Here is a 57,671-nt window from a genome sequence, read left to right on the forward strand (position 1 = left end):
TCGACGGTATAGCGGGAAATGGTCAACTGTTCGGCGATTTCCCGGTTGCTCAACCCGCGGGAAACCCATTCGAGAATCTCGCTCTCGCGAGCGCTGAGTGCTTCGGTTTCGCCCATTCCGGCAGGCTTGTGCGGCTGTTCGGTCGGCAGCAGGGTGAGGATGCGCCGCGCGATGAACGGGTCGATCGGCGCGCCGCCACGCAGCACGCTGCGAATCGACAGACTCACCTCCAGGTCATCGCGCTCCTTGAGCAGGTAGCCCGTGGCGCCCGCGCGCAACGCCCCGAGGATCGCTTCCTCGGTGCTCCAGGCCGAGATCACCAGAATCCACAACGCCGGATCCTGCGCCCGCAATTCGCGGATCAGTTCGATGCCATTGCCATCCGGCAACCCCAGGTCCACCAACACCATCGCCAGCGGCTGGCTGCTGGCATGTGCGCGGGCCTCGGCGAGGTTCGCCGAGAACGACACGGCCTCAGCGGCGTAGCCAATTTCGCCGAGAATCCGCGACAGCCGTTGGCGCATCAGTGGATCGTCTTCGACGACCAGTACCGGTGCCGGCAGCAGCGCGTCGTCTGGAGGAGGGCTGTTGAATGACATCAGCGAAGGGCACTCCATGGCCGTGAATGAAGGGCGGCTAGTTTGTCACGCAATAGTGGCATCAGACCATCACCAGAATCAGGTATAGCACGGTCCGGAATCGTTTCATCTGCCCTTACGCGGCACGTAAAAACATCGGAGATTACCCAGTTTCAGTGATAGCCATGTGCCAATGGCTTCGCGTCCAATATCGGTCTTTCAGGCCAGCGGGTCCGCACCCGCCTGCGCTGCAAATTCCCGGCTCACCCTTTGTCGCCGCTCTTATCGGCAAACCGGTCAGCCTTGATCGTCAAAGGGAGGCCCCCATGAACCGCACTTATGCCCTCGTCTGGAACCCAAGCCTCGGTGCCTGGAGCGTTGCCGATGAACACGCCCGTCGACGTGGCAAAGGGGCCGGCGCAGTGCTTGCGGCAGCCTTGCTTCTACCGATCATGGCGTGCGCCGCCGACCTGCCAACCGGCGGTCAGGTGACGGCGGGGCAGGGGCAGATCAGTACGCCCGCGAACAACCAGATGGTCATCGACCAGGCCAGCAACAAGCTCGCCATCGACTGGCAGAGCTTCGATGTCGCGGCGGGCAACAAGGTGACCTTCAACCAGCCCGGCCGCGACTCGATTGCGCTGAACCGCGTACTCGGCGCCGATGGCTCGAAGATCATGGGCCAGCTCGATGCCAATGGCCGGGTGTTTATCGTCAACCCCAACGGCGTGCTGTTCGGCCAAGGGGCGCAGGTCAATGTCGGCGGTCTGGTGGCCTCGACGCTGGATATCAGCAACAGCGATTTCGAAGCCGGCAACTATGCCTTCAAGGGCAACGGCAAGAACGCCGCCGTTACCAACAGCGGCAAGATCACGGCGACTGACGGCGGCAGCGTGGCCCTGCTCGGCGGTACGGTCAGCAACAACGGCGTGATCGTCGCCAACCAGGGCAGCGTGGCCCTGGCGGCGGGCAACAAGGTCACCCTGGACTTCGCCGGCGATGGCCTACTCAACGTGCAGGTGGATGAAGCCGTGGTCGATGCACTGGTGGAAAACCACCAGTTGATCAAGGCCGACGGCGGGCAGGTGCTGCTCACCGCCAACGCTGGCGAAGCGCTGATCAATACCGTGGTCAACAACACCGGCGCGATCGAAGCGCAGACCGTTGGCGAGAAGAACGGCAAGATCGTCCTGCTCGGCAGCTTCGACGGCGGCAGCGTGCAGGTGGCCGGCACCCTCGACGCCAGCGCCCCCACCGGCGGCAAGGGCGGTTTCATCGAAACCTCGGGTGCTCACGTCAATGTCGCTGACAGCGCGAAAGTCACCACCAAGGCTGCGTCCGGCAAGACCGGTACCTGGCTGATCGACCCCAACGACTTCACCATTGCTGCCAGCGGCGGCAACATGACGGGTACTGCGGTATCAGCGGCGGTGCAGAGCAACAATTTCGAAATCCAGACCGCGACCATGGGCACTGCGGGGCGCAACGGCGACATTCATGTCAACGATGCCATTACCTGGAACACCGGTAATACGCTCACCTTGAATGCCGAGCGCAACATCAACGTCAACGCCGTCATCACTGCCGAACACGCGAGTGGCAAGGTCGCCTTGCTCTACGGCCAGGGTAGTGCCGATGGTGGTACGGCGGACTACGTCATCAAGGCGCCCATCAACCTGCAAAGCGGCGATAACTTCAGCACCCAAAAAGGCATCGCAGGCGCGGTGACCACCTTCACCGTGGTCAACACCGCCACTGATTTGCAAAATATGGGAGGTCGCCTCGATGGCAACTACGCCGTTGGCAGTGACATCGACCTGAGCAGCATCACCAACTGGGTGCCAGTAGGTAATAGCGTCAGCGGCTTCAGTGGCCGTCTGAGCGGGTTGGGCCATACCCTTAGCAATCTCACCATCCTCGCCCATACTTTTTTGGGGAATGGCAGTGTCGGTTTTTTCGGCAGCACCACCGCCTCAAGCGAAATCCGTGATACGGGTTTGGTGGGAGGTAGCGTGACGGTCATCGACGCCGACTTCATGGATGTCGGCGGGGTGGTCGGAGCGAACGCTGGCAGCATCAGAAACGTCTATGCCACCGTTAACGTTTCAAGCAACGTCTATAACAGCAGCGGCGGGTTGGTCGGAAAGAATGAAGGCAGCATCAGCAACGCCTATGCCACAGGCCAGGTAAGCTCTCTGGCTATTGACGCCGCCGCCGGCGGACTGGTCGGGGTGAACACCGGCAGTATCAGCAACGCCTATGCGACCGGATCTGTCGCTTCGCAGTTTATGTCCGGCGGGCTGGTAGGAGTGAACGACTTTGGCGCCATTATCAGCAATGCCTATGCAACGGGTGTTGTCTATGGGCTCTCAGGCGGCGGACTGGTCTCTTCTAACAGTGGCACTCTCAGCAACACCTACTGGGATAGCAGCAGCACTGAAAAAGGTAGTGCCACCAATTATGGCACCAGCCTTGGGGCGGCTGCCATCGATGCCAATAACCGCTACAACGCTACCAGCTATACCAGCTTTGGTTCCTGGGCACGTGTCTCTGGCACCAGCAACGTCGCCGTTGCCAGGGACGCCAGTGGTGTGGTGCAGTGGATCATCATCGAGGGCCAGACTCGCCCCTTCCTCGCCAGCGAATACAGCACCAACATCGGCAACGCCCACCAGTTGCAACTGATGGCCTACAACCTTGGTACCAGCTACACCCTGGTGCGCAATATCGATGCCAGCGCCACCGCAGGCAGCAATGCCAGCGGCATGTGGAGCACGGCAGGCTTCTCCCCGATCGGCGATAGCGGCAACGCCTTCCGCGGCAGCCTGGACGGCCAGGGCCACACCATCAGCGGCCTGACCATCGCTCGCTACAGCGACAACGTCGGGTTGTTTGGTACTACCGCCGAAGGCAGTACGATCCGTAACCTCGGCCTTCTGGGCGGGCGCGTGGTCAGTAGCGACAACAATGTCGGCGCACTGGTCGGTAGCAACTCCAGTAGCCTCAGTAATGTCTATGCCACGGTCAGCGTGACCGGCAATGACAGAGTTGGCGGACTGGTTGGCAACAATACAGGCAGGATCGACAGTGCCTACGCGACTGGTGACGTGACGGGCCGCACTGAAGCGGGCGGACTCGTTGGCCGCAGCGAACAGAATGTGAGCAACACTTATGCATCCGGCAGCGTAACCGGCGACTTTTTCGTCGGCGGGCTGGTCGGCTACAACGGCGCCAGAATCGATGACTCCTACGCCACTGGCGGTGTGAACATGAACGGCCCTGGCGAACGAGGTGGCCTGGTTGGCATTCAGCCTGGTGGTGGTAGCATCGCGCGCAGCTTCTATGCCACCACGGACGCCAATGGCGAGGCCATCAACGAGGGCCATGCGTTCAGTGGAAACTACCTCGGCACTGGCAAGACCTGGAGCGAACTGACCCAGGCCTCCACCTTCGCCGGCTGGAGTCTCGCCAGCACAGGCGGGACAAACGCAGCCTGGCGCCTGTATGACGGCCACTCAGGCCCGCTGCTGCGCGGTCTTCTCAAGTCCCTGACCGTCACTGTCGACGATGTTGCCGGCAAGACTTACGACGGCACGAGCGGCACGGTCGCAGGCGTAAGCCACAGCCTCTCCGACAGCGGTGCCAGCCTGCAGGGCAGCGCCAGTTACACCAGTGTTTCCACCCGCAATGCAGGCACCTATGGCCTCGGGCTGACCGGCTTGTATTCCGATCAACAGGGCTATGACATCAAGGTTGTCGAGGGCAGCTATGTCATCGCCAAGGCCAGCCTCAGCGCCGTCACCGGGATCACCGCCGAGAATCGCACCTACGATGGCACTACCGATGCCACCCTGAACACAGGCAGCGCCGGCTTCACCGGGCGGATCGGCACTGACGAGTTGAGCGTGGCCTCTGCCAGCGGCGCCTTCGTCGACAAGAACGTCGGCAACGGCAAGACCGTCGATATCAGCAACATCGTCCTTGGTGGTGCCGATGCAGGCAACTACTCCCTGGTCAGCACTAACGCCACGACCAACGCCAATATCACCAAGGCCACGATCAGCTCGATAACCGGGCTCAGCGTCGCTGACAAGACCTACGACGGCACCACCACTGCCACGCTGGACACCAGCAATGCCGCCTTCGACGGCATGGTCGCAGGCGACAGTCTGAGCATCAGCTCGGCCAATACCGCCTTCACCAACAGAAATGCCGGGACAAACAAGACGGTCATCGTCACGGGCATCACCGTCTCGGGCGCTGATGTTGGTAACTACGACGTCAATACTACCGCCGTCCTCACGGGCACTATCAACAAGGCCATCATCAGTGCCGTGACGGGCATCACCGCTCAGGACCGCACCTACGACGGCACGACCAATGCCGGCCTGGACACCGGCAGTGCAACCTTCACCGGGCGCATCGGCAACGACATCCTGACCGTGACCTCCGCCAGCGGCGCCTTCGACACCAAGGACGCCGGTGACGGCAAGACCGTGAGCATCAGCAATATCGTGCTCGGCGGAGGCCATGCCAATAACTACACCCTGGACAGCACGACCGCCACGGCCACCGCCGATATCGCCAAGGCCAGCATCAGTGCCGTCACCGGCATTACCGCGCAAGACCGCACCTACGACGGCACTGCCGATGCCAGCCTGAACACCGGCAATGCCGCGTTCACCGGCCGCTTCGGCAGCGACGAACTGAGTGTGGCCTCGGCCAGCGGCGCCTTCATCGACAAGAACGCTGGCGACGGCAAGACCGTGGGCATCAGCAATATCGTCCTGGGTGGTGCCGATGCCGGCAACTACACGCTGGTCGGCACGACCGCCACGACCAGCGCCAGTATCGCCAAGGCCAGCATCAGCGCCATAACCGGGATCACCGCGCAAAACCGTACTTACGACGGCACCACCGATGCCAGCCTGAACTACGACGGCAGTGGTTTCACCGGTCGTTTCGGCGATGACGAGTTGAGTGTGGCGTCTGCCAATGGCGCCTTTACCAACAAGAACGCCGGCAACGGCAAGTCGGTCGGGATCAGCAATATCGTCCTGGGCGGTGCCGATGCCGGTAACTACACATTGGCCGACAATACCGCGACCACCAGCGCCGATATCGCCAAGGCCAGCATCAGTGCCGTAACCGGTATCACGGCTCAAAACCGCACCTACGATGGCACCACTGACGCCAGCCTGAACTACGACGGCAGCGGTTTCACCGGTCGTTTCGGTGATGACGAGTTGAGTGTGACCTCGGCCAACGGCGCCTTCACCAACAAGAACGCCGGCAACGGCAAGTCGGTCGATATCAGCGCAATCGTCCTCGGCGGTGCCGACGCCGGCAACTACACCCTGGCCGACAATACCGCGACGACCAGCGCCGATATCGCCAAGGCCAGCATCAGTGCCGTGACCGGAATCACCGCGCAAAACCGTACTTACGACGGCACCACCGATGCCAGCCTGAACTACGACGGCAGTGGTTTCACCGGGCGTTTCGGCGATGACGAGTTGAGTGTGGCGTCTGCCAATGGCGCCTTCACCAACAAGAACGCCGGCAACGGCAAGTCGGTCGATATCAGCGCAATCGTCCTCGGCGGCGCCGACGCCGGTAACTACACCCTGGCCGACAACACCGCGACTACAAGCGCCGATATCGCCAAGGCCAGCATCAGTGCGGTAACAGGCATCCGCGCGGAAAAACGCACCTACGATGGCACCACTGACGCCAGCCTGAACTACGACGGCAGCGGTTTCACCGGTCGTTTCGGCGATGACGAGTTGAGCGTGACCTCGGCCAATGGCGCCTTCACCAACAAGAACGCCGGCAACGGCAAGTCGGTCGGTATCAGCGAAATCGTCCTTGGCGGTGCCGATGCCGGCAACTACACCCTGGCCGACAATACCGCGACCACCAGCGCCGATATCGCCAAGGCCAGCATCAGTGCCGTAACCGGTATCACGGCTCAAAACCGCACCTACGACGGCACCACCGATGTCAGCTTGAACTACGACGGCAGCGGTTTCACCGGTCGTTTCGGCGATGACGAGTTGAGCGTGGCATCGGCCAGCGGCGCCTTCACCAACAAGAACGCCGGCAACGGCAAGTCGGTCGGGATCAGCGAAATCGTCCTGGGTGGTGCCGACGCCGGTAACTACACCCTGGCCGATAACACCGCGACTGCCAGCGCCGATATCGCCAAGGCCAGCCTCAGTGCCGTAACCGGGATCACCGCGCAAAACCGCACCTACGACGGCACCACCGATGTCAGCTTGAACTACGACGGCAGCGGTTTCACCGGTCGTTTCGGCGATGATGAATTGAGCGTGACCTCAGCCAATGGCGCCTTCACCAACAAGAACGCCGGCAACGGCAAGTCGGTCGGGATCAGCGAAATCGTCCTCGGCGGTGCCGATGCCGGCAACTACACCCTGGCCGACAATACCGCGACCACTAGCGCCGATATTGCCAAGGCCAGCATCAGTGCTGTAACCGGGATCACCGCACAAAACCGGACCTACGACGGCACCACTGACGCCAGCCTGAACTCGGGCGGTGCAGGTTTCACCGGCCGCTTCGGCAATGACGAATTGAGCGTGACCTCAGCCAGTGGCGCCTTCACCGACAAGAACGCCGGCAGCGGCAAGACCGTCGATATCACCGGGATCGTCCTCGGCGGCGCCGACGCCGCCAACTACACCCTGGCGGATACCACCGCGACCACTAGCGCCGACATCGTCAAAGCTGCACTGACCATCACCGCCAATAACGCCAGCAAAGTGGCCGGGCAGAGCATCGTCCTGAGCGGCTTTAGCTCCCTCGGCCTGGTGGCTGGCGACAGCGTTGCATCGGTCAGCCTCGCCAGTACCGGCGAGCCGGCCAGCGCTGCGGCCGGCACTTACGCAATCGTTGCCAGTGACGCTGTCGGCTCGGAGTTGAACAACTACGCCATCCAGTACGAGCAGGGCGCTTTACTCGTCAACGCCGGACCCAGTGAGCCGGGCCAACCCAGCGAGCCCGGCCAACCAAGTGAACCAGGTCAGCCCAGCCAGCCTGGCAACAGCCTGCCTGGCAACGGCCAATCCTACATCAGCGTACTGGCCTCGAACGGCCAGACCATTTCCGGCGAGACCCGGCAGCAGGCCGGCGAACCCGATGGCCTGAGCCATGACGTGCTGATCACCAATCCGTCCGATGAGCGCCTGAACTTGCAAATCGTCAACAACGGCATTCGCCTGCCAGAAGGAATCTGATTCATGCGTTTCGTTCGCTCATTGATTGGCGGTGGCCTGTCCCTGCTGTCGCTGTCCGTAATGGCGGCCACCTTGCCGGACGCCGGCCAGTCGCAACAGAACATCGATCAGCGCCCGCTGCAATTGCCTGGCAAGCAGCGCCTGGATCTGAACCTGCCCGACGCACCTTCGACCGCGGCGACGGCCAGTGGCCCGACCTTGCAGGTCAACAGTTTCACCCTGCAGGGCAACAGCGCCATTGACAGCGATGAACTGCTGCCCCTGCTCGGTGACCTGCAAGGCCGCACTGTTTCCCTCGGCGAGTTGCAGGCCGGTGCCAACCGCATCACCCGTCTGTACCGCGAGCGCGGCTACCCGCTGGCCCGGGCTTACATTCCGGCTCAGGAAATCGATGGCGGCGTGGTGCAGATTGCCGTGATGGAAGGCCGCTTCGGCGAGGTCGGGTTGAACAATACCTCGCGGGTTGCAGACGCAGCCCTGACCCCGCTCGCGGCGCTCAAGCGCGGCGATGCGGTGCGCTCCGCCGAGCTGGAGCGCAGCTTGCTGTTGCTGTCCGACACACCCGGCGTGGAGGTGAAATCCACGCTCAAGCCGGGTGCCTCGGTGGGGGCTACCGACCTGTTGGTGGATGTCACGCCGGGCCCGCTGTTGTCCGGCTCGGTCGATGCCGACAACTACGGCAACCGCTACACCGGCGAGTACCGCCTGGGCGGCACGCTCAACGTCAACAGCCCGCTGGGCCTGGGTGATCGCCTGACGCTGCGGGCCATGGGCTCGGATGAAGACCAGCAGTACGGCCGCGTCGCCTATCAGTTGCCGATCGGTCCGTGGGCCACGCAAGTGGGCGTGGCGTATTCGGACATGGACTACGAACTGGCGAAGAATTTCGACGACCTCAAGGCCCACGGCAACGCCAGGATCAGCAGCCTGTACGCGATCCAGCCGCTGGTGCGCAGCCGCGACTTTTCCCTGTACGCGCAAGTGCAGTTCGACGACAAGCGCCTGAAGGACGACATCGACCTGTTCGGCAGCAAGAGCGACAAGCGCTCGCGCGTGGTCATCGCCACCCTCAACGGCAACAGCCGCGACAACCTGCTCGGCGGCGGCGTGAACAGCTTTGCCCTGGCCTGGAGTCAGGGCAGCCTGAACATCGACGGTGCGCTGAATCAGACTATCGACGACCTGACGGCCGGCACCCAAGGCCGCTTCCACAAGATCAACCCGAGCCTGGTGCGCCTGCAGCGCCTGACCGACCGTTTCAGCCTGTACACCCAACTGCAAGGCCAGTGGGCTGACGGCAACCTGGACAGCTCGGAAAAGATCAGCCTCGGCGGTGCCTATGGCGTACGCGCCTACCCGCAGGGTGAGGCGTCCGGCGACCAGGGCTGGCTGGCGAACGTCGAACTGCGTTACGCGCTGACCGATGCCTGGCAGCTCAGCACCTTCGTCGACCACGGCGAAGTGCGCCTGAACAAGGACACCTGGAGCACGGGTGAAAACCACCGCAGCCTTTCAGCGGCGGGCGTTGGCGCACGCTGGGCGGCGTATGGCTGGCAGATCAATGCGGTGGCAGCGTGGAAGCTGGGCAACGATGATCCGCAAAGTGACGTCGATCGCAGCCCGCGGGTGTGGGCGCAGGTAGTGAAGTTCTTCTAGGGATCGGGACCTGACGCTGGCGCGATTCCGGGGCTGCGGAATCGTGTCAGCGGGGCTTGCGCAGGGATAGCACAAAGCCATATCTTGCCTCGCCCCCCGAAAATAATCCCGGTATTCCCGTATGCGCCTGGCTCCCGGCCTGTTGTTCGCATTGTGCGTCCTTCCGTTTTCCTGCCTCGCCAACGACACTGGGGCGGGTCTGCTGCCGTTTCAGGAAATCCCCGACCTGCCATCGCGCAGCAGCCTTACGTTGGGCAACACCGCCTACGATCCCCCGGATGACCTCAGCGCGATGCCGTTCTTCAGTGGTGGCGTGGCGCTGGACAACTTCGGTGGCCAAGACGACAAGGGGCGGCTTGCGAGTGCCATCAATCTGCACGGCCTGCTTGACCAGAGCGACCTGCTGAGTTTGCGCAGCATGGGCTCGGCCGAGGCCGGTCATTATCACTGGGGCACTTACCATCTGGAGGTTGGCCCGTGGGCCAGCCGGCTGGGCATCATCCTGTCGGACCTGTCCTATGAGTTGGGCGATGACCTGGAAGTCCTCGCGGCCAAGGGCAAGGCCCGTACTGCCAGCGCATTCATCATCCAGCCGCTCCTGCAAAACCAGACGTTCAGCCTCAAGGCCCGGCTGCAGTTCGACGACAAGCACCTGCAGGATGAGTCCGGCCTGCTGGGCATAAACAGTGAAAAGCGCTCCCGCGTGCTCACCTACGGGCTTTCCGCCACGGCTCGTGATCCGTTGCTGGACGGCGCCGTGACCACCGTTGCGCTGAACTGGAGCGAGGGCAGTTTGAATATCGACGGATCGCCCTGGACACTGGTCGGCAGGGCCGACCCGGGCCATTTCAGCGTGCTGCGTGCCAGCCTCGCGCGCCTGCAGCAGTTGGGCGGGCGTCTGGCCTTGTATATTCGGGTGCAGGGGCAGTGGTCGGATGACAACCTGGACGACTCGGAAAAGCTCTATATCGGCGGCGTCTTCGGCGCGCGCTCCACCTACCAGACTGCCGCATTTGGTGATCGGGGCTGGCTTGCCAATCTTGAGCTGCGCTATGCACTGACCGAGACCTGGCAGCTGGTTGCCTTTGCCGATCACGGCGAAGCGCGCCTGAATACACCGAGCTGGACCACCGACACCGCGCCCAGCCGGCTTTCAGCCACAGGCTTTGGTGCGGGGTGGGCAGCGGGGAGCTGGAATATCAGTGCGCTGGCGGGCTGGCCGGTTGGTCATCACTCGGAGGAGAGCGATATCGAGCGGCAGCCACGGGTGTGGGCGCAGGTGGCTTATGCGTTTTGAGGTTACCTTGGGCTAGGCGACAGGCTGTCAGCACCCTCAGCCTCACCCCTTCACATTCAAAACAGACCTGACCCACTGACTGAAGTCCGACAGCTCGGCATCAGAAATCTCATGAGCCATGTCATACAGACGAAGCACATGAGCGACACCCAGCCGCTCAAGCCACGCCTGCGACTGGCGCGCATAGGCCACAGGCAGAACACCATCCCGGTGACCATGCGCGACAAATGCCTGAAGGCCTTCGAGCGCGATGGCCGGCGCAATGCTCGGTGCGAATTCTTCCAGCATGCGGCCGCTGAGCAGGGCGAAGCCGCGCAGGTGTTGCGGCGCGCTGAGACCCACGCCGGCGCTCATGATCCCACCCTGACTGAAGCCGGCAATGACGGTCGGCAGTGGCGGCAACCCTTCCAGCAGCGCAATCAACTGCAAGCGACTTTTCTCCGCGTGGTCGACCTCGAACGTCGGTTTACCGGTGGCAAAGCTCACCTGATAGAAGCCATACCCGCCAGGGCCAAGCTGCCGTGGGGCGCGCACCAGCAGAATTTCAAGTTGAGGAGGAAGCTTGCTTACCAATGGCGCAAGGTTCTCTTCGTTCGAGCCCACGCCATGAAGCAGCAACAAGCGTCCCTGGGGAGCGGTGAGATTGCCCGCCCGGCGCAGCTGAAGGCCGGAGTGGGGGTCGAGTTCAAGCGAGCTGAGGGTAATCATTGTCCGATGCCTTCGGTCGAGAGGGTGGCCGTGTTTCTGCTTCAGTGTATTCAGAAACGGCTACCAGCTTACTGAAGCAGAAAAAGAGATAAACATGCTTGAATGGCATTCATCGTTCCGAAAATTGGGATAGTCATGGATCGCGCTTTGGAAATGCAGGTGTTCTGCACCGTGGTGGACAGGGGCAGCTTCATCGGCGCAGTGGACGTGCTCGGCATGTCCAAGGCGGCCGTTTCCCGACACGTCAACGCATTGGAAGAGAGATTGGGCGTGCGCCTGCTGCAGCGCACGACCCGACGCTTGTCCCTGACCGAAGAAGGCAAGCTGTTCTACGACCAGGCCCGTGAAGTGCTGAGCCTGATGGATGAAGCCGAAAACGCCGTGGCGCTCGGCGCGGGCGTGCCGGCCGGGGTACTGCGAATCAACGTCCCGGTGAGTTTCGGCATTCTGCACCTGGCACCGATATGGGCCGATTTCCTCGACCGCTATCCGGACGTAGAGCTGGATATCAGCCTCAACGACCGGCAGGTGGACCTTGTCGAGGAGGGCTTCGACATGGCCGTGCGTATCGCCCAATTGGAAAGCTCGACATTGGTCGGCCGCCGCATTGCCGGCACGCGGATGAGGCTGTGCGCATCGCCCGACTACCTCAAGCGCCATGCCGCTCCTGCCGAACCTGCTGACCTAGCCCGACACCGCGTTATCGCGTACAGCCATTTCTCGATGGGCAACCAGTGGAAATTCGACGGGCCCAACGGAGCGCAGCAGGTCTCCACCCGCTCCGTGGTGCGCTGCAATAACGGCGACACCTGCCGCACCATCGCCCTGGCGGGTGGCGGGATCCTGTTGCAGCCCAGCTTCATGATTGGCGAGGATTTGCGTCGAGGCGATCTGGTGGAGCTGCTACCCGAATTTCGCTCGGTGGAGCTCGGGATCTACGCGGTCTACCCGACGCGAAAACACCTGGCCCCGAAAGTCAGGGCCATGATCAACTTTCTCGTCGAGCAGTTTTCCGCGGTGGATTGGGACCGGAGCTAGCCGTTACTTCAGGCGGGTTATTGTTCTCGCGCCAGCAACAGGCGCGCTTCCCGTAGCGGTTCCGGATCGACCCAACTGTCGACATCGAAATCAGCCGCAATGAAACCGTGGCGCAGGAGGAAATCCTTCTGCACCCGCAGGCTGTCGACGATATCCGGGTCCAGGCGTAGCTGGATGCCTTCGGCAACGCTATCGTAGCTGCCCGCCAGCGCAGCCTCCGGTACGTGGTAGTCCTTGGCGATCAGCGCCACGGTGGCTTCCGGGTTGGCCAGTGCCCAGTCACCGGCACGCAGCAGTTGCGCCAGATAACGCACCACCAGCTCGCGGTGTTCGCTCAGCAATGCCTCGCTCACCACCACGCCACGCAGCACCGAAGGATGCACCCGGGCGCGCGGGTCGGGATGGCGTTGGCTGTCGTAGATCGTCTGCACATCGACGAAGCTCGCCACCTCCTCGGGAAGCCGGGCAATGATCGCGTCGACCTGCCCGAGGATCAGGTTCGAGGCCAGCGCCCGGGCGTCATCGATAAAGTGGTCACGCTTGCGCGCGGAGGGGCCGCCTTCATTGGATGGCCGGTCGATGTAGACCAGCTCGGCGTCGTCCAGGGTCAAGCCGGCCTCGGCCAGGGTGGTGGCGTAGATCTTCAGTTGCTGGGCGATCATCAGATCGAATTTCGCCTCCCGCTGGCCAATGATTCCCAGGCGCTTGCCCTTCAGCCCGGCAGGCGCATCGATGCCGGAGCCGGCCAGGCTCAAGACCGGATAGGAGCCTTCCAGCCAGGCCAGCGCCACCACGCGGCTGGCCACGCCCTGGGCGCGCGCCCAGACCGCGGGCGCATGGCCGGCATGGCGCAGCCAGAGCCGTTCATGGTGGGCGTAGTCGAGTTTGCCGGTGAAGCCGACGGAGGCGTATTCGATGTCGAGGCCGGGCTCGTCGGCGAAGGTTTCCTGCAAGTAACCCAACTGGTACGCCAGTGACGAGGCGGTGGGTACCGCCGGGCAGCGGGTCAGGTTCAAACGGTCGTTGGCGCTCATCGGGCTTGCCTCTCGCGAATCTGCTCAAGCAGCACCTGGCCGCTGTCGAGCAGGGTGTTGAGGGTGGTGCGGTCGGTACGCCCGGCCCGCAGGGTCTGCAATACCTGAACGCTCGATTGCAGCGGGTAATCGGAGCCGAACAGGATGCGCTCCGCGCCCAGGTGGCGGACCGCCAGGGCCAAGGTGTCGGGGTCGGTGCCGAGGATCGCGCTGTCCACATACAGCCGGCGAATGCGCTCGATCGGCGCCTGTTTCTCGATGATGCCCAGCAGCGTCGGCAGCAGGCCGCCGAGCATCGCCAGTTGCACGCTGACGTCGGGGTAATCGTCGAGAAAATCCGACAGGCCGAGGGTGATCCACGCCGCGGCGAACTGCGAGGTGGACTCCAGCAGCCAGCGAGCATGGGTGGCGTCTGGCGCGGGCGGGTGCGCCCATTGGCCAGGAATGCTCGGATGGGCCAGGCCGGTGTGCAGGTAGATATGGCTGCCCAGGCGCTGCGCCACGGCGAACAGCGGTGCCAGCCGGCGCGCGCCTTCGAGGTTGAGGAACGCCCCGGCCGGCAGTACCGCACCGATCAGGCCCAGCTCGCGATGGGCACGCTCCAGCTCACGGGCCGACCACTCGATGTCGGCCGTGCTCAAGACGGCCAGGCCGCTGAGGCGTTGCGGGTGCTGGCGCACCAGCCCGGCGAGGTCGTCGTTGTAGAGGGTGAACAGCGCTCGGGCTTCATCGGCGCCCAGCGCGGCGTCGACGCCCAGCGTGGTCGGCCAGGAAATCACCTGATGGGCGATGCCTGCCTGTTCGATATGGTCCAGACGGGTGGCCGGATCATGAAAGGACGGCCCGATGGGCAGCGTCTCGACCAGCACCGAAGAGTTCACCTCGAAACCCAGGCCGCCGTTTTCATCGCGGACGATGCGCGGAGCTTGAGTGCGTTGGCGCAGGAATTCCAGGGTGCGTGGCGAGAGCCAGTGGGTGTGCCAATCGACGATGCCGCTCATGGGCGTTCTCCTTCGGTCGGGAAGCGCGAGCCGTAGCGCAGCGGCGTGTTGTTCAGCGCGTAGTTGCCGACCGCGTGCAGCGAGTTGATCAGCGGGTCGTGGGACGACAGCGTGCGGGCGTCGCGCCAGAAGCGGTCGAACGCCTTGTCGCGCTGGGTACCGCGACCGCCGGGGAAGTCGAACAGCCGCGGGGTGATTTCCAGGGCCAGCGCCGAGCTGTGTGAGCGCAGGGCGAGGGCGCGGGCGGGAAGCCGGCCGACCGCGTCGTCGTCCAGTTCCAGGCGCTTGTCCCAACCTTCCTGCAGCTCAGCGGTGACCCGGTCGAAATAGCCGAGGCCAGCCTGCACGCGGCTCCACAGTTCGCCGAACTGGGTAAGCACCAGCGGATCGTCGGCCAGCGAGCTGGCACCCGGCGACAGGGTCTGGCGACGGTCGTTGCGGGCGTAGTCGCGGGCAGTATCGAGGGCGGCCAATGCCGAGCCGAGGTAGACCGCCGAATAGTACACGGCGCCGAAGGTGGTCCAGAACGGCAGCACGCTGCGCTGGGCGCCCTGGTGCTTCCACGGGATCACTTCATCGGCATGCAGGCGCACATTGTCGAATACCACCGTGCTCGAGTCGGCGCCGCGCAGGCCGATGGGGTTCCAGTCCTGCTCGAAGCGGATGCCTTCGCGGTCGGTGGGCAGGTAGCCGTAGATGAAGTGCGTGCGGTCGGCGTGCTCGGCCAGCACCGTGGTGATCTCGGCCAGCGGTGCGCCGGTGTTCCACTTTTTCACGCCGTTGAGCACATAGCCGCCGTCGGCATGGGGCGTGGCGAAGAACTCGCGGTTGACGTACTGGGTGACGTTGTCCCAATACCAGCGGTTGTCCGTGGCACGGCGGACGATTTCGGCGTTGCCGTCGCGGTAGTCGTGAAACAGCGGCACCGCCGAGTTGTAGAAATGGAACGCCAGCAGCGCGCCGATCGAACCGTCGCCACGGGCCACTTCCAGCACCGACCAGGCGGTATCGCGCACGCTGCCGCCACCGCCACCGAGGTGGGTCGGGGAGAACAGGTTGACCAGGCCGCTTTCGCGCAACTGCCGGATCTGCTCCACCGGCGGCGTGGCCTGCTGGTCGCGCTCGGCGGCGCCTTCGCGAAAGGCGATGCCCAGCTCGCGGGCCAGGGCGATCCAGTCGCTCGGGTAGGGCTGATGGCTGCGCAGCGGCAGGGGCTGGCGAGGGTCTGAAGAACGGGTCATGCGGGTACCTCATCGGTCGAGTTGGAAAGGGGAGCGGTGCGCAGCAGATACAGGGTCATGGCCAGCCAGGTGAGGGCGGCCAGCAGGTAGCAGGCGGGGGCGACGCGCAGGGCGTTGTGCAGGCCGAAGGCGTCGGAGAGGCGGCCGATCAGTTCCGGGCCGAGCATGCCGGCGACACCGATGCCGAGCATCACCGAGAACGACACCGCGCTGGTGCGCAGGTGCGCCGGCACGCTTTCCACCACCAGTGTGGTGAGGGTGCCGGCGCTGAAACCGAAGGTCGCGGTGCCGGCGGCGATGGCCAGCTTGCAGACCGTCAGCGATGGCGTGCTGTAGGCCTGCAGGAACAACCCAGCGGCAATCAGCGAGGTGCTGGCGATGAACGCCGGAAAGCCCCAGGCATGCCGGCGCAGCCACAGGCTCGACAGGTAACCGCCGATCAGGCCCACCGGCAGGGTGAAGATCAGCACCTGGGCGAGAAACGCCGAGGCTTGCTGGTTGTCGAGGGCGAAGCTGCGGTAGAGGAACGCGGGGATCCACATCTGCGTGCTCATGGCCGTGTAGAAAAACAGCAGCGCCAGCAGGTGCAGGCAGTAACCGGGATAGCGGAACACTTCCAGGCCCTTGCGCAGCGGTGGCGGCGTGGTCACCTGCTCGCTGGCGCCCAGACGCGGTTCGCGCTGGCTGAGCAGCAGCAAGGCCAGCAACAGGCCGGGGACGCCGGCGACCAGAAAGGCGCTGCGCCAGCCGTGTTCGGCTGCCAGCCAGCCGCCGAGACCGAGGGCGGCGGCGGAGCCCAGCTTGTTGCGCAGCATGTACAGCGAGAACAGCAGGTTGCGCCAGCGCGGCCGGTAGAGGTCGGCCAGCCAGCTCGGCGCCACGCCACTGTAGGCGGCATCGCCGATACCGGTGAGCATGCGGCACAGCAGCAGCGCGACGAACCCCGACACCAGCCCCGAGGCCAGCGACGCGGCGCTCCATAGCACCGCGCCGCCGATCAACACCGCCTTGCGGCCAAAACGGTTGGCCAACAGGCCCATCACGGGTGCGGCCAGCAGGGCGGCGAGGGTCGCCGCCGAGGACAGCCGGCCAATCTCTTCATCGCTGGCGCCGAAGTGGGCTTTGAGCGGTGTGATCAAGGCGGAGACGATCATGCTGTCGAGCACGCAGACCACCCCCAGGCCGAACAGCAGGGCCAGCGATAGATGCGCATTCGGATCGCGTGAAGCGGGATGGTTCATGCGGACTCCCGGGAAACATGGCTGAGGATCGAGGCGACCGCGTGGCGGGCCGAGTTGGCGGCGCCTTCCTGGCCGCCGTAGGCAATGCCGTCGCCGGCCAGCCAGGTACGGCCGTGATTGCGCGAGAGCACGGCGGGCGGTGGAGCGTCGTGCTCCAGCGGCCAGGAGCCTTCGCTGAAGGGGATGCGTCCCCAGTTCACTGCCACCGGTGTTTGCAGTCGGGCGCCCTGGCCGGGATGCAGGGCTTCCACCGCCTGGCGGGATAGCGCGTATTGCTCGGCGGGCGAGCGCTCGGCGAAGCGCCGCGCTACCGCGCCCTGGTTGTAGGCGCCGATGAGGATTCCCTGTTCGCTGTTGAAGCGGTCGCTCGGGTACCAGAGCAATTGCGCGTCGCCGTGCGGTCGGGACAGCCCGCCGTAGATGTGATCGTTGCGCTCCCAGAAGCGCGGCGCTTGCCAGGCGACCTTGTTGGCGTGCTCGTTTTGCCGCGCGTCGATGATCTGTTTCACCTCGGCCGGCAGGTTGTGTCGCAGGCGCGCCAGCAGCGGCAACGGCAGCGCGAGCACTAGGTAATCGAAGCGTTGATCGTGGTGCCGGGCGCCTTCCTGCCACTGCACCTGGTTGCCCTGTTCATCGGTGTGAATTGCACTGGCCACGGCGCCGAGCCGGATATTCCCGGCAAGCCGCCGGGCGAAGGCGTGGGCGATGCGGTCCATGCCGCCCGCCGGCTGGAACATGCTGGCGGCGTATTCGGGCACGGCATCTTCCACCAGTGCGGCCTGCAATTTCGGGTCGAGCAATTGTGCCCAGTCCAGCGCTGCCGGAGCGCTGGTCGCGGGTTGTCCGGGCACCGGGAAGGCGACGTCGGCGGCGCGCAGCGAGCCGTGATAACGGCCGGCGCCGTCGAGATCGCCGTAGGCCTGCAAAAGCGAACGCAGCGCCTCGGCGTGATTTGCTGGAAGCGGTTGTTGCAGCAGCCATTCGCTCAGGCGGCCCTTGAAGTCCTGGCGTGCCTGTCGGGTGGACACCGGTGGCCGCGCGGGGTCGAGCAGCAGCAGGCTGTTGCGGCTGTCGTTGACCAGCGGTTCGAGGGCGACCCCCAGCTCGCGGCAATAGCCAAGAATGGTCAGGTGATGGGACATGATCCGTGCCGGTCCCGGATTGAAGTACTGGCCTTCATCGAAACGAACGTTCTGCGGCTGGCCATCGAGGTGTTCGACGACGTCGCCCTGGCGCAGGGTCCAGCTGCGGCCGCCGACCCGTTGCCGGGCCTCCAGTACGATCACGTCGAAACCGGCGTTTTTCAGTTCATGGGCCGCGACCAGCCCGGCGATGCCGGCGCCGATAACGGCGACCGAACGGTGTTTGCCTTGCTGGCTGGGCGCTAGCGGCGTGAAGGGCGCGGCGGCCTGTGCCGGCAGCGGCAACAGGCCAGCCGCCGCCAAGGCTCCCGCCCGGGTGATCAGGGTTCTGCGTGTAAGGGGCATGGCGGTCCTCGCCTGGGCTGTGCGCCGGGCCATGGGCCCGGCGCCGCGGGGCGGATCAGAAGCGAGCGGTGACGGCGACGCCGGAGGTGCGCGGTTCGCCGTAGGCGACCCAGTACGGCGCGTTGCCGCCGCCCAGGGAAATGCCGTGGACCTGGTACTGCTTGTTGCCCAGGTTGTTGACGTAGCCGGTGACGCTGTATTTGTCGTCGGCGGTGGCGTAGGTCACGTGGGCGTTGGCCAGGGCGTAGCCGCCCTGGTACAGGTTGCTCCAGCGCGAGTCCTGCAGTGCCGAGATGAAGTACTCGCGGCTCTGGTAGCGCACGTCGCCGCCGATATTGATCTTGCCGGGGATGTCCAGCGGCAGGCGGTAGTCGGCGCCCAGTGCGTAGACATGGCGCGGCGAGCGCACGAAGGTGTTGCCTTTCCAGCGGTCACCGGTGAATTCGGTATCGAGGAACGAGGCGCTGAACTGCACCAGCAGGTCATCGATCGGACGGGCCTGCAGTTCCAGCTCGGCGCCCTTGGCCTTGCCTTCGGCGTCGTTGACCAGCATCGAAACGATGCTGCCGTTGGCGGTGGTCGTGGTGGCGTTGACCTGCATGTTGTCGTAGTCGTAGTAGAAGACGTTGGCGTTGGCGATCAGCCGCCCGCCGAGCCACTCCGACTTCAGGCCCAGCTCGTAGGATTGCAGCTCTTCCGGATCGACCGTGCTCAACTGCTCCAGGCTGTTGGCCAGGCCCGTGTTGAACACCCCGGAACGGAAGCCCTTGGCGTAGCGGGCATAGACCCGCAGGTTGTCGTTGATGCGGTATTCCGGGGTCAGGTCATAGGTGACCGCGCTCCAGTGCTTGTCGCGCTTGGCATTGCCGTTGGCGGTCAGGCCGGCCAGGGTGACGGCGTTGGCGTTCTGCAACGAGCTTTGGTCCCACCAGTCGCCGGCGAAACCGTCGCCGGTGTACTGCTGCAGGTCCAGGTCGATGTTTTTCTTTTCCGATGTCCAGCGCAGGCCGCCGGTGAGGCTGAAGGCGTCGGTGAAGTCGTAGGTCAGGTTGCCGAACAGCGCATAGCTGGTGTTGCCGTGCTCGTAGCTGACGCCCGAGTACTCGGCGGCGCCCGGCCCGCTGTCGACAATCGAGGTTGCCGACTGGCTCTCGAGTTTTTCGTGGAAGGCGTGGGCGCCGGCGATCCAGCGCAGGGTTTCGCTGGTCGGCGAGGCCAGGCGCAATTCCTGGGAGTACTGCTTCCAGTTGTTGTTGGCATAGGCGCGGCCACCTTCGACCGGCGACAGGTCGTCGTCGCTGATGGCCCGTTGGCGGGTCTGGTCGAAGGCGGTGATCGAGGTCAGCGTGTAGTCGCCGAGGGCGTAGTTGAGGGTCAGCGAGGTGCCGTCGTGTTGCACCTTGGACTTGTTGTCGACGTTGGCTTCGAGGTAGCGCTTGCGGTCGTTGGCGCGGGTGTAGCCGCCCAGCCAGGGGAAGCGGCCGACCGGCAGCAGGCCGTTGGCGTTGCCGCGCGACTCGCTCGAATGGATGCTCCACAGCGCTTCCAGGTCCGGGTTGAGCTTGGCCAGGAACTGCACGCGAATGGCTTCGCGGTCGATGGCGTCGTGGTCCTTGTCGAGGTTGGTGTTCTTGATGAAGCCGTCGCGCTCCTTGGTGTAGAGCGAGACGCGGGCGGCCAGGCGCTCATCGATCAAGGCGCCGCCGAGGGCACCTTCGACGATTTTCTGATTCTTGCTGCCGTAGCCGAGGGTGGCGTAGCCGTCGGTATCGAACGACGGTTTCTTGCTGATGATGTTGACCGCGCCGCCGGTGGTGTTCTTGCCGTACAGGGTGCCTTGCGGGCCGCGCAGAATCTCGATGCGTTCGAGGTCGAACAACGGATCGGCGCCGGCCAGGGGCGCGTTCAGGTAGACGTCGTCGGCGTAGATCCCGACCGGGAATACGGTGGCCGCGCCGACGTCGCCGGTGCCGACGCCACGGATGTACCAGCGTGGCCGGTCATCGCCGTCCGGGCTCTTGGCCTGGGCATTGGGTACGAAGGTCAGGGCCTTGCCGACGTAGTCGGTGGGGGTCTTCTGCAAGTCCTCGCCGCTGATGGCGCTCACGGCGTTGGAGATGTCCTGGACACTTTGCTCGCGGCGTTGCGCGGTCACGGTGACGGTCTTCAGCGCTGGCGCGGCGCTGGGGGTGTCCTCGGTCGTGGCGCTGTCGCCGGTCTCGGCCGCCTGTAGCGGCAGGCTGCTGAGCGCACTGGCGAACAGTCCGGCTTGTAGCAGGCCGCGAGAAATGGGGTTGAGTGAGTTCCAGTTGGGCATAAGTGCTCCGTTGCAAGTGGGCAGTCAGATACTGTTGATCCGTTGCAAAGCCCCATTGCAGAGCGTGTGCCAGCTTGTACGAGGGTTGTCTAACTGGCTGTTTTTATTAACTTATTAATGTGTTCGGTTTTTTACCTTTGAAATCAGGTGTTTCCGTGACAGCAACAGAGTGCGTAAAGGCTGCTGCCGGAGCAGCAGAACCGCTCTGGAATGAGGGTTTCGGGCGGGTGGAGGAGCGATGGCTGGCGGCCATGGGCTAACCGACAGATCTTTAGCGACTTTGAGGTCGAGCATCGCGAAGGTTCGGCGCCCCGACAAGCTCGGTCCTACACCTGTCCCGCTGCTGTAGCGTCCGACGCAACACCTGTAGCGCTCCATTCCCTCCGTAAACGCTCCCTCTTTTCCTCGGAACCCCCGTAAACAAAGGCCTCCAGCCCGATCGCAACGATCTGGCATAGCCGTTGCTCTGTCCCTGGTGCGCAGCGAAATGATCGCGCCACTAATAAGAACAGGACAAACCCCATGAGACAGATTGGCCATGCCTCGCTTTCCGGCGCTCGTTCGACCGTCGCCGGTATTCCCTTGAAATCCCTGGCTGCCGCGTTGCTGTTGAGCCTGGCCACCACGCCAGCGCTGGCCGTTGAACTACCGGCCAACGTCGACAGCAAGCGCCTGATTGCCGCCGACAAGGAACCCGGCAACTGGATGAGCACCGGGCGGACCTACGACGAGCAGCGCTACAGCCCGCTCAACAAAATCAGCGATCAGAACGTCGACAAGCTCGGCCTGGCGTGGAGCTACAAGCTCGATCTGGACCGGGGTGTGGAGGCCACGCCGATCGTGGTCGATGGCGTGATGTACACCACCGGGCCGTTCTCGGTGGTGTATGCGCTGGATGCCCGTGACGGCAAGCTGATCTGGAAATACGACCCGCAATCGGACCGCAACCGCGCCGGCGAAGCCTGCTGCGACGCGGTCAACCGCGGGGTGGCGGTATGGAAGGGCAAGGTTTATGTCGGCGTGCTCGACGGCCGCCTGGAAGCCATCGACGCCAAGACCGGGAAACGCGCCTGGTCGGTCGATACCCGCGCCGACCACAAGCGCAGCTACACCATTACCGGCGCGCCACGGGTGGTCAACGGCAAGGTGGTGATCGGCAATGGCGGCGCCGAGTTCGGCGTGCGCGGCTACGTCACGGCCTATGACGCCGAAACGGGCAAGGAAGCCTGGCGCTTCTACACCGTGCCGGGCGACCCCAAATTGCCACCGGAAGGCAAGGGCATGGAAATCGCCGCCAAGACCTGGTTCGGCGATGCCTTCGCCGAGCAGGGCGGTGGCGGTACGGCCTGGGACTCGTTTGCCTTCGATCCGGATTTGAACCTGTTGTACATCGGCGTCGGCAACGGCTCGCTCTGGGACCCGAAATGGCGCAGCCAGGCCAAGGGCGACAACCTGTTCCTGTCATCGATTGTCGCGGTCAACGCCGACACCGGCGAATACGTCTGGCACTACCAGACCACTCCGGGCGACGCCTGGGACTACACCGCGACCCAGCACATGATCCTTGCCGAGCTGCCAATCGACGGCAAGCCGCGCAAAGTGCTGATGCAGGCGCCGAAAAACGGCTTCTTCTATGTGATCGACCGCGCCACCGGCGAGTTGCTCTCGGCCAAGGGCATCGTGCCGCAGAGCTGGACCAAGGGCATGGACATGAAGACCGGCCGGCCGATCGTCGATGACGAAAACGCCGCCTACTGGAAAGACGGCAAGCGCAAGCTGGTGACGCCGGCCTTCTGGGGCGCCCATGACTGGCAGCCGATGTCCTACAACCCGAACACCGGGCTGGTGTACATCCCGGCGCACATCATGTCGGCCTACTACGAGCACATTCCCGAGGCGCCCAAGCGTAACCCGTTCAAGAGCATGTACCAGCTGGGCCTGCGCACCGGGATGATGCCGGAGAATGTCGACGGCCTGCTGGACATGGCCAAGGGCTGGTCGGGCAAGCTGATCGCCTGGGACCCGGTCAAGCAGCAGCCGGCCTGGGAAGTGCCCTACGTGACCATCTTCAACGGCGGCACCCTGAGCACCGCCGGCAACCTGGTGTTCGAAGGCAGCGCCGACGGCCGCGTCATCGCCTACGCCGCCGACACCGGCAAGAAACTCTGGGAGCAACCGGCGGCCAGTGGCGTGATGGCGGCACCGATCACCTACAGCGTCGATGGCGAACAGTACGTGACCTTCATGGCCGGCTGGGGCGGGGCGTTCTCCACCTTTGCCGGGGCGCTGTCGCTGCGGGCCGGGGTGCAGCCGTTCTCCCAGGTGCTGACCTACAAGATTGGCGGCACCGCCAAGCTGCAAGAGCCGGCACCGCGTCCCGACACCCCGAAACCGCCTGCGCTGAGCAACGACACGGCCTCCATCGAAGCCGGCGCCAAGCTGTATGACGGCTATTGCTCGCAGTGCCACGGCATCCACGCGGTCAGCGGCGGCGTATTGCCCGACTTGCGCAAGCTGACGCCAGAGAAACACCAGATGTTCCTCGGGATCCTGTTCGGCGGCCGTGTGCCCGATGGCATGCCGTCGTTTGCCGATGCCTTCACCCCGGAGCAGGTCGACCAGATCCATCAGTACCTGATCAAGCGGTCCCACGACCTGCAGAACGAAGGCGATGCCTGGAAGCAGTTCAGCGCCAAGCAATAAGCCCCTGACAAGAGAGACGCGGATATGAGTGACGCCATTTATCAGAACTACATCGCCAATGCCTTCGTTGCCAGCGACGAGCTGATCGAGGTGCATAACCCGGCCAACGGCCAGTTGCTCGGGCGCGTGCCCCAGGGCAGCAGCGCCGAGGTCGAACAGGCCATCGCCGCCGCGCGCCAGGCGCAGAAGGCATGGGCGCTGCGCCCGGCCATCGAACGTGCGGGCTACCTGCGCAAGATCGCCAGCAAGGTGCGCGAGCATGCCGAGCGCCTGGCGCGGGTCATCACCGCCGAGCAGGGCAAGGTGCTGGAGCTGGCGCTGGTCGAGGTGAATTTCACCGCCGACTACCTCGATTACATGGCCGAGTGGGCGCGACGCCTGGAAGGCGAAGTGCTGAGCAGTGACCGGGCCGGCGAGAGCATCTTCCTGCTGCGCAAACCGCTGGGTGTGGTTGCCGGGATCTTGCCGTGGAACTTCCCGTTTTTCCTGATCGCCCGCAAGATGGCGCCGGCGCTGTTGACCGGCAACACCATCGTGATCAAGCCGAGCGAAGAACCCCCGATCAACTGCTTCGAGTTCGCCCGCCTGGTGGCTGAGACGGACCTGCCCGCCGGCGTGTTCAACGTGGTCTGCGGTACCGGCGCCACGGTCGGCAGCGCGCTGACCAGCCATCCCGGCATCGACCTGATCAGCTTTACCGGGAGCGTCGGCACCGGCTCGCGAATCATGGCCGCCGCCGCGCCGAACATCACCAAGCTCAACCTGGAACTGGGCGGCAAGGCGCCGGCCATCGTCCTGGCCGACGCCGACCTGGATCTGGCGGTCCGGGCCATCACCGCCTCGCGGGTGATCAACACCGGGCAGGTATGCAACTGCGCCGAGCGGGTGTATGTCGAGCGCAAGGTGGCCGATGCGTTTATCGAACGCATTGCCGCGTCCATGGCCGCCACCCGTTATGGCGACCCGCTGGCCGAAAGCGGCCTGGACATGGGGCCGCTGATCAATCGTGCTGCGCTGGACAAGGTGGCGCAGATGGTCCGCACCGCCAGCGGGCAGGGCGCGCAGGTGATTACCGGCGGCGCGGTGGCCGATCTGGGTCAGGGTTTCCACTATCAGCCGACGGTGCTGGCCGGCTGCTCGGCGGACATGGAAATCATGCGCAAGGAGATCTTCGGCCCGGTGCTGCCGATCCAGATTGTCGATGACCTGGACGAGGCCATCGCGCTGTCCAACGACAGCGAATACGGCCTGACCTCATCGATCTACACCGGCAGCCTGAGCGCGGCCTTGCAGGCGACCCGTTCGCTGGACTTCGGCGAGACCTACATCAACCGCGAAAACTTCGAAGCCATGCAGGGCTTCCATGCCGGGACGCGCAAGTCCGGTATTGGCGGTGCCGATGGCAAGCACGGGCTGTACGAGTACACCCACACCCATGTGGTGTATATCCAGGCCTGACCGTTCGACCGCGCCATGAGAAACGCCCGGACCGTGTTGACGGTCCGGGCGTTTTTCGTTGCGGCTCAGAGGCAGTCGTTGGGCTGCACCAGCCGGTGTTTTTTCATCTGCCGATAGAGCGTCGAGCGGGCGACGCCCAGCTCGGTGGCCGCCGCGCTGATATTCCAGCGATGGCGGCGCAAGGTCGCCAGCAGGCTCGACGCTTGCGGTTCGCTGCTGGTCGGCGGGATGGCCGGTAGCGCGTGCACGGCGGGGCTGTGCAGCAGATCGCCGGGCAGGCAGTCCAGATCGATACAGCCGTCCTCGGCCAGCGCCACCGCGTAGCGCAGGGCGTTGAGCAACTGACGGATATTGCCGGGCCAGGGCGCGTCGAGCAGGCATTGGCGTGCCTGGTCGGTGAGTTGCAGGCCCTGGGCCTCGGCCTGGCTGTCGAGCAGGTACTGGATCAGTTGCGCGCGGTCACTGCGCTCGCGCAGCGGCGGCAGATTGAGGTTCATGCCGTTGAGGCGGTAGAACAGGTCCTCGCGAAAGCCCTTGTCGCGCAACATGCCTTGCAGGTCTTGGTGCGTGGCGCAAATCACCTGGATATCCAGCGCCACCGGCACCTGGGCGCCGAGGGGCGAGATCTCGCGCTCGGCCAGCACCCGTAGCAGGCGGGTTTGCAGATGGGCCGGCATGTCGCCGATTTCATCGAGAAACAGCGTGCCGCCATTGGCCAGTTCCAGCTTGCCCTTCATGCCTTTTTTCTCGGCACCGGTGAAGCTGCCACCGCGGTAGCCGAACAGCTCGCTCTCGATCAGGCTCTCCGGGATCGCCGCGCAATTGAGCGCGACAAAGGGACCGCCATGGCGGGAGCTGGCTTGATGGATGGCGCGGGCAAAGGCTTCCTTGCCGGTGCCGGTTTCGCCGGTAATCAGGATGGCGATGTCTTTGTCGATCACCTTGCGCAGGCGCCGCACCGCCTGTTGCAGCGTCGGGTCAGCACCGGCCAGTTGCTCCAGGTCGGGGTGACGGGGCCGCGGCGCCTTGGCCGGGGCGGGTGCCACGCGGCGCTGGTCCGAGGGAATGCGCAGGCTCAGGTCCAGCAGCGCCTCGTCATGCCGGGCGCGCAGGCGCAGGCCGCGGGCGCCGCCGTTGGTCAGGCGCAGCAACTCATCGACGCCCATCGGCAACAACTGATCGATCAGGCTGCCCAGCAGGTTGCAGCCATTGGCCTGGTCATGGGCGACAAAGGCCGCGCGGTTGGCGCCGATCACCCGGCCACTGTCATCCACGGCCAGCAACTGCTCATTGGCCAGGTCGGCGATTTCGTCTATGGGCTTGAGCGAAAGCGTCAGGCGGTCCCGGTAGCTTTGGCGAAAGTGCGCGTTCTCGATCAGGCGGGCATAGAGGATCACCAGTTGCAGGGTCAGGTACTGGCTTTCCTTGGGGCCATCGCTGTTCAGGCAGGTGGCGTTCAGGCAGCCCTGCAACAGACCCTGGGCATTGAAGATCGGCGCGACCGAGCAACTCAGGCGGGCATTGGCGGTTAGGAAATGCTCCTCGCGGTGGATGATCAGCGGCTCGGCCGCCGCGAGGGTGGTGCCGATGCCGTTGGTGCCGGCGATGGACTCGTCCCAGCGTGCGCCGACCACCAGGCCCGAGCGAATGTACGGGTCATGCTGGACGGGGAGACGGGCGTCGAGGGTGATGCCGTGTTCGTCGCTGAGCAGCACCGCAAAACCGGCGGGCACCACGCGCCGGGCCAGGCCGCTGACGCCCTGGCTGGCGATATCGAGGTACTGCTGGTGTTGTTGCTGGTGGCGGCGGATATCGTCGGCGCAGAGGATATCCAGGCGGGTGGCGGTGGCGGGGTCGAGCCGGTGCTGCATGACGCTGCGGTACCAGGACTGGGCAATCACCCCGTCCGGGCGGATGCGCCGCTCGGGGAAGTGCTCGTTGACGAAGGCGGCGAGTTCGCTTGGGTGGGTCTGCGCGCTAGGCCGAGTCATGGACGGCTCCCTGTGGCGTGCCGCTCCAGAGGGGCGGGCACGGCGATCTTGTTATAGGTGCGACGAGCCGGAACTGTCACGGGAGCTAAGATAGCCCCTGGTGGCGGGCAGCGCCATGGCGGGTGGGATGGCCGTGCGGTCTTTGCGATGCGCAGGGCAGGGCCGGATGCGGGAGCGAGCGCTTTTGCAGGGCCTGCTCATCAAGAGAAAGCAGGGCGTCGTTGAGAAGGAAGGGGCCCGCTGCGGCGCTGTATCGAATGGATAAGCCCACAGCGCCGGCCCCAAGCCCGGCTAATCAGAACTCGGTCGGCTGAATGATCTCGACCCAGTAATCATCCGGGTCCTTGATGAACGCCAGGTGCTTCATACGACCATCGCTCAGGCGCTTCTGGAAGTTCACGCCCAGTTACTCGAAACGCTCGCAGGCGGCACGGATGTCCGGCACGGCGATGCAGATGTGGCCGAAACCACGTGGATCGGTGTTGCCGTTGTGGTAGGCGAACGCGGGATCGTTCTCGGTGCCGTGGTTGTGGGTCAGCTCGAGAATGCCCGGGATCGATTTCATCCACTCGGTGCGCTTGGCTGCATCGGCCGGGATCTGCGCCTTGTCCACCAGGGCGAGGAAGTACAGGCTGAATTCGGCTTCCGGGAAGTCGCGCTTTTCAACCAGGCTGAAGCCCAGCACGCGGGTATAGAAGTCCAAGGATTTGGCAACGTCCTTCACCCGCAGCATGGTGTGGTTGAAGACGAAGTTGTGGGTGGCGGCATCGGGTTGCGCGGTGACGCCAGGGAGGGTATCGAGGTCTTGCAGGCTCATGGGCACTCCGCAATTGAGGCCGGCGCCAGGGGCGTCGGCAGAACAGTCAGGCGGCCATGATACGGAACTGAATCCATTGCGCAAACAATTGCGCCCCGTGGCCTAAGCTCACGGGGCGCAGCAATTAGAAGCCCGCCGAAGCGGGCGAATGGGGCGCTAATCCTTTAGCAGCCTCCATCCTGATCCACTGATTGTGAAAAATATGTGAAGTGAATTTCACTTGCGCAACCACTTGTCAACGGTGTCCGCACCGTATTGTTGTTTCCAGGCTTTAAGGCCACGGTGGTTGCCGCCTTTGGTCTCGATCAGTTCACCGGTATGCGGGTTTTCGTAGACTTTCACTACCCGCGCCCGACGTTGTTTCGGTGTGCGCGCCACGGACTTGGTGGCAGCGGCAGGGTCGAGGATTGCAATGATGTCGCGCAGGCCCTTGTCGTAGCTCTTCATCAGTGCGACAAGTTTCTGTTCGAATTCGATTTCACGTTTAAGGCCGGCGTCCTTTTTCAACACCTCCAGTTGTGCGAGCTGTTCCTGAAGGGCTTTTTCGGCGGCGCGGAACTCTGCAAGTCTGGACACGGTAACCACTCCTATATCGGCGGTGTTGCGCACTGCGATGAACGCAAATAACACAACGACCAGGGGCTGTACTAACAGCATGGTTAACAGTGTAGCCAATTGCCCACGGACTAACAGTGAACTTTTACGGTGGTGTTCATGGAACTTTCAAACTTGATAATGTTCGGTGGCGGGTTGAAGTAACGAAGGTGTCTGCCGAGGGCCTTCGACCATGGTCCAATGGGCCGGGCCAGAGCGCTTGCCGATAATTCGCGAGCGTCGCGCGAGTGGGTGCGGCGGTGCAGGGCCCCGGGTGCTTGGCGCGGGGCCGTTTTTCGCCTTTATTCGGATTGCCTGTTGCTCATGTTTGTCCCTCTTTCTTGCTCTACCGGGCGCCGTTTGTGCGGCCTGGCGGGGTTGTTCGTCAGTGTTTCGGCGCACGCCGGTGGTTTTTTCGAAGACAGCAGTGCACGTGTGGAAACACGTAATGTTTACTTCAATCGCGACTTTCGTGACGGCCATAGCAGTTCTGCGCAAGGTGCGTCGAAACGCGAGGAATGGGCACAAGGTTTTATTCTGAATATTCAGTCCGGTTATACCGAAGGGCCGCTTGGCTTCGGTGTAGATGCGCTGGGCATGTATGGCTTCAAACTGGATTCGAGTCCGGCCGACAGCAACAGTGGGTTGTTGCCTTCCCGTGGACATGATCCGCGTCAGTCGGTGGATCAATACGCCAAGCTTGGCCTGACCAGCAAAGTTCGTTATTCGAAAACGCTGTTGAAATATGGCGCGATGCTGCCGGACATGCCGCTGCTCAAATACAACGACGGGCGTTTGTTGCCAACGATGTTCCATGGCGCCTCGCTGACCTCCGAGGAGGTCAGCGACCTGCGCCTGAGCCTGATGCGCCTGGACAAATACACGGCCCGCGACTCCACCGATGCCCAGGACATCCGCGTGCACTGCAAGAACAAGCGCTATGCCTGCGACACTACCGCTGATCACTTCGACCTGGCCGGCCTGGACTATCGGATCAACGAGCGCGTCACTGCGCAGTATCAGGTTGCGAAGCTGGAAAACATCTACCGCCAGCATTTCCTGGGCCTCACCGCCAGCCAGCCGCTGGCGCTCGGCAGTGTTTCCGCCGACCTGCGCCTGATCAAGAGTGACGATATCGGCCGGGCCCGCGCGGGCGAGATCGACCACCGCGCGTTCAGTGGCATGCTCGGCTACGGCCTGGGCGGGCACAAGTTCAGCGTCGGCTGGCAGCGCATGTACGGCGACAGCGCCATGCCGTACCTGGATGGCAGCAACCCGTACCTGGTCAACTACGCCCAGGTCAACGATTTCGCCGCCGCGCAGGAGCGTTCCTGGCAACTGCGCTACGACTATGACTTCAAGGCCCTGGGCCTGAATGGCCTGACCTTCCTCACCCGCTATATCAATGGCGATCACGTCAAGGTTCCCGGCAGCCTGGCCGAGGGCAAGGAATGGGAGCGCGACACCGAGTTCAAGTACCAGGTGCAAAGCGGCACGTTCAAGGATGTCAGCGTGCGCTTGCGCAACTCCACGTATCGCAGCAACTACGAGAAGTTCGCCCGCGACATGGATGAAACCCGGGTGATCGTCAGCTACAACTTCTCGATCTGGTAAAACCCGCCCGGTTGCGCCGACAATGAGCCGGCGCACTTCGGGAGTCTTTACCCATGAAACACCTGCTGTTGATCGGAATCGGCCCGGGCAATCCGCGGCAGATCACCCTTGAAGCCATCGACGCGCTGAACCGTGCCGATGTCTTCTTCGTGCTGGACAAGCACCAGAGCAACGACGACATGCTGCACCTGCGCAAGCAGATGCTCGAGCAGTGGGTGACCCGCCCGTACCGGCTGGTGCAGGTCGAAGACCCACGCCGCGATGGCGAGGCGGCCGATTATGTCGGCGCCGTGCGCGACTGGCACCAGCAGCGCGCCACGCTCTACGGCCGGCTGCTGGCCGACGAATTGCGCGACGGAGAATGCGGCGCTTTCCTTCTCTGGGGGGAGCCTGGGCTGTACGACAGCACGCTGCGTATCCTGGAACTTGTGGAAGGCGAGGATTTCAGCCTCGAAGTGATTCCCGGCATCAGCAGCGTGCAGGCCCTGGCCGCCCGCCACCGGATTGCGCTCAACCGCATTGGCGAGCCGCTGCAGATTCTTCCCGGAAGACGACTGGCTGAAGTGCCACGGATCGACAACGTGGTGGTGATGCTGGACGGCAAGTGCGCGTTCGCCGAGCTGGACGACCCGGACCTGCACATCTACTGGGGCGCCTACCTGGGCAGCGCCGACGAAATCCTCATCAGCGGAGCGCTTTCGGCGGTCAAGGCGCAGATCCTCGCCGCCCGCGAGCAGGCGAGGGCGCGCAAGGGCTGGATCATGGACACTTATCTGCTGCGTCGTCAGTAAGCCGGTTCTTCGCTTCGAGCCACTGTTTCAGGTACTGGGCGTTCTTGTGCTGGTGATGACGCAACATCGCCCCGGTGAAGTTGTACAGACGCTGGGCCGGCAGGTCCTGCAGGGTTTGCTCGATACGTTCGACCAGGGTCTGGCTATGCCAGCGTCGGTCGTAACGGGCGCCGAGCAACTGGCGGGCATCGCGTTGGGCCTGGTTCCAGCGCGCTTCGTCGCTGTACAGGCTGGCCGCAGCTTCGGCCAGGCCCTCGGCAGTGCCGGACACCAGACCGGGCCAGGACAGGGCGCCGTGCATGGCTTCGGTACCGATCGGCGTGGTCACGCTCGGCGTGCCGGCCTGCATGGCATCGGTGAGCTCACCCTTGATCCCGGCGCCGAAACGCAGCGGCGCCAGACACACCCGCGCCTTGCCCATCACTTCCAGTGCATCGTCGGCGCGCTCAAACATCAGGAAACCGTCCTCGGTGCTGTGCAGCGCAGCGGCCTTGGGCGGGGCGTCGGCGCCGTAGATGTGCAACTGCGCATCGGGCAGGCGGCGGCGGATCATCGGCCAGATGTTGTGCTTCATCCACAGCACCGCGTCCCAGTCCGGCGCATGGCGCAAGTTGCCGATGCTGATGAAATGCGCGCGCTCGGCAAACGGTCGTGGCGCGGCGCTCGGCACCGGCAGCATCAACGGGCACCAGTGCAGCAGGTCGGGCGGCACGCCGAAACCGTTGACCAGCAGGTTGATCTCCACGTCGGAGATCATCAGGCTCAAATCGCAGCGGTAGATCGCTGCGAGTTCGCGCTGGGTCAGGTCGGTCGGGGCCATCTGCCGGTAGAGGTCGGGGCCGGAGGTGGCGAACAGTTCGCGGAAATCGTTGGGGTCCAGGCCATGCGTCAAGCGCCGGCGCAGCAGGACATGACGCGCTTCGCGCAGGCTCTGCAACTCGGACGTCTCCAGCACGCGCAGGGCGTCCGGGCAGTGTTTCTCCACGCGCCAGCCAAATTGCTCTTCCATCATGAAGCGGTCGAACAGCACCACGTCCGGTGCCAGTTCGCTGATGAACCGCTCGAAGCTGTCGTCGTTCAGTTCAATGACCTGCTCGCCGATGCCAAGGCTGGCGAGGTCGGCCTTGTGCTCGCCGGCTGCTGCGGGGCTGGTGGAGGTGATGCGCCAGCCGTGGGCCAGGAAACTTTCGAGGATCTGCATCATGTGTCCGCCGGCGGCCGGGGAGGTCGGCTCGGGCCAGGCATAACCAATGACCAGAACGTGCAGGGGCGATGCGGACATGTGCGGTGGGGCCTTGGAAAAAGGGCGTATTAAAGCAGATTCAGCTTCGCTGCTGCGCTGCGCAAGCGCTCTGTCTGGAGGATCGGGCGGCCTCTTGAGGGGAAATATTTGCGCTGCTACTGCAACAAGTTTCGATATTGTCAGTCGTAATGGCAAGCTGCCACGTCTCGGACGCCGTGGGTGTTGTACTGCAGCTCCGTCCGTGCAATTCAGACTTACCGCAAGGACTCTCATGAAGATCAAAGCTGCCCTGTTGGGTTCCCTCCTGCTGCTCTTGCCGCTGTCTTACGCGCAGGCTGATAACTGCCGCTCGAACAGCTATGGCGGACAAGACTGCCGGTACGACGATGGCACCACGTCGACCAGTCGTTCCAACAGTTACGGCGGCCAGGACACCCGCTACAGCGACGGCCGTTCCTCCACCAGCCGCTCGAACAGCTACGGCGGCCAGGAAACCCGCTTCAGCGATGGCAGCAGTTCCAGCAGCCGCGCCAACAGCTACGGTGGCCAGGATACCCGCTACAGCAACGGCGAGTCGTCCAACAGCCGCTCCAACAGTTATGGCGGCCAGGACACTCGCAACAGCGACGGCTCCAGTTCCACCAGCCGCTCCAACAGCTACGGCGGTCAGGACACCCGGAACAGCAAGCGCTAAGCAATACCCCCGCAACACGCTCCGCAACGGACACGGTTTCACGCCGTGTCCGCTTGACCGCGAGCTTTCCCGAACGATTCCTCGCAAGCGTCGCGCAAATTTCATCAAGCCCCCCCGGCAGACCACTTCCTCGATCAGAAAAAGGTTGATAGCATCCGGCCACTTCGTGGAGGGCGGTTTTTGTGACGCGGTTCTCGATTCGTCTGATTGCCCCAACGTTGCTGCTGATCCTCGCAGCCACCAGCGCCTGGGCTGGCAACACGCCTTGCTCCGGACGCAAGGGTGGCATTGCCGGCTGCGATGGTGATGCCTTCCTGTGTAACGACGGTTCCATCAGTGCCTCGAAAAAAAGCTGCGCCGCCTACACGGGTGGACGAGGTTCCTCTGCTGTGGCCCGGCCATTGCTGGATGCCAGCAGCGAATGCGGCTGTGGCTCCGGCGCCTACTGCACCGGGCCGCGTGGCGGGGTCTACTGCCTCACTCCCGGTGGCAAGAAGAGCTACCGCCGACGCTGACCAACGGTGGTCAGGTTCGGCGCATGTCAGCCGATACTCAAACTGAAACAATCCAAACCTTTTACAGGATGTAGCGAGATGAAGCAGGTAGCGTGGTGGGCGGTTTTGGCCCTGATCAGTGGCGTGGCACAGGCCGCGACCGACAGCGATCCCTTGCTTGAAGGCGCCACGTCCACCGCCAGTGAGGTCCGTGGCGTGCTGCGTGCCCGTTCCCAGGCGGTGCTGGCCAGCGAGTTGCCGGGCCGCGTTACCGAGATCCCCTTCGCCGAAGGCCAGTCGTTCAGCAAGGGCGACGTACTGGTGCGTTTCGACTGCAGCGCCTACCAGGCCCAGGCCAACGCTTCCGGTGCCGCGGTGCGCGCCGCCCGCGAAGAATTGCGCAACAAGCAGCAACTGGCGGCCCTCAACTCGGTCGGCCGCTTCGAAGTGGCCCTCGCCGAAGCCCGTCAGGCTCAGGCACAGGCCGAGTCCCAGGTGTATCAAGTGCAAGTCCAACGCTGCCAGGTGAAAGCACCGTTCGACGGTCAGGTCGTGGTGCGCCGGGTCCAGGCGCACGAGAGCGTAGCCAGCGGCACGCCGCTGCTGGAAATCGTCGACAACCGTTCCTTGGAAATCCACTTGCTGGTGCCGTCGCGCTGGCTCGGCAAACTCAAGCCCGAGCAGACGTTCAGCTTCGTTCCCGATGAAACCGGCACGCCGATCAATGCCGTGGTCAAGCGCCTCGGCGCGCGTATCGATGAGGGCAGCCAGACGCTGCTGCTGATCGGCAGCGTACCGGCCAACACTCCAGGCCTGCTGGCCGGGATGAGCGGCACCGCGCACTTCGCGGAGCCGCAATGAACGCGCCCGTTCCCGGCGCGCTGGAACAGCTTCTGGCGCACTACCTGAAGCTGGAACGGCAGGCCCGTGCCGCCGCCTCGGTGGAAGTGCTGTCGTTCAGCATGGTCAACGACAGCCAAGCGCTGTTCGGTTTCCGTCACGCGGCGTTGCTGATCACCGGCAAGGTTTGCGCCCTGACCGGCATCAGCGCGGTCGAGCCGAATGCACCGTTCGTGGTGTTTATCGAGCGTGTTGCCTCGCGCCTCGCAGCGGGTGAACGTTTTGCCTTGCCGGGCGTAGTGCCGCAGGAAGACCTCGATCAGGCCAGCCGCGACGACTGGCAGGCGCTGTCGGCGCCGTATGCCTTCTGGCTGCCGCTGAAAAATCGCGAAGGTGAAGTGTTCGGCGGCCTGTGGCTTGCCCGCGACAATCCCTGGAATGATGCCGAACAAGCGCTGCTGGCGCAGTTGGGCGATTGCTACAGCCACGCCTGGCGCGCGTTGCAGCCGGGTAAACCGTGGCGCCTGCGCTGGCCGGCGAAGACCCGCTGGGCGCTTGCCGGCGCGTTGTTGCTGGTGCTGCTGGTGCCGGTGCGCCAATCGGTGCTGGCGCCGGCCGAAGTGGTGCCGCGCAACGGTCAGGTGGTTGCCGCGCCGCTGGATGGTGTGGTCGCCGAATTTCTGGTCAAGCCCAACCAGCCGGTGAAGGCCGGCGAGGTGCTGGTGCGTTTTGACGCCACCAGCCTCAAGGCCCAGGCCGATGTTGCCGAGCGTACCCTTGGAGTCGCCGAGGCCGAACTCAAGGCCAACACCCAGCGGGCGTTTTCCGATGCCGATTCCAGTGCCCGACTGGACCTGCTGGCCGCCCGCGTAGAACAGAAACGCGCCGAGCGTGATTACGCCCGCGACCTGCTGGCACGTACCGAAGTGCGCGCCGAACGTGATGGCATCGCGGTGTTCGCCGACGCCCAGCGCTGGACCGGCAAGCCGGTGCGCACCGGCGAGCGTCTGCTGGAAATCGCCGACCCGGCCCAGGCCGAACTGCGTATCGAACTGCCGGTGGCCGATGCCATCGGCCTGGAGCAGGGCGCCGAAGTGGCGCTGTTCCTCGACAGCGATCCGCTGCACCGCCACAGCGCGACCCTCGAGCGCGCGGCGTACCAGGCGCAAAGCACCTCGGCCGGGCAACTGGCCTACCGTCTCGATGCCGCCTTCGCCGCCGCCCCGCCGCGTATCGGTTTGCGCGGCACGGCCAAGGTCTTTGGTGACCGCGCGCCGCTGGCGCTGTACCTGTTGCGCCGGCCGCTGGCGGCCCTGCGTCAGGCGGTGGGCCTGTGATGTTGCCGGCGCTGCGTGCCGACCTGCAGCTTTCGGCGGGTGCGCCGGGGCTCGACGGTTCACCGCAATGGACCCTCGCCGACCCGCTGCGTGGCAAGTATTTCAAGCTGGGCGCGCCGGCCATGCGGCTGTTGCGCCACTGGGCGCTGGGCGACCCGACGCGGGTGCTCAACGCGGCCAACGCCGAACCCGGCGCGCCGCTGGGGCCGCAAGCGGTTGAAGAACTGCTGCGGTTTTTGCGCGGGCATGACCTGATCAGCGCCAGCGACGCCGAACAGCGTGCCGGCTACGAGGCCAAAGCAGCCAGTCAGCGCCAGGGTCTGTGGACGCAACTCCTGCACAAATACCTGTTCTTCCGTATTCCGCTGTGGCGGCCGGACGCCTTCCTCAATCGCACCTGGCCGTGGCTGGAGCGTTTCGGCCCGAACCTGCTGCGCTTCGGTCTACCGACCGTGTTGCTGCTGGGCATCTTCCTGGTGATGCGTGACTGGGAGCGCTTCCTTGCGACCTTCCCGCATCTGCTCAGCCTGGGCGGCATGGCGGCCTTTGGTATTGCCCTGGGTTTTGCCAAGCTCTGTCATGAATTCGGTCATGCCTACATGGCCAAGCGCGCCGGGTGCCGGGTGCCCAGCATGGGCGTGGCCTTCATGGTGCTGCTGCCGATGCTCTACACCGATGTCAGCGATGCCTGGCGCGTGCAGGACCGGCGCACCCGGCTGCTGATTGGCGCGGGCGGCGTGCTGGCCGAACTGCTCTTGGCGTGTATCGCCTTGCTGGCCTGGTCGTTGCTGCCGGACGGGGCAGGGCGCACGGCGGCGTTCATGCTGGCCAGCGCCACCTGGATCACCACCCTGGCGATCAACGTCAATCCGCTGATGCGCTTCGACGGTTATTTCCTGCTCAGCGATCTGTGGGGCGTCGACAACCTGCAGAGCCGCGGTTTCGCCCTCTGCCGCTGGCACCTGCGCGAGCGCCTGTTCGGCTACGGCGAGCCGCCGCCCGAGCGCTGGTCGCCGGTGCTGCGCAAGCGCCTGTTGTTCTGGGGCTACGCCTCGTGGATCTGGCGCGCGGTGCTGTTCTTCGGGATCGCCCTGGCGGTCTATCACCTGTTCTTCAAGGTGCTTGGCATCTTCCTGATGATGGTCGAGCTGGTGTGGTTCATCGGTTTGCCGATCTGGCGCGAGTGGGAACACTGGTGGAAACACCGCGACAAGGCCCAGCCGCGCAAGGTGCTGGTGCTCGGCATCGCGCTGCTGGCCCTGCTGGCGGTGCTGCTGGTGCCTTGGCGTAGTGGCGTGGAAGTGCCGGCGATGCTTGAGGCGTCGCGGGTCAGCGGGCTGCATGCACCGGCTGCGGCGCGGGTTCGCGAGGTGCTGGTGAAGGATGGCCAGCAGGTGGCCGAGAGTCAGGTGCTGATCGAGCTGGACTCACCGGACCTCGCGTCGCGCATGAGCATCACCCGCCGCGAGATCGATATCCTGCAATTGCAACTGCGCCGTCAGTCGGGTCGCAGCGCCACTGCGGCTGACAGCGGTATTCTCGAACAACGCCTGGCCGAGGCCGTGGCCGAATACCGCGGTCTCGCCGCCCAGCGCGAACGCCTGAGCCTGCGCGCTCCGCATGCTGGCGTAGTGCGCGACCTGGCGGAAAACCTCGCGCCGGGTCGTTGGGTCGCGGTGGACTTGCCGCTGGCTCAGGTCGCCGAAGGCGGGCTGCGTTTGCGTGGCTATCTTGCCGAAGCTGATCTGTGGCGTGTGGAGCCGGGTACCCGCGGGCATTTCGTCGCTGATGACGTGCTGCGTGATTCCCTGGCGGTAAGCCTTAAAGATGTCGACGCCAATGGCGTCTCCTACATTGACCAGGAAGCGCTGGTGTCCGATCACCACGGACCGATCGCTGTGCGCCGTGATGAAGAGAAGCGGGCGCAGCCGCTGGAGGCCCACTATGGTGTTCGTTTCGACCTCGAAAACGGCGCACCCCAGCAGGTCTCGCACCCGCAGAGAGGCCTTGTGGTGCTGGACGGAGAGGCCATGTCGTTATTGGGATCCGCATGGCGACGACTGGCCGCTTTAGGGGTAAGAGAAAGTGGATTTTAGTAGTGCGATTGTAAGACAGTTGCGGTAATCTGCTGTCAATTTGCCACGCCAGTAAATGTGACGTCCGTCACATAATTAATTTGCCCACAAAGTAGTTATTACAGGGAAGTTTGCTTTGATGTCGAAGTGCGCTGCGACACTCCGTGCCTTGCATTCAGATGATATGGCCTTCATCGAACGCCTTTACGCCGACTCGCGCGCGGCTGAGATGTCCCATAGCGGCTGGCCTGCCGAGCAGATCGCCACTTTCCTCAGCCAGCAATTCAATACTCAGCATGCTTATTATCAGGCGCACTATGACGGCGCCGAATTCCTCATTATCGAATACGAAGGGTCACCCATTGGCCGGCTCTATCGGTTCTGGGGTCCCACCACCGTAAATCTCATCGATATCGCACTGGTTCCCCACTTCCAGAACCGCGGAATTGGCAGCTCGCTTCTTGAAGAAATGCTGCAGCGTGCCGATGCAGAGGGGCTGGTCACCGAATTGTTCGTTGAAACTTATAACCCTGCCCAGCGGTTGTACGGTCGACTTGGATTCACTGTTATCAATGAGTCCGGGGTGTATCTGCGAATGCATCGTCAGCCCCGGGCGGCTATCAGGAATGTTTCATGAGTCAGGATAACCTCAACGCCATTCCCACGCGTGCCGAACTGGCCGGTTGCGACCCTGAAGGCTTCGTGCTCCAGGTCGCCCCGGAGCAGGGGATCCGTGTGTCTCTGCTCGAAGTGCGTGACGGCGTACCGATGAACGCGCGCTACGAGTGCTATTCGTTGATGCTGGCCCTGCCCAAAGGCGTGGCACTGCCCTCGGACCTCTATCGCCTGTTCGGGCCGGATGGCCAGCAGTGGGTGTTGCTGTTTACCCCCGTCATGCCGGAGCCCGACGGTCGCGGTGTACTCGAGGCGGTCATCCACCGTGAGTGCCATGTGCCGGTAGGCGCAAGCGCTTGAAGAGATTTCAACCAAAGCAACTCAACTAAGGAAGTGTTTGATGAGCGATCCATTTCTGGGCGAAATCAAGATGTTCGGTGGCAACTTCGCGCCGCGCGGCTACTCCCTCTGCAACGGGCAACTGATGGCTCTTTCGCAGAACACTGCGTTGTTCGCGTTGCTGGGCACCGTGTATGGCGGCAACGGCGTGAGCAACTTCGGCCTGCCGAACTTCCAGGGCCGTGCGCCGATCCATTGGGGTCAGGGCGCGGGTCTGCAGAACGTGATCCTGGGCGAGGCCGCCGGGCTGGAAGCCGTCACCCTGTTGACCAGCAACATCCCCCCACACATCCACTCGCTGACCGTTTCGAGCGCGGGCGGCACCAGCAGCACGCCGCTTGCCAACGGTTACCTGGGTGCTGCCGTCGACAAGGACCTGAACCCGATCAACCTGTACACCACCACGTCGACGGCCCCGGTCAACCTGAACACCAGCGTCACCGGTGGCGGCCTGCCGGTGGAGAACCGCAGTCCGTATCTGGCAGTGAGCTTCATCATCGCGCTGATGGGCGAATTCCCATCCCGCAACTAATGAAACAACCGGCGGCGCCCCGACAGGGCGCCGCCACTTTTTTCGCCGCGTTGCCCAGTATCGAGCAGGGCGGTGGCACAACCGGAGGTGCACCATGAAATTCATCGAACGATTCTCGCGTCAGCCAGGCAAGCAAGGGCAGCCCGTCGATCCCGGCGCCGCGCCTTTGCTGATGGCTCTAGAGCCGCGAATCATGTTCGATGCGTCCGTGGGCGTGGTTGCCCAGGATGCCGCGCAGGCTACCAGCGAGCCGACTGCGGACAGCACCTCCAAGGATACCGCCAGTGCGGCAGCGAGCGCCGATACCCGCAGCACCCAGGGTACTCAAGGCAGTCAGGCCTCGCAGCGCCAGGAAGTGGTATTCGTCGATGGCCAGATCGGCAATGTCCAGCAACTGCTGACGGGCCTGTCGAGCAATGCCGAGATCGTCGTGCTCGATCCGACCAAGGACGGCCTGCAGCAGATGGCCGATTATCTCCAGGGCCGCGAAGGTCTGGATGCCGTGCACCTGCTGTCCCACGGCGCCGACGGTACGGTGCAGGTGGGCAATGTCTGGCTGGCGTCGAGCAACCTGTCCGAACACCGCGCGGCCCTCGAAAGCATCGGCTCCGCGCTCAAGGCCGACGGCGACCTGATGATCTACGGCTGCCGTGTAGGCGACAGCAGCACCGGCCAGACCTTCATCGATCAACTCGCCGCCATCACCGGCGCCGATGTCGCGGCCTCCGCCGACGATACCGGCTCCGCGCTGCTGGGCGGCAACTGGACCCTGGAGCGCAGCAGCGGTGCGATCGAGACCACCGCCCTGGTGGTCAACGGCTATGAAGGCGTACTGGTAGCCAGCTGGAGCACCGGCAGCTCGCCGTTGGGCAGCACCATCGGCGCCTCCGGGCGGACCGTGGTCGGCGACTTCGATGGCGACGGCGATACCGACATCCTCTACCAGACTGCCGGCAACGGCAGCGCCTGGTCCTACGCGCGCAGCAACGGCAACGGTACCTTCACCACGGTGGCACAGGCCCAATCGCCCTTTGCCGGTGTGACGCTGCTCGACCATAGTGGCACCAACTATTATGTCGGCGACTTCGACGGCGATGGCGACGTGGACATCCTGATCGGCGTCAACGGCACCACCGGCAACTTCCTGCGCAACGATAGCGGGAGTTTCGTCTTGGCCTCCAGCGCGAGCTTCCCGGCGCCGGGCGCTGGCACGCGCATGGTGGTCGGCGATTTCGACAATGATGGTGATACCGACATCCTCTACCAGACCGCTGGCAACGGTACGGCCTGGGCCTACGCCCGCAGCGACGGTGGGGGCAGCTTTACCTTGCTGACCCTGGCCAGTTCGCCGTTCGCCGGTCTGACCCTGCCGGATAACTCAGGCAACAACTACTTCGTCGCCGACTTCGACGGCGATGGCGACCTCGATGTCCTTGCCGCCGTCAGCGGTGCGACCGGTACTTACCTGCGCAACAACGGCAATGGCACCTTCAGCAGCCAGCCCACTGCGACCTTCCCGGCACCTGCGGCCAACGGCCGGATGCTGGTGGGCGATTTCGACGGTGACGGCAGTGCCGATATTCTCTACCAGACCGGGGCCAACGGTACCGCCTTCCAGTTTGCCAAGAGCAATGGCGACGGTACTTTCACCATCATGTCCCTGGCCAGCTCGCCGCTCGCGGGCCTGAGCCTGATCGACCATACCGGCACCAACTACCGGGTTGGCGATTTCGACGGCGATGGCGACCTCGATATCTTCTCTGCGGCCTCCAGCACTAGCGGCAACCTCTACCTGCAGAACGGCGCTGCGCCCGAGCTGGTCAGCACCTCGCCGAGCGATAACGCTACCGGCGTCAGCACCACGGCCAACATCACCCTGACCTTCAGCGAATCGGTGACCAAGGGCAGCACCGGCAGCATCTCTATCATTCGCACCTCGGACAACACCGTGGTCGAGACCATCCCCATCAGCAGCGGACAGATCAGCGGCAGCGGTACCACCTGGACCATCGATCCGTCGATCGTCCTGGCCGGTGGCGTGTCCTATGCCGTGCGCGTCGACCCGAAAACCTTCGTCGATGCTGATGGCACCGTGTTCAAGGGCATCAACAACCTGACCACGCTGAACTTCACCACGGTGGTGGCACTGCCGCCGGTGATCGCCAACCTCAATGGCGACGCCGTCACCTACGTCGAGGACAGCGCCTATGTACTGCTCGACGGCTCCAGCAACGCGACGGTCAGCGATGCTGACTCGTCCAACTTCAACGGTGGCAAGCTGACCGCACAGATCACCACCGGTCGCGTCAATGGCGAAGACGTGTTGTTCATTCGCAACCAGGGGGCCGGTGCCAACCAGATTGCCATTTCCAGCGCCCAGATCACGTACAACGGCCTGGTGATCGGCACCTTCACCGGTGGCAGCAACGGCGACCCGCTGGTGATTACCTTCACCGCCAACGCCAACGCGACCACCGTCGCGGCCCTGGTGCAGAACCTGGCGTACCGCAACTCCAACACCGTCGAGCCATCGACCGCCTCGCGCAGTGTGTCGATCAGTATGGATGACGGCGCTGGCGGCTCCAGCGCGGTCAGTGTGGTTGCCCTTACCGTCCAGTCGGTCAACGATACGCCGGTGGTCAACGCCACCGCCACCAACCCGACCTACACCGAGAACACCTCGGCGGTGCAGTTGTTCAACGGCGCGACGGTCAATACCGTCGAGTCCGGCCAGAAAATCACCGAGATGACGTTCACCGTCTCCACCGTGTTCAACGGCGCCGCCGAGAAGCTGGTGATCGACGGCAGCGATGTGACGCTGGTCAATGGCACCAGCGTGGTCACCACCAACAATGGCACGGTGGTCACGGTCTCGGTAACCAGCGGCACTGCCAGCGTCACGCTCACCAGCAGCAGCGGTCTGGACTCCGCGACGGCGCAGACCATTCTCAACACCATGGCCTACCGCAACGACAGCGAAAGCCCGAACGTCAGCAACCGGGTGGTGACCCTGAACTCCGTGACCGACAACGGCGGGTCGGCCAATGGCGGCTTGCCTACCGCATCCATCGGCATCTTCAGCACGGTGGCAGTGGTCGGCGTCAACGATGCACCGGTTCTCGCCGGCGCGCCGTACAGCCTCACGAGCATCAACGAGGACACCACCAGCGCTGGTGTGCGGATCTCGACCTTGCTGACCAACTACACCATGGTGGACGCTGACACCGGCGCCTTGCGCGGTATCGCGGTGTACGGCAAGTCCGGCAACGGCACCTGGCAGTACTCGACTGACAACGTCAACTGGACTGACTTCGGCGCCGTTTCCAGTAGCAGCGCGTTGTTGCTCGCCTCCACCACCTATATCCACTATGTCCCCAATGGCGCCAACGGCGAGACGGCCAGCCTCAACTTCCGTGGCTGGGACCAGACCAGTGGTACCGCTTCCGTCAACGGTGTTCCCGGCGTTTACGACACCACCAGCAACGGAGGGACAACGGCCTTCTCCACGGCCACTGCGGTCGTCAACCAGATAGTGACCTCGCTCAACGATGCGCCGGTGCTGACGAGTGTGTCGCCGATCTTGCCTGACCTGAGCGATGGCCAGACCAACAACCCCGGCGTGCTGGTCAGCTCGCTGTACTCCACTAACTACACCGATGTCGATACGGTTGCGGTCAAGGGTATCGCCATCACCGGCCTGAACAGAGGCAATGGCAACTGGCAGTTCAGCACCGACGGCGGCACCTCATGGAGCACCATCGGCAGCGTCACCGTCAACTCGGCGCTGCTGCTGCGCTCCAACGACCGTGTGCGCTTCGTACCGGATGGCCTCAACGGCACCACCGCCGACTTCACGTTCCGCGCCTGGGACCAGACCGGTATCACCATCGGACTGCAGGGCGTCAAGTACGATACCTCCGTCGCCGGTGGCACCACACCCTTCTCCATCGGACAGGACACCGCCAGCATCACCGTGACGGCGGCCAACGATGCGCCGACCCTCACCGGCAGTGGCGGCAACCTGACCTGGACCGAGGGCAACAACACCACGTCGATCCCGGTGGTCATCGATAACGCCGTGACCATCAGTGATGCCGACGGCCCGTACATCGCCTCGGCAACCGTGCACATCTTGTACAACTACAGCAACGGCAACGATTACCTGGAGCTGGTTTCCAATCCGGCGACCATGGGCAATATCATCGGGACGTGGGACGCCGTCAACGGGACCCTGACCCTGACCTCCGCCGGCAACCAGGCGAGCCTGGCGCAGTTCCAGGCGGCATTGAGGGCGGTGACCTTCACCAACCTGTCGGATTCGCCCACGCCCCTGACTCGCACTGTGCAGTTCCAGGTCAACGACGGTAGCCTGGACTCTGCGGTCGTTACCCGTGACATCATCATTACGGGCGTGGATGACGCTCCGGTGATCAGTGCACCGGCAAGCACTCAGGTGGTCGAGGACGTTGCCTCGGTGATCAACCAGATCAGCATCAGCGATCCGGATTCGGTCAACATCTACATGACCCTGAACGTCACTTCCGGCACCCTTTCCGCCACCAGCGGCGACGGCGTGGTCGTGGGCGGCAACGCCACCACCATGAACCTGAGCGGTACCATCGCGGCCGTCAATGCCTTCATCGCCAACAACCGCCTGACCTACACCACGGCGGCCAATGCCACCGCCGATGCAACCCTGACGGTCTTGGTCGACACCGGCAGTGTCGGCACCGACACCAAGACCATTACCCTTTCGGTTGTCCCGGTGAACGATGCGCCGGTGGTCACCGTGCCGGTGAGCATCGCCGTTACCGAAGATCTGGCCGCTTCCGTGACGGGCATCAGCTTCAGTGACATCGATGCCGGCAGCGCTTCGGTCACCGCGACCTTCTCGGTGACGGGCGGCACCCTTACCGCGCTCTCCGGCAACGGCGTCACGGTGACGGATTCTGGCACCGCCACGCTGACACTGTCCGGCAGCCTGAGCGATATCAACGCCTTCATCGCCGCGGCCAGCGTGAAGTACCAGACCGCCCTCAACAGCACCGCCAGCGAGTTGCTGTCGGTAACGATCAACGACAACGGCAATACCGGCGGCACTGCGCAGACCGATACCAAGATGGTGATCATCAACGTCATTCCGGTGAACGACGCACCGGTCAACGCAGTGCCGGGCGATCAGACCGTCAAGCAGGACGCGGTACTGACCTTCAACACCGCCAACGGCAACCTGATCAGCATCAGCGATGTGGATGCCGACGGCTCGCCGCTGATCGTCACCGTGACCGCCACCAACGGCCTGATCACCCTGGCCACTACCACCGGCCTGGCCTTCCACAACGGCAACGTTCCGGGCACCGCCACCTTGGAGTTCGAGGGCTCCCTGGCGCAGATCAATGCCGCGCTGAACGGCATGAAGTTCACACCGACGCCTGGCTACAACGGCCCGGCGAGCTTCACCATCATCAGCAACGACCAAGGCGCCACTGGCAGCGGCGGGGTGCTGACCGACACCGACACCTTCAATATCACGGTGCAGCCGCTTAACCCGGGCGTGACCAATGTCAGCATTCTGGAAGGCAACCGTGCTTACAAAGTGGGCGAGACCGTCAACGTCGCGATCACGTTCGACATGAACGTGACCGTCGCCGGCGGCGTGCCGACCCTGTTGCTGGAAACCGGAGCGATCGACCGCTTCGCCACCTACGTCAGCGGCTCGGGCACCAACAGCTTGATCTTCAGCTACACCGTGCAGGCCGGTGACGTCAGTGCCGACCTGGATTACCACAGCACCGGCGCGCTGCAACTCAACGGTGCGACCCTCAAGAGCGCCGCTAGCGACGATGCGGTGCTGACCCTGCCAACGCTGGGCGGGGCCAACTCCATCGCGGGTCAAAAGGCCATTGTCATCGATGGCGTGGTACCGACTATCAGCAGCGTCAACGTACCGTCCGACGGCACTTACATCGTCGGCCAGAACCTCGATTTCACAGTCAACTTCAGTGAAAACGTGATAGTCAGCACCGTGGGTGGCACTCCGCGGATCGAAGTGACCCTCGACACCGGCGGCACGGTCTATGCCGACTACGTCTCCGGCTCCGGTGGCAGCGCCCTGGTGTTCCGCCTAGCCGTTGCCAGCGGCCAACTGGACAGCAACGGCATCTCCCTGGGCAGTTCCGTGCAGCCCAACGGCGGCAGCATTCGCGATGGTGCCGGCAACGATGCGGTGGTCGCCCTGAATGGCGTCGCCGGTACCGGCAACGTCAATGTCGACGGCGTGGCGCCGACCGTGGTCAGCGTCACCACGCCGCCCGATGGCAACTACAAGGCCGGCGCCGTGCTGACCTTCACCGTCAATGCCAGCGAAGCACTGCAGACTGGCGGGCTGCCGCCGCGGCTGGTGCTGGATGTGGGCGGCGTGACCCGTTACGCCACATATGTCTCCGGTAGCGGTAGCGACGCGTTGGTGTTCCAGTACACCGTGCTGGCCGGTCACAACGACGGCGACGGCATCGCGGTCAACGGCATCGACCTGCGCGGTGAGCCGCTCACCGACCTGGCCGGTAACAACCTGAACCTGACGCTGAACAACGTGGGCAGCACGGTCGGTGTGGTGGTGGATACCACCGCTCCATTGGTCAGCAGCATCGTTCAGGTCGATCCGGTGCAGAACAACCAGGCGTCGGTCAGCTTCAATGTGACCTTCTCGGAGAAAGTCACTGTCCTTGATCCTGCGGCGTTCGCTGTATTTTTCAACGGAACGACCAGGCTTGATGCCGTGATCACCACCCTTGATGGCCTGACATACAACGTGAAGGTTAATGACCTTATGGGCGCCGGCACGGTGGGGCTGATGGTGGCCGGTAACAACATTGTCGATGCTGCTGGCAATCCCTATGGCGGCTCTGTTGGCCCGATCAGCTACACCATCGACCGCGTGGCGCCGAGTGTCACCAGCGTCGATGTTCCGGCCAGCGGCAGCTATGTGGCCGGGCAGAACCTGGACTTCACCGTGCAACTGGACGAGGCGGTCCTGCTCAATACCAGCAACGGTTCGCCGCGTCTGGAAGTGACTCTGGACAACGGCGAGAAAGCCTACGCCACCTACCTGTCTGGCGCTGGCACCAACGCGCTGGTATTCCGCCTGACCGTCGCCAATGGCCAGTTGGATACCAACGGTATCGAAGTCGGCAGCAGCATCCAGCTCAATGGCGCAACCCTGCGTGATGCGCTCGGTAACGACGCCAACACCACCCTCAATGGCCTCGGCAACACCACCGGCGTGCTGGTCGACGCCGTAGCGCCGGTCGTGGATTCGGTCGGCCTGCCGGCCGACGGCAGCTACAAGGCTGGCGACGTGCTCAGCTTCACCGTCAACACCAGCGAAGGCGTGGTGGTCGACACCTCTGACGGCACCCCGCGCCTGGTGCTGACCGTGGGCGGCGTGACCCGCTACGCCAGCTATGTCTCCGGCGCAGCCGGTGGCGCGCTGGTGTTCCAGTACACCGTGCAGGCGGGTGACACCGCCGCCGGCGGCTTGGTGGTGGGCAACACCCTCGACCTCAACGGCGGTACCGTGCGCGATCCGGCCGGCAACGCCCTGAATCTGGACCTCAATGGCCTGGGCAACGCCGGCAACGTGTTGATCGACACCACGGCGCCAACCGCCAACGGGCTGGTGCGGGTCGATGTCTCGCCGAACAACAGCGGTTCGGTCAGCTACACCCTGACCTTCAGCGAAAACGTCAGCGGTGTGGATGTCGCGGACTTCAACCTGTTCTTCACCGGCAGTGCATCGGGCAGCATCGCCAGCGTCACCCAGGTCGACGGCCGCACCTACACCGTGCTGGTCGACGCCATCGGCGGCACCGGCAGCCTGCGGCTGGACCTCAAGGCCAGCGGCACCGGCATTGCCGACGCGGCCGGCAACGCGGTGGTTGGCGGCCTTACCGGCGCCAGCTACAGCATCGACCGGGTCGCCCCGAGCGTGGTCAGCGTCGATGCGCCGGCCGCCGGCACCTACGTCGCCGGACAGAACCTGGACTTCACCGTGCACCTGGACGAGACGGTCCAACTGGACCTCTCCAACGGCACGCCACGGATCGAAGTACTGCTGGACAACGGCACCACGGCCTACGCCACGTACCTGTCCGGCGCGGGCAGCAACGCCCTGGTATTCCGCCTGACCGTCGCCAGCGGTCAACTGGACACCAACGGCGTCACCCTCGGCAGCGCCATCCAGCTCAACGGCGGGATCCTGCGCGACAGCGTCGGCAACAATGCCAACGTCGCCCTCAATGGCGTGGAAGACACCAGTCAGGTGCGGGTCGATGCGGTCGTGCCGACCGTGTCCACCGTCGGCCTGCCGGCACCGGGCGCGTACAACGCCGGTGATGTGCTGCGCTTTACCGTCAATATCAGCGAGAACGTCATCGTCGATACCAGCGCCAGCGCCCCGCGCCTGGCGCTGACCCTCGGTGGCCAGACCCGTTACGCCAACTACGTCTCCGGCAGCGGCAGCAATGCGCTGGTGTTCGAGTACGTGATCGAGCCGAGCAACAACGCCACGGCCATTGGCTTACCGGGCAACCTCGACCTCAATGGCAGCACCGTGCGCGACGCGGCGGGTAACGCGATGAACCTGGCGCTGAATGCACCTAACGTCGCCAGCGGTGTGGTGGTCGATACTGTGGCACCGAGTGTCAGCAATATCGCCAACGTCGACTTCACCCCCACCAACGCCGGTTCCGTGCGCTACACCGTGACCTTCAACGAGAGCGTGTCCGGCGTCGACAGTGCTGACTTCAGCCTGTTCTTCACCGGCACTGCCAGTGGCCGCATCGCCTCGGTGGAGCAGGTCAATGGCCGCACCTACACCATCGTCGTCGACAACCTGGCCGGCGCCGGCAACGTGCGCCTGGACCTGAACAGCACCGGCACCGGCATCACCGATGTGGCGGGCAACCTGATCACCGGCGGCCTGCAGGGCAGTCTCTACAGCATCGATCGCGTGGCACCGTCGGTGAACAGCGTGGACGTCCCGGCCAGCGGCACCTATGTTGCCGGCCAGCAACTGGACTTCACCGTGCGCACCAGCGAAGCCGTGCTGGTCGACAGCGGCAACGGCAACCCGCGCCTGGCGATCACCCTGGACGGCGGTCGCGTGGTCTACGCCGACTACGTGTCCACCACGGGTGGCAATGCGTTGCTGTTCCGCCTGAGCGTCACCAGCGGCATGTCCGGCAACAGCACCTTCAATGTCGGTTCGGCCATCGACCTCAACGGCGGCACCATCCGTGACGCTCAGGGCAACGACGCGCAGACCGGCCTGAACAACGTCGCCGATACCCGCGGCATCCTGCTCGATGCCAAGGCCCCGCGGCCAAGCAGCATCGTGGTGGACGGCCCAGTACAGCCGACCGACCGGACCTTGAACTTCACCCTGACCTTCGACGAGGCGGTCAGCGGTGTCGATGCCGGCGACTTCAGCGTGGTCGGTACCGGCAACGCCAGTGGTTCGGTGCAGTCGGTCCAGCAGATCGACGCCAAGACCTATCGCATTACCGTCGGCAACATGAGCGGTGCGGGCGCCCTGGCCTTGAGCCTGAACGCGCTGAACAGCGGCATCCGCGACCAGGCCGGCAACGACCTCGCGGTATCCCTGATTGGTCAGTCGCAGACGATCCAGTCGCAAGACGTGGGTGACCTGAATTACCGGCTCAATCCGCCGGAGGCGGCCAACGCACCGTCCACCGTGGTCCTGCAGCCGCAAGTGCCGGGCTTTGTGGTGACTGACGCAGTTTCGCCGCTGATCGCACCGGGCCTGTTCGAAGTACGCACCGTGGGCGGCAACGTGCAGCCACTGGGCGTTATCTTCCTGGGCAACGGCAGCAGCGCGCCGAGCTTCATCGCGCAGGTCTTCGGCAGCAGCGACGGCGGCGCCGGCGGCAACCCGGGCGGTTTCCTCGGCTTTGGTGGCGGAGAGGGCGGCGTGTTCGGCAGCAGTACGTTTGCCGGCATCTTCGGTCGCGATGTACCGGGCGTCAGCGAGATGAACGTGTTCAACGGCAACCAGTGGAAGCAGAGCGATCTCAACCAGGGTCTGCGCGGAGTGTTCGGAGCACCGACCCTCGGCCAGCAATTGCATCACATCAACGAAGCCGACCAGCGCCATGTGCGTGAGTTGGCCATGGCTCTGGCTCAGCCGGCGCAGATCGGGAAGCGGGCATGAAGTACAGCACACACTTACGAAATAAAGCCGTACCAGGGGGCGGCCCAAGGATGAAAAAAAGCCAGAAATTGTTCGGTGCCAGCTTGCTGGCGCTGGCCATCAGCGGTTGCGCTGTCACTAGCCAGCCAATCGACCGCAGTGCCAGCGAGGACCGTGCACGCACCGACCTGGCGACCATGTTCAAGGACCAGGAACCGCTCAACGGCCCATTGACCTTGCACCAGGCCATGGCCCGTGCGGTGAAGTACAACCTCGAAGCACGCCTGAAGGTGATGGAAGAGGCACTGTCCAAGCGCCAGGTCGACCTGGCCCGCTTTGACATGCTGCCGCGCATGGCCCTGGCGGCTGGCTACGCCGGCCGTGACAACACCAGTGCATCCAGCAGCCAGAGCGTGCGTACCGGCACCCAGTCCCTGGAACCGTCGACCTCCCAGGACCGCGACCGCGACGTGGCGGACCTGACCATGGTCTGGAACGTGCTGGACTTCGGCGTCGCCTATGTCAGCGCCAAGCAGCAGGCCGACCAGCGTCTGATTCTCGAAGAACGCCGGCGCAAAGTGGTCCACACCATCACCCAGGACGTGCGTTCGGCGTACTGGCGTGCGGTGGCGGCCCAGCGTCTGCTGACCCAGATCGACGGCCTGATGGCGCGTATCCACGAAGCCCGTACCAACAGCCAGCACATGGCGGCCCAGCGTGTCGGTGATCCGGTGCAGTCGCTGAGCTACCAGCGCGCGCTGATCGAAGCCACGCGCCAACTGGAAGAGCAACGCCGCGCGCTGTCGCTGGCCAAGACCGAGCTGGCGGCGCTGGTCAACCTGCCGCTGAACACCAACTTCGCCCTGGCGCCGGAAGAAGGCTATGCGGTGCCGGAGTTCAAGGCCGACTTCGCCAAGCTGGAACAGCAGGCCCTGGCCAGCCGTCCCGAACTGCGCGAGCAGGACTACCAGGCGCGCATCAGCGCCGCAGAAACCCGCAAGGCCATGCTGCGCCTGCTGCCGGGCCTGGAGTTCTCGCTGGGCGGTCATTACGACAGCAACTCCTTCCTGACCAACCAGAGCTGGGCGGACTACGGCGTCAAGGTGACCTGGAACCTGTTCAACGTGCTCTCGGCACCGGCCGCGATCAAAGTTGCCGAAGCGGGTGAAGACGTTGCCGCGGCTCGCCGTCAGGCGATGTCGATGGCGGTGCTGGCGCAGTTGTACGTGGCCAACGCCAACTACAACGAAGCCGTGCGTCAGTTCCATACCAGCGAAGAGCTGGCCAGTCTCGATGGCCAGATCGCCGAGCAACTGCGTAACCGCTACAAGACGCAGAACATCGGTGAGCTGGAGCTGATCCAGGGCGAACTGAACAACCTGCAGACCCAGCTCAAGCGTGACCTGTCCTACGCCGAACTGCGCAATGCCTACGCGCAGTTGTACGTCAGCTCGGGTACCGACCTGCTGCCAAGCAGCCTGCCGGACAACAACCTGCAGACGATTGCGACGGCGTTGCAGAACAGCGAGGCTAACTGGAGCCATTGATGGTTCTTGGGGCTGCTTTGCAGCCCTTCGCGACGGCCCTTCGCGAGCAAGCTCGCTCCTACAGAGTTTGTAGGGGTGAGCTTGCCGGGACGCCGGACCGTCGCGAAGGGCCGCACAGCGGCCCCAAATCTGTTGCCACAGATTGAAATACTTTCCCTGTGTAGTAAAACGCCGCTACAACTGTAGGATCAACGTCCCTTTTTGATCTCAGGTTGATATGATAGTTTTCCCGGAGCCTCCCAGTAGCAGGCCTTTGCGGCCTTCCTTTCTTCATCGTCCTTGCGACGCTTCCTGCATGAGTGCTCAACCATGGAATGGCTAGCCGATCCCACCGCGTGGCTGGGACTGGCCACGCTGATCGTCCTGGAACTGGTTCTGGGCATCGACAACCTCGTCTTCATCGCCATCCTCGCCGACAAACTGCCGCCCCATCAGCGCGACCGCGCGCGGGTGATCGGTCTGTCGCTGGCGCTGATCATGCGTCTTGGCCTGCTGGCCTCGATCTCGTGGATGGTGACCCTCACCGCGCCGCTGTTCGAAGTGTTCGACAAATCCTTCTCCGGCCGTGACCTGATCATGCTGTTCGGTGGTGTGTTCCTGCTGTTCAAGGCCACCATGGAACTGCACGAACGCCTCGAAGGCCATGTGGTGCAAGCCAACGGGCCGGTCCGGCATTCGGCGTTCTGGCCCATCGTGGCGCAGATCGTGGTGCTCGACGCGGTGTTTTCCCTCGACGCGGTGATTACCGCCGTCGGCATGGTCGAACACCTGTCGATCATGATGATCGCGGTGATCTTCTCGATCGGCATCATGATCGTCGCCAGCAAGCCGCTGACCCGCTTCGTCAACGCCCACCCGACGGTGATCATGCTGTGTCTGGGCTTCCTGATGATGATCGGCTTCAGCCTCACCGCCGAAGGCCTGGGCTTCCACATTCCGAAGGGCTATCTGTACGCGGCAATCGGTTTCTCGATTCTCATCGAGCTGTTCAACCAGTTGGCCCGGGCTCGCCGCAAGCGCAGCCTGCAGGAACACCGGCCGCTGCGTGAGCGTACCGCCCACGCCGTGCTGCGCCTGCTGGGCGGGCGCCGGGTCGAGGCCGACGAGGTGGGTGAGGAAATCGCCGACCTGGTGGGCGACGGCGAGGAACAAGTGCTGTTCGACCGCCGTGAGCGGGTGATGATCAGCGGCGTGCTGCACCTGGCCGAGCGGCCGATCAAGACGGTGATGACGCCGCGTGCCGAAGTCGACTCGATCGACCTGGCGCAGCCGCCCGAGGTGATCCGCAGCGCGCTGATCAACTCGTCGTACTCGCGCCTGCCGCTGATCCGCGGTGGCCGCATCGAGGAACCGCTGGGCTACGTGCACAAGAAGGAACTGCTCAAGGCAATGCTCGCGGGCGAGCAACCGGACCTGGAGCATTTGATGCGTGCGCCGTTGAACCTGCTGGAGAGCTTCAGCATCCTCAATGCGCTCGAACAGATGCGCGCGCAGTCCACGCACATTGCCTTCGTGGTCAACGAGTTCGGTGATTTCACCGGTGTCCTGACCATGACCGACATCCTTGAGTCGATCGCCGGCGAGCTGCCTGATGCCAGTGAAGTGGAAGGCCCGGGTATCGTCGCCGACCAGGAGGGGTATCTGGTCAGCGGTGCGCTGAACCTGCGCCAGATCCAGGCGCAGATCGGTTTTGCCGCCAAACCGACCGACGACTATCAGACCCTCGCCGGGCTGGTGATGAGCCTGCTGGATCGCCTGCCGATGGTGGGCGACCAGCTGGCCTGGAACGACTGGCGGATGACCGTGGTGGCAGTCGAGGAACGGCGGGTGCGGCAGGTTCGCCTTACACCGGCCGCCGCCGCTGACGAAGCAGGTGCCTGACGCCTTCGAGCACCAGCACCACTACCGCCAGCCAGATCGGCAGGTAGGTCAGCCACTGATCCTGGGCGATGCTTTCGCCCAGGATCAGGGCCACTATCACCAACAGCACCGGCTCGACATAACTGAGCAGGCCGAACAGGCTGAACGCCAGCATCCGGCTGGCCAGCACATAACTGATCAGCGCCAGGGCGCTGATCGCCCCCAACAGTGGAATCAGGCCGTAAAGTTGCGGATGGCTGGCCAGGTCGTTCGCGTTCAGCGGTCCCTTGATCACGAAATACAGCGCCGCCGGCATCAGCAGGCACATATCCGCCCACAGCCCGCCCAGGTGGTCGGTGCGCAGCCGTTTGCGCAGCACGAAATAAATCGGATAACCACCGGCTACCAGCAGGGTTTCCCAGGCGAAACTGCCGTGCTGGAACAGCTCGTGGCCGACCCCGGCCATGGCGAAACACACCGCCACTTTCTGCAGGCGCGACAGGCGCTCGCCATACACCAGCCGCCCGGTCAGGACCATCGTCAGCGGCAGCAGGAAATACCCCAGCGACACTTCCAGGCTGCGCCCGTGCAGCGGCGCCCAGAGAAACAGCCACAATTGCACGCCCATCAGCGCCGAGGTACCGCACAGCCCGAGCAGCAGCGCGGGGCTCTGGCGGATGCGTGCCAGCAGCCCGGTGACCAGGGGCCAGTCGCGGGTGATCAGCATGAACAGGGTGACGCACGGCAGGGTCAGGAGCATCCGCCAACCGAAGATTTCCTCACCGTCGAGCGGGGCGAGGAGGGAGGTGTAGTAATACATCACGGCGAACAGGCAGGACGCCATTACCGATAAAGCAATGCCTCTGGACACGGGGGCCTCTATACAGCGAAAAGCGGGGGGAAGGATTGACCGGTCATGATCTCAGGGGCACCACCGGTTCGGCAACCGTCGCCCCGGTCGGTTGTTCGGCCAGGGCGTTGACGAAGTCGCTCAGGGGCATGGGCCGGCCAAACAGATAGCCTTGCTGGAAATCCACCCCGTAGCGGGCCAGGTAGTCGCGTTGTGCGGCGGTTTCCACGCCTTCGGCGACGATGCCCAGGCCGAGCTTGCCCGACAGCTCGATGATGCTGTCGAGAATGTGCAGCGATAGCGCATCGACGCCGATCATGGCGACGAAGCTCTGGTCGATCTTCAGGTAATCCACTTCGAACTGGCGCAGGTAGCTCAGGCTTGACTGGCCGGTGCCGAAGTCGTCGACGGCCAGCAGCACGCCGAGCGCGTGCAGGCGTTCGAACAGGCGGTCGGTGGTGTCGCTGGGGATGATCGGCGTGCGCTCGGTCAGCTCCAGGGTGAGCTTGACCCGACCCGGCGGGAACCGCGCCAGCAGCGCCTGGCAGTCGTCGCACAGGGACAGGTCCTGGCAGTGCGCGGCGGTGATATTGATGCCCAGATGAAAGCCGTCCTCGAAGGTGTCGGCCAACGGCGCCAGTTGTTCGCCGACCTGTTCCATCAGGCGCCGGGTCATGGGCACGATCAGGCCGCTGTGTTCGGCATAGGGAATGAACAGGTCGGGCCGCACCAGGCCCTCGCGCGGGTGCTGCCAGCGCATCAGCACTTCGGCGCCGGCCCAGCGGTAGTCACCCTGGCGCACCACGGGCTGGAAATAGGGGACGAATTCGTCGGCATCCAGCGCCCGTTGCAGCTCCGCCTTCTGCGACGTGGCCCGGCGCAATTGCCAATAGCAGGCGGCGCCGGCGCTGGCCCCGAGAAACAGCAGCAGGCCGAACATCGCCGGGTATTCGCTGCGCATCAGCTTCCAGGCCTGGCCGGGGCCGAAACCGCTGTGCAGGGAAAAGGCGTAGCGCTGCGAGCGCACTTGCTCGGCCGCCAGGGCATAGCCCGGCACCGGGCCGTCGTTGACCTTGCCGCGCTGGTCGATCCAGTGCTCGCCGACCTGCAAGCGCAGGTCGATATTCGGTGCGATCAGGCGCAGGGCGCTGGTCAGGTGGTCGCCGTCGAGGGTGCTGATGGCGCCTTTTTCGCCCTCGACGAGGCGGTACACCAGCAGGGGATGGCCGGGTGACACCGAGTTGCCGTTCATCAGCCACAGGCTGCCGTCGGTGTAGTCGGCGGGATTGACCTTCTCCCGGAAGTCGCCGAACAGCGAGGTGCAGTAGATCTCGTCGCGGAAGGTGAGGTTGGTGGAGCGTACGAAGGAGCGCCGGGTGACCTGCTCGCGCAGCGCCAGGTTGATCTGCTCGCAAGGCTGGCCGGCCAGTGGCAGCAGGTCGCGGGCGGCGCCGGCGACGTTGTCGAGCACCCGGTCCAGGTGGCTGACAGCCTCCTGGGCGCTGCTCAGCGCCCGCGCCTGCAATTCGCGCTGGGCCTGCCAGTGCAGGATCGCCAGGCCGCAGATCACCGGGACCGCGCCCACCAGCCAGGGCACCAGGCGGCGCAGGAGGCGGCCGCGGTTACGGGATTTCTGCAGGGGCATGCCGGTTCCGTCCGTGTGTTCTGTGTTCGCTCATGATAGCGGAGAGATTAGCGGGCGCCGGGGCAGGGCACCTGCTATTGGTTGTAGACGGGACGTAGCGCGTACGCGATGCGCGACAAATCCATTTACGCCCTGTAGAATCGCGTTACGCATACAATAATAAGGTTCCCCGCCTCATGGGGAATCAAGCCCGCCGGGAATGGTCCCCTATGAAGTGTCATGGGTTCAAACTGATTTACGGTGCCTACCTCGCCCGCAGTGTGAGGGGCATCTCTTGCGCGCCACCTTGTTCTCCCGCATCGATCGCTAGTAACGCAGGCAACAACCGTTATTGAACCGTTTTGATGATGAGGAATACGAACATGGCAGATATCTTCGAGAACCCGATGGGCCTGATGGGCTTCGAATTCATTGAATTCGCCTCGCCGACCCCGGGTGCCCTGGAACCCATCTTCCAGATCATGGGCTTCACCAAGGTCGCTACCCACCGCTCCAAGGACGTCCACCTGTACCGTCAGGGCGACATCAACCTGATCCTGAACAACGAGCCGAAAAGCGTCGCGTCCTATTTCGCCGCCGAGCATGGCCCGTCGGTCTGCGGCATGGCCTTCCGCGTGCGCAACGCCCACCAGGCCTACGCCCGCGCTCTGGAACTGGGCGCGCAGCCGGTGGAAATTGAAACCGGTCCGATGGAACTGCGCCTGCCGGCGATCAAGGGTATTGGCGGTGCGCCGCTGTACCTGATCGACCGCTTCGAAGAGGGCAGCTCGATCTATGACATCGACTTCAACTGGATTGAAGGCGTAGACCGCAACCCGGTCGGCGCCGGCCTGAAGATCATCGATCACCTGACCCACAACGTGTATCGCGGGCGCATGGCCTACTGGGCCGGTTTCTACGAGAAACTGTTCAACTTCCGCGAGATCCGCTACTTCGACATCAAGGGCGAATACACCGGCCTGACCTCAAAGGCGATGACCGCGCCGGACGGCATGATCCGCATCCCGCTGAACGAAGAGTCGTCCAAGGGCGCTGGGCAGATCGAAGAGTTCCTGATGCAGTTCAACGGCGAAGGCATCCAGCACGTGGCCTTCCTCACCGACGACCTGATCAAGAGCTGGGACACCCTGAAACAAATGGGCATGCGCTTCATGACCGCGCCGCCGGAAACCTACTACGAAATGCTCCAGGGCCGCCTGCCGGATCACGGCGAACCGACCGAAGAACTGCAGTCCCGCGGGATCTTGCTGGACGGCTCGTCCAACCCGGATGACAAGCGTCTGCTGCTGCAGATCTTCTCGGAAACCCTGATGGGCCCGGTGTTCTTCGAATTCATCCAGCGCAAGGGCGACGATGGTTTCGGCGAGGGCAACTTCAAGGCGCTGTTCGAGTCGATCGAGCGTGACCAGGTGCGTCGTGGTGTGCTCAGCACCGACTGATCGGTGAGCGCATGAAAAAAACGCCGGCATGCCGGCGTTTTTTTATGGGTTTTCACTGAATGCTTTGTGCTTGGGCTTGTGGGTTTATCCATTCGATGTGTCAGCGCCGCCGGCCCCTGTGGGAGCGGCTGTTAGCCGCGAAGGGCCGCACAGCGGCCCCAAATCCATCCAGCACCCTATTTCTGGCTGGTCTGGATCTCACATTCAGACATCCCCAAAGTCGAAAGAAATACTGGATGTAGACAGCCATCTCGTGCTGGATGGTTTTGGGGCCGCTGTGCGGCCCTTCGCGGCTGAAGGCCGCTCCCACAGGATTGTGAGCAGCCGACGTTTTGCGATTGCCTGCGAGATGTGAAGACCCTTTTATCAAACTCGCCGCGCAGTCGGCTGACGCCGCCGGCACATAGCCCAATAGCTACCGATAGCGGTCATCAAACCCACCAACAACAGCGAAGGCACAATCGCCAGGCTGTTCTCCAACAACTGACGGGCAGTGTGCCCCGGCCGATAACCTACGTGCAGGGTATAGCCGTACATCGGCGAGACCAGACTCGCATACTGCTCCATTTCCGCGATCTCGCTGTTCTCCAGCACCTCGCCACTAGCACCGATCGAGGTCGGTCCGAACTGCAGGATCACACTGGCCGGTTCGCGAATGCCATTTAGCAGGCGCTGAAGAATCGCACCATCAGCCACGGCCAGCACACCGTAGGGATATTCCTGCAGGCGGTAGTAAAGAATCGCCGAGTCCGGCGTATTGTCGTTGCCCGGTTCCAGACGCAGCCGGTGGTTGAAGTAGTCGCCGGGGTCCACCAGCAACCCGGACTCCCCGCGCAGGGTGCTGCAATAAGCGCGATTCTCCCGGACCAACGTCAGCGAACGCAGCTCGGGATTGGCCACCACCTCGGTGTACAGCGTCGGCAGGGCCTTGTCGCACGGTAACTCCGCGAGGTTGAGTACCTTGTTGCTGGCCCCGTGCAGGGACTCGATCAGCATGTCAACGCGCCGCAAGGTCTCACGCTGGGCGACCTCGACGGACTCTTCGAGCTTCTTGTCCACCTGCCAG

The 57,671-nt window shown here is 63.9% G+C and carries 33 protein-coding genes and 3 pseudogenes (2 of these 36 running past the window's edge); 21 read left to right on the forward strand and 15 right to left on the reverse strand.

Going from position 1 to position 57,671, the window contains the following annotated elements:
• Positions 1-599: the 5' portion of a response regulator gene (locus HWV67_RS15595; protein WP_175651871.1), read on the reverse strand. It extends 91 nt beyond the left edge of the window; 599 of the gene's 690 nt are visible here — the first part of the coding sequence; it begins with the start codon at positions 597-599; its stop codon lies off the left edge, out of view.
• 305 nt (positions 600-904) lie between these two features.
• On the opposite strand from HWV67_RS15595, the gene HWV67_RS31550 reads away from it, so the two are divergent.
• From HWV67_RS31550 to HWV67_RS15610, 3 genes are all read left to right on the forward strand, one after another.
• Complete coding sequence (locus tag HWV67_RS31550; RefSeq protein WP_218585601.1) at positions 905-7,837, forward strand: YDG domain-containing protein; 6,933 nt, start codon at positions 905-907, stop codon at positions 7,835-7,837.
• A gap of 3 nt (positions 7,838-7,840) precedes the next feature.
• The gene (locus tag HWV67_RS15605) at positions 7,841-9,493 is read left to right on the forward strand and encodes a ShlB/FhaC/HecB family hemolysin secretion/activation protein (protein ID WP_175651872.1); all 1,653 of its coding nucleotides are present in this window, start codon (positions 7,841-7,843) and stop codon (positions 9,491-9,493) included.
• 121 nt (positions 9,494-9,614) lie between these two features.
• Complete coding sequence (locus HWV67_RS15610; RefSeq protein WP_175651873.1) at positions 9,615-10,790, forward strand: ShlB/FhaC/HecB family hemolysin secretion/activation protein; 1,176 nt, start codon at positions 9,615-9,617, stop codon at positions 10,788-10,790.
• Positions 10,791-10,832: 42 nt separating this feature from the next.
• On the opposite strand, the gene HWV67_RS15615 is transcribed toward HWV67_RS15610, so the two are convergent.
• Positions 10,833-11,498 (reverse strand): alpha/beta hydrolase, encoded by a 666-nt coding sequence (locus HWV67_RS15615; protein ID WP_175651874.1) that lies wholly within the window; start codon positions 11,496-11,498, stop codon positions 10,833-10,835.
• A 135-nt stretch (positions 11,499-11,633) separates the two neighbouring features.
• Between HWV67_RS15615 and HWV67_RS15620 the strand changes: the two genes are divergently transcribed.
• Positions 11,634-12,536, forward strand: coding sequence for a LysR family transcriptional regulator (locus HWV67_RS15620; RefSeq protein WP_175651875.1), 903 nt, complete (start codon positions 11,634-11,636; stop codon positions 12,534-12,536).
• A gap of 17 nt (positions 12,537-12,553) precedes the next feature.
• Here HWV67_RS15620 and HWV67_RS15625 read toward each other — a convergent pair whose 3' ends face one another.
• From HWV67_RS15625 to HWV67_RS15650, 6 genes are read right to left on the reverse strand one after another with little or no spacing between them, the layout of a single operon-like run.
• A complete protein-coding gene (locus HWV67_RS15625) occupies positions 12,554-13,570 on the reverse strand; it encodes an ABC transporter substrate-binding protein (RefSeq protein WP_175651876.1) in 1,017 nt (338 codons plus the stop codon).
• Entirely contained in the window at positions 13,567-14,571 is a 1,005-nt protein-coding gene (locus tag HWV67_RS15630) for an amidohydrolase family protein (RefSeq protein ID WP_175651877.1), read from the reverse strand. The genes HWV67_RS15625 and HWV67_RS15630 overlap by 4 nt, the downstream gene beginning before the upstream one ends.
• A complete protein-coding gene (locus tag HWV67_RS15635) occupies positions 14,568-15,812 on the reverse strand; it encodes an acyl-CoA dehydrogenase family protein (RefSeq protein ID WP_175651878.1) in 1,245 nt (414 codons plus the stop codon). Before HWV67_RS15635 ends, HWV67_RS15630 begins: the two co-directional genes overlap by 4 nt.
• Complete coding sequence (locus HWV67_RS15640) at positions 15,809-17,053, reverse strand: MFS transporter (RefSeq protein WP_175651879.1); 1,245 nt, start codon at positions 17,051-17,053, stop codon at positions 15,809-15,811. Before HWV67_RS15640 ends, HWV67_RS15635 begins: the two co-directional genes overlap by 4 nt.
• Positions 17,050-18,540 carry a flavin monoamine oxidase family protein gene (locus tag HWV67_RS15645; protein WP_175651880.1) on the reverse strand — a complete coding sequence of 497 codons (1,491 nt, stop codon included), beginning with the start codon at positions 18,538-18,540 and terminating at the stop codon, positions 17,050-17,052. Before HWV67_RS15645 ends, HWV67_RS15640 begins: the two co-directional genes overlap by 4 nt.
• Positions 18,541-18,595: 55 nt before the next feature.
• On the reverse strand, positions 18,596-20,857 hold the full coding sequence (locus HWV67_RS15650) for a TonB-dependent receptor (protein ID WP_175651881.1): 2,262 nt from the start codon (positions 20,855-20,857) through the stop codon (positions 18,596-18,598).
• 522 nt (positions 20,858-21,379) lie between these two features.
• Here HWV67_RS15650 and HWV67_RS15655 point away from each other — a divergent pair.
• Together HWV67_RS15655 and aldA are read left to right on the forward strand one after the other, a co-directional pair.
• A complete protein-coding gene (locus HWV67_RS15655; protein WP_175651882.1) occupies positions 21,380-23,560 on the forward strand; it encodes a PQQ-dependent dehydrogenase, methanol/ethanol family in 2,181 nt (726 codons plus the stop codon).
• 24 nt (positions 23,561-23,584) lie between these two features.
• Positions 23,585-25,018, forward strand: a complete 1,434-nt coding sequence (aldA, locus tag HWV67_RS15660) for an aldehyde dehydrogenase (RefSeq protein ID WP_175651883.1) — start codon at positions 23,585-23,587, stop codon at positions 25,016-25,018.
• 65 nt (positions 25,019-25,083) lie between these two features.
• Here aldA and HWV67_RS15665 read toward each other — a convergent pair whose 3' ends face one another.
• The 3 genes and pseudogenes from HWV67_RS15665 to HWV67_RS15675 form a co-directional block, all read right to left on the reverse strand.
• Positions 25,084-27,009, reverse strand: coding sequence for a sigma-54-dependent Fis family transcriptional regulator (locus HWV67_RS15665; RefSeq protein ID WP_175651884.1), 1,926 nt, complete (start codon positions 27,007-27,009; stop codon positions 25,084-25,086).
• Between the two features lie 295 nt (positions 27,010-27,304).
• Positions 27,305-27,826: pseudogene (gene gloA, locus HWV67_RS15670) on the reverse strand (lactoylglutathione lyase).
• Between the two features lie 216 nt (positions 27,827-28,042).
• Complete coding sequence (locus HWV67_RS15675) at positions 28,043-28,402, reverse strand: histone-like nucleoid-structuring protein, MvaT/MvaU family (protein WP_175651885.1); 360 nt, start codon at positions 28,400-28,402, stop codon at positions 28,043-28,045.
• A 342-nt stretch (positions 28,403-28,744) separates the two neighbouring features.
• Here HWV67_RS15675 and HWV67_RS15680 point away from each other — a divergent pair, with 342 nt between their 5' ends.
• Both HWV67_RS15680 and cobF read left to right on the forward strand, forming a co-directional pair.
• Positions 28,745-30,034 (forward strand): OprD family porin, encoded by a 1,290-nt coding sequence (locus HWV67_RS15680; protein WP_175651886.1) that lies wholly within the window; start codon positions 28,745-28,747, stop codon positions 30,032-30,034.
• Between the two features lie 53 nt (positions 30,035-30,087).
• The gene (cobF, locus tag HWV67_RS15685; protein WP_175651887.1) at positions 30,088-30,825 is read left to right on the forward strand and encodes a precorrin-6A synthase (deacetylating); all 738 of its coding nucleotides are present in this window, start codon (positions 30,088-30,090) and stop codon (positions 30,823-30,825) included.
• Here the strand turns inward: cobF and HWV67_RS15690 are convergent.
• Entirely contained in the window at positions 30,794-32,107 is a 1,314-nt protein-coding gene (locus HWV67_RS15690) for a glycosyltransferase family 4 protein (protein WP_175651888.1), read from the reverse strand. The two genes, cobF and HWV67_RS15690, sit on opposite strands and share 32 nt — an antisense overlap.
• Before the next feature lie 232 nt (positions 32,108-32,339).
• Between HWV67_RS15690 and HWV67_RS15695 the strand changes: the two genes are divergently transcribed.
• The 12 genes and pseudogenes from HWV67_RS15695 (at position 32,340) to HWV67_RS15745 (ending at position 52,692) form a co-directional block, all read left to right on the forward strand.
• A complete protein-coding gene (locus HWV67_RS15695; protein WP_175651889.1) occupies positions 32,340-32,762 on the forward strand; it encodes a hypothetical protein in 423 nt (140 codons plus the stop codon).
• A 182-nt stretch (positions 32,763-32,944) separates the two neighbouring features.
• Entirely contained in the window at positions 32,945-33,277 is a 333-nt protein-coding gene (locus HWV67_RS15700) for a YdcA family protein (RefSeq protein ID WP_175651890.1), read from the forward strand.
• A gap of 78 nt (positions 33,278-33,355) precedes the next feature.
• Positions 33,356-34,117 carry an efflux RND transporter periplasmic adaptor subunit gene (locus tag HWV67_RS15705; RefSeq protein WP_175651891.1) on the forward strand — a complete coding sequence of 254 codons (762 nt, stop codon included), beginning with the start codon at positions 33,356-33,358 and terminating at the stop codon, positions 34,115-34,117.
• Positions 34,114-34,345 (forward strand): annotated as a pseudogene (locus tag HWV67_RS32125) (HlyD family secretion protein); the annotation flags it as partial. The gene HWV67_RS15705 and the pseudogene HWV67_RS32125, both read left to right, overlap by 4 nt.
• A gap of 83 nt (positions 34,346-34,428) precedes the next feature.
• Positions 34,429-35,433, forward strand: a pseudogene (locus HWV67_RS15710) (efflux RND transporter periplasmic adaptor subunit); the annotation flags it as partial.
• Positions 35,430-37,529 (forward strand): HlyD family secretion protein, encoded by a 2,100-nt coding sequence (locus HWV67_RS15715; protein WP_175651893.1) that lies wholly within the window; start codon positions 35,430-35,432, stop codon positions 37,527-37,529. The pseudogene HWV67_RS15710 and the gene HWV67_RS15715, both read left to right, overlap by 4 nt.
• Before the next feature lie 163 nt (positions 37,530-37,692).
• The gene (locus HWV67_RS15720) at positions 37,693-38,145 is read left to right on the forward strand and encodes a GNAT family N-acetyltransferase (protein WP_256680125.1); all 453 of its coding nucleotides are present in this window, start codon (positions 37,693-37,695) and stop codon (positions 38,143-38,145) included.
• On the forward strand, positions 38,142-38,483 hold the full coding sequence (locus tag HWV67_RS15725) for a DUF6916 family protein (protein ID WP_175651895.1): 342 nt from the start codon (positions 38,142-38,144) through the stop codon (positions 38,481-38,483). Before HWV67_RS15720 ends, HWV67_RS15725 begins: the two co-directional genes overlap by 4 nt.
• 40 nt (positions 38,484-38,523) lie before the next feature.
• Positions 38,524-39,054: a phage tail protein gene (locus HWV67_RS15730; protein ID WP_175651896.1), complete on the forward strand. Its 531-nt coding sequence runs from the start codon at positions 38,524-38,526 to the stop codon at positions 39,052-39,054.
• A gap of 94 nt (positions 39,055-39,148) precedes the next feature.
• Positions 39,149-49,285, forward strand: coding sequence for a DUF4347 domain-containing protein (locus HWV67_RS15735; protein WP_218585602.1), 10,137 nt, complete (start codon positions 39,149-39,151; stop codon positions 49,283-49,285).
• A 50-nt stretch (positions 49,286-49,335) separates the two neighbouring features.
• The gene (locus HWV67_RS15740; RefSeq protein WP_175651897.1) at positions 49,336-50,811 is read left to right on the forward strand and encodes a TolC family protein; all 1,476 of its coding nucleotides are present in this window, start codon (positions 49,336-49,338) and stop codon (positions 50,809-50,811) included.
• Between the two features lie 309 nt (positions 50,812-51,120).
• Positions 51,121-52,692: a TerC family protein gene (locus tag HWV67_RS15745; protein ID WP_175651898.1), complete on the forward strand. Its 1,572-nt coding sequence runs from the start codon at positions 51,121-51,123 to the stop codon at positions 52,690-52,692.
• Here the strand turns inward: HWV67_RS15745 and rarD are convergent.
• Positions 52,655-53,542, reverse strand: coding sequence for an EamA family transporter RarD (rarD, locus tag HWV67_RS15750; protein WP_175651899.1), 888 nt, complete (start codon positions 53,540-53,542; stop codon positions 52,655-52,657). The two genes, HWV67_RS15745 and rarD, sit on opposite strands and share 38 nt — an antisense overlap.
• 43 nt (positions 53,543-53,585) lie before the next feature.
• Positions 53,586-55,166, reverse strand: a complete 1,581-nt coding sequence (locus tag HWV67_RS15755) for an EAL domain-containing protein (protein ID WP_175651900.1) — start codon at positions 55,164-55,166, stop codon at positions 53,586-53,588.
• A gap of 362 nt (positions 55,167-55,528) precedes the next feature.
• Between HWV67_RS15755 and hppD the strand changes: the two genes are divergently transcribed.
• Positions 55,529-56,605 (forward strand): 4-hydroxyphenylpyruvate dioxygenase, encoded by a 1,077-nt coding sequence (hppD, locus tag HWV67_RS15760; protein ID WP_110971176.1) that lies wholly within the window; start codon positions 55,529-55,531, stop codon positions 56,603-56,605.
• Between the two features lie 366 nt (positions 56,606-56,971).
• Here hppD and HWV67_RS15765 read toward each other — a convergent pair whose 3' ends face one another.
• Positions 56,972-57,671, reverse strand: partial view of a CSS-motif domain-containing protein gene (locus HWV67_RS15765; protein ID WP_175651901.1) — the 3' portion only. It continues 101 nt past the right edge of the window; 700 of the gene's 801 nt are visible here — the last part of the coding sequence; the start codon falls outside the window, past its right edge — the gene reads right to left on this strand; the stop codon is at positions 56,972-56,974.

It is taken from the genome of Pseudomonas sp. Marseille-P9899, from assembly GCF_903166565.1.
In the GTDB taxonomy this organism is placed as follows: domain Bacteria; phylum Pseudomonadota; class Gammaproteobacteria; order Pseudomonadales; family Pseudomonadaceae; genus Aquipseudomonas; species Aquipseudomonas huaxiensis.

What these genes read in the sequence shown, in the direction of transcription:
- HWV67_RS31550 (WP_218585601.1), top strand. Translation starts at nt 905, where the DNA reads ATGAACCGCACTTATGCCCTCGTCTGGAACCCAAGCCTCGGTGCCTGG.
- HWV67_RS15605 (WP_175651872.1), top strand. Translation starts at nt 7,841, where the DNA reads ATGCGTTTCGTTCGCTCATTGATTGGCGGTGGCCTGTCCCTGCTGTCG.
- HWV67_RS15610 (WP_175651873.1), top strand. Translation starts at nt 9,615, where the DNA reads ATGCGCCTGGCTCCCGGCCTGTTGTTCGCATTGTGCGTCCTTCCGTTT.
- HWV67_RS15615 (WP_175651874.1), bottom strand. Translation starts at nt 11,498, where the DNA reads ATGATTACCCTCAGCTCGCTTGAACTCGACCCCCACTCCGGCCTTCAG.
- HWV67_RS15620 (WP_175651875.1), top strand. Translation starts at nt 11,634, where the DNA reads ATGGATCGCGCTTTGGAAATGCAGGTGTTCTGCACCGTGGTGGACAGG.
- HWV67_RS15625 (WP_175651876.1), bottom strand. Translation starts at nt 13,570, where the DNA reads ATGAGCGCCAACGACCGTTTGAACCTGACCCGCTGCCCGGCGGTACCC.
- HWV67_RS15630 (WP_175651877.1), bottom strand. Translation starts at nt 14,571, where the DNA reads ATGAGCGGCATCGTCGATTGGCACACCCACTGGCTCTCGCCACGCACC.
- HWV67_RS15635 (WP_175651878.1), bottom strand. Translation starts at nt 15,812, where the DNA reads ATGACCCGTTCTTCAGACCCTCGCCAGCCCCTGCCGCTGCGCAGCCAT.
- HWV67_RS15640 (WP_175651879.1), bottom strand. Translation starts at nt 17,053, where the DNA reads ATGAACCATCCCGCTTCACGCGATCCGAATGCGCATCTATCGCTGGCC.
- HWV67_RS15645 (WP_175651880.1), bottom strand. Translation starts at nt 18,540, where the DNA reads ATGCCCCTTACACGCAGAACCCTGATCACCCGGGCGGGAGCCTTGGCG.
- HWV67_RS15650 (WP_175651881.1), bottom strand. Translation starts at nt 20,857, where the DNA reads ATGCCCAACTGGAACTCACTCAACCCCATTTCTCGCGGCCTGCTACAA.
- HWV67_RS15655 (WP_175651882.1), top strand. Translation starts at nt 21,380, where the DNA reads ATGAGACAGATTGGCCATGCCTCGCTTTCCGGCGCTCGTTCGACCGTC.
- aldA (WP_175651883.1), top strand. Translation starts at nt 23,585, where the DNA reads ATGAGTGACGCCATTTATCAGAACTACATCGCCAATGCCTTCGTTGCC.
- HWV67_RS15665 (WP_175651884.1), bottom strand. Translation starts at nt 27,009, where the DNA reads ATGACTCGGCCTAGCGCGCAGACCCACCCAAGCGAACTCGCCGCCTTC.
- HWV67_RS15680 (WP_175651886.1), top strand. Translation starts at nt 28,745, where the DNA reads ATGTTTGTCCCTCTTTCTTGCTCTACCGGGCGCCGTTTGTGCGGCCTG.
- cobF (WP_175651887.1), top strand. Translation starts at nt 30,088, where the DNA reads ATGAAACACCTGCTGTTGATCGGAATCGGCCCGGGCAATCCGCGGCAG.
- HWV67_RS15690 (WP_175651888.1), bottom strand. Translation starts at nt 32,107, where the DNA reads ATGTCCGCATCGCCCCTGCACGTTCTGGTCATTGGTTATGCCTGGCCC.
- HWV67_RS15695 (WP_175651889.1), top strand. Translation starts at nt 32,340, where the DNA reads ATGAAGATCAAAGCTGCCCTGTTGGGTTCCCTCCTGCTGCTCTTGCCG.
- HWV67_RS15705 (WP_175651891.1), top strand. Translation starts at nt 33,356, where the DNA reads ATGAAGCAGGTAGCGTGGTGGGCGGTTTTGGCCCTGATCAGTGGCGTG.
- HWV67_RS15720 (WP_256680125.1), top strand. Translation starts at nt 37,693, where the DNA reads ATGGCCTTCATCGAACGCCTTTACGCCGACTCGCGCGCGGCTGAGATG.
- HWV67_RS15725 (WP_175651895.1), top strand. Translation starts at nt 38,142, where the DNA reads ATGAGTCAGGATAACCTCAACGCCATTCCCACGCGTGCCGAACTGGCC.
- HWV67_RS15730 (WP_175651896.1), top strand. Translation starts at nt 38,524, where the DNA reads ATGAGCGATCCATTTCTGGGCGAAATCAAGATGTTCGGTGGCAACTTC.
- HWV67_RS15735 (WP_218585602.1), top strand. Translation starts at nt 39,149, where the DNA reads ATGAAATTCATCGAACGATTCTCGCGTCAGCCAGGCAAGCAAGGGCAG.
- HWV67_RS15740 (WP_175651897.1), top strand. Translation starts at nt 49,336, where the DNA reads ATGAAAAAAAGCCAGAAATTGTTCGGTGCCAGCTTGCTGGCGCTGGCC.
- HWV67_RS15745 (WP_175651898.1), top strand. Translation starts at nt 51,121, where the DNA reads ATGGAATGGCTAGCCGATCCCACCGCGTGGCTGGGACTGGCCACGCTG.
- HWV67_RS15755 (WP_175651900.1), bottom strand. Translation starts at nt 55,166, where the DNA reads ATGCCCCTGCAGAAATCCCGTAACCGCGGCCGCCTCCTGCGCCGCCTG.
- hppD (WP_110971176.1), top strand. Translation starts at nt 55,529, where the DNA reads ATGGCAGATATCTTCGAGAACCCGATGGGCCTGATGGGCTTCGAATTC.